At 46.3% G+C, this 57,671-nt stretch carries 53 protein-coding genes and 4 tRNA genes (1 of these 57 only partly in view); 31 read left to right on the forward strand and 26 right to left on the reverse strand.

Going from position 1 to position 57,671, the window contains the following annotated elements; all coding sequences use genetic code 11:
• Positions 1-529, reverse strand: the beginning of a protein-coding gene (locus tag CI595_RS23060) for a family 4 glycosyl hydrolase (protein ID WP_095175968.1). The gene continues 836 nt to the left of window position 1, outside the view; only the first 529 of its 1,365 coding nucleotides appear in the window; it begins with the start codon at positions 527-529; the stop codon falls past the left edge of the window.
• A 198-nt stretch (positions 530-727) separates the two neighbouring features.
• Here CI595_RS23060 and CI595_RS23065 point away from each other — a divergent pair, with 198 nt between their 5' ends.
• Entirely contained in the window at positions 728-1,519 is a 792-nt protein-coding gene (locus CI595_RS23065) for a DeoR/GlpR family DNA-binding transcription regulator (RefSeq protein WP_095175969.1), read from the forward strand.
• Between the two features lie 183 nt (positions 1,520-1,702).
• A complete protein-coding gene (locus CI595_RS23070) occupies positions 1,703-2,494 on the forward strand; it encodes a DeoR/GlpR family DNA-binding transcription regulator (protein ID WP_095175970.1) in 792 nt (263 codons plus the stop codon).
• Between the two features lie 33 nt (positions 2,495-2,527).
• Here CI595_RS23070 and CI595_RS23075 read toward each other — a convergent pair whose 3' ends face one another.
• Together CI595_RS23075 and CI595_RS23080 are read right to left on the reverse strand one after the other, a co-directional pair.
• Positions 2,528-3,868 carry a hypothetical protein gene (locus CI595_RS23075; protein ID WP_095175971.1) on the reverse strand — a complete coding sequence of 447 codons (1,341 nt, stop codon included), beginning with the start codon at positions 3,866-3,868 and terminating at the stop codon, positions 2,528-2,530.
• A 117-nt stretch (positions 3,869-3,985) separates the two neighbouring features.
• A complete protein-coding gene (locus CI595_RS23080; RefSeq protein ID WP_095175972.1) occupies positions 3,986-4,735 on the reverse strand; it encodes a GntR family transcriptional regulator in 750 nt (249 codons plus the stop codon).
• Positions 4,736-5,099: 364 nt separating this feature from the next.
• Between CI595_RS23080 and CI595_RS23085 the strand changes: the two genes are divergently transcribed.
• The 6 genes from CI595_RS23085 to CI595_RS23110 all read left to right on the forward strand — a co-directional run bounded on the left by CI595_RS23085 (position 5,100) and on the right by CI595_RS23110 (position 11,545).
• On the forward strand, positions 5,100-6,044 hold the full coding sequence (locus CI595_RS23085) for a shikimate dehydrogenase family protein (protein WP_095175973.1): 945 nt from the start codon (positions 5,100-5,102) through the stop codon (positions 6,042-6,044).
• 12 nt (positions 6,045-6,056) lie between these two features.
• Positions 6,057-6,644, forward strand: coding sequence for a glucose-6-phosphate isomerase family protein (locus tag CI595_RS23090; protein ID WP_095175974.1), 588 nt, complete (start codon positions 6,057-6,059; stop codon positions 6,642-6,644).
• Positions 6,641-7,594, forward strand: coding sequence for a phosphotriesterase family protein (locus CI595_RS23095; RefSeq protein ID WP_162291960.1), 954 nt, complete (start codon positions 6,641-6,643; stop codon positions 7,592-7,594). Before CI595_RS23090 ends, CI595_RS23095 begins: the two co-directional genes overlap by 4 nt.
• A 161-nt stretch (positions 7,595-7,755) precedes the next feature.
• Positions 7,756-8,706 (forward strand): phosphoglycerate dehydrogenase, encoded by a 951-nt coding sequence (locus CI595_RS23100; RefSeq protein WP_095175976.1) that lies wholly within the window; start codon positions 7,756-7,758, stop codon positions 8,704-8,706.
• Between the two features lie 343 nt (positions 8,707-9,049).
• Positions 9,050-10,477, forward strand: coding sequence for an MFS transporter (locus tag CI595_RS23105; protein ID WP_095175977.1), 1,428 nt, complete (start codon positions 9,050-9,052; stop codon positions 10,475-10,477).
• A gap of 78 nt (positions 10,478-10,555) precedes the next feature.
• Positions 10,556-11,545: a uroporphyrinogen decarboxylase family protein gene (locus CI595_RS23110; RefSeq protein WP_095175978.1), complete on the forward strand. Its 990-nt coding sequence runs from the start codon at positions 10,556-10,558 to the stop codon at positions 11,543-11,545.
• Between the two features lie 68 nt (positions 11,546-11,613).
• Here the strand turns inward: CI595_RS23110 and glyA are convergent, their stop codons facing one another.
• The 4 genes from glyA to CI595_RS23130 form a co-directional block, all read right to left on the reverse strand.
• Positions 11,614-12,852, reverse strand: coding sequence for a serine hydroxymethyltransferase (gene glyA, locus CI595_RS23115; protein ID WP_095175979.1), 1,239 nt, complete (start codon positions 12,850-12,852; stop codon positions 11,614-11,616).
• 123 nt (positions 12,853-12,975) lie between these two features.
• Positions 12,976-13,048 (reverse strand) — tRNA-Phe (locus tag CI595_RS23120).
• Positions 13,049-13,178: 130 nt separating this feature from the next.
• Entirely contained in the window at positions 13,179-14,072 is an 894-nt protein-coding gene (locus tag CI595_RS23125; RefSeq protein WP_095175980.1) for a fumarylacetoacetate hydrolase family protein, read from the reverse strand.
• Positions 14,073-14,218: 146 nt separating this feature from the next.
• Positions 14,219-14,650: an Lrp/AsnC family transcriptional regulator gene (locus CI595_RS23130; protein ID WP_095175981.1), complete on the reverse strand. Its 432-nt coding sequence runs from the start codon at positions 14,648-14,650 to the stop codon at positions 14,219-14,221.
• Between the two features lie 298 nt (positions 14,651-14,948).
• Here CI595_RS23130 and CI595_RS23135 point away from each other — a divergent pair, with 298 nt between their 5' ends.
• Together CI595_RS23135 and CI595_RS23140 are read left to right on the forward strand one after the other, a co-directional pair.
• Positions 14,949-15,884: an agmatinase gene (locus CI595_RS23135; RefSeq protein WP_095175982.1), complete on the forward strand. Its 936-nt coding sequence runs from the start codon at positions 14,949-14,951 to the stop codon at positions 15,882-15,884.
• Positions 15,885-15,949: 65 nt separating this feature from the next.
• Entirely contained in the window at positions 15,950-16,672 is a 723-nt protein-coding gene (locus CI595_RS23140) for a site-2 protease family protein (RefSeq protein ID WP_095175983.1), read from the forward strand.
• A gap of 68 nt (positions 16,673-16,740) precedes the next feature.
• Here CI595_RS23140 and CI595_RS23145 read toward each other — a convergent pair whose 3' ends face one another.
• The 3 genes from CI595_RS23145 to CI595_RS23155 all read right to left on the reverse strand — a co-directional run bounded on the left by CI595_RS23145 (position 16,741) and on the right by CI595_RS23155 (position 17,528).
• Positions 16,741-17,229 carry a DUF2798 domain-containing protein gene (locus CI595_RS23145; RefSeq protein ID WP_095175984.1) on the reverse strand — a complete coding sequence of 163 codons (489 nt, stop codon included), beginning with the start codon at positions 17,227-17,229 and terminating at the stop codon, positions 16,741-16,743.
• A gap of 150 nt (positions 17,230-17,379) precedes the next feature.
• Positions 17,380-17,452: transfer RNA gene (locus CI595_RS23150), tRNA-Gly, on the reverse strand.
• A gap of 5 nt (positions 17,453-17,457) precedes the next feature.
• Positions 17,458-17,528 (reverse strand) — tRNA-Gly (locus tag CI595_RS23155).
• A 266-nt stretch (positions 17,529-17,794) separates the two neighbouring features.
• Here CI595_RS23155 and CI595_RS23160 point away from each other — a divergent pair.
• Positions 17,795-18,169 (forward strand): metal-dependent transcriptional regulator, encoded by a 375-nt coding sequence (locus CI595_RS23160; protein ID WP_095176060.1) that lies wholly within the window; start codon positions 17,795-17,797, stop codon positions 18,167-18,169.
• An 86-nt stretch (positions 18,170-18,255) separates the two neighbouring features.
• Here CI595_RS23160 and CI595_RS23165 read toward each other — a convergent pair whose 3' ends face one another.
• Positions 18,256-21,474: a YhgE/Pip family protein gene (locus tag CI595_RS23165; RefSeq protein ID WP_095175985.1), complete on the reverse strand. Its 3,219-nt coding sequence runs from the start codon at positions 21,472-21,474 to the stop codon at positions 18,256-18,258.
• Positions 21,475-22,486: 1,012 nt separating this feature from the next.
• Here CI595_RS23165 and CI595_RS23170 point away from each other — a divergent pair.
• The gene (locus tag CI595_RS23170) at positions 22,487-23,065 is read left to right on the forward strand and encodes a TetR-like C-terminal domain-containing protein (RefSeq protein WP_095175986.1); all 579 of its coding nucleotides are present in this window, start codon (positions 22,487-22,489) and stop codon (positions 23,063-23,065) included.
• Between the two features lie 203 nt (positions 23,066-23,268).
• Here CI595_RS23170 and CI595_RS23175 read toward each other — a convergent pair whose 3' ends face one another.
• The 4 genes from CI595_RS23175 to CI595_RS23185 form a co-directional block, all read right to left on the reverse strand.
• Positions 23,269-23,997, reverse strand: a complete 729-nt coding sequence (locus CI595_RS23175; RefSeq protein WP_243135240.1) for a DUF975 family protein — start codon at positions 23,995-23,997, stop codon at positions 23,269-23,271.
• 73 nt (positions 23,998-24,070) lie between these two features.
• Positions 24,071-25,132, reverse strand: a complete 1,062-nt coding sequence (locus CI595_RS23180) for a carbohydrate kinase family protein (RefSeq protein ID WP_243135241.1) — start codon at positions 25,130-25,132, stop codon at positions 24,071-24,073.
• Positions 25,129-25,287: a hypothetical protein gene (locus CI595_RS26180; protein ID WP_156087483.1), complete on the reverse strand. Its 159-nt coding sequence runs from the start codon at positions 25,285-25,287 to the stop codon at positions 25,129-25,131. The genes CI595_RS23180 and CI595_RS26180 overlap by 4 nt, the downstream gene beginning before the upstream one ends.
• A 75-nt stretch (positions 25,288-25,362) precedes the next feature.
• Positions 25,363-26,445 (reverse strand): helix-turn-helix domain-containing protein, encoded by a 1,083-nt coding sequence (locus CI595_RS23185; RefSeq protein WP_162291961.1) that lies wholly within the window; start codon positions 26,443-26,445, stop codon positions 25,363-25,365.
• 304 nt (positions 26,446-26,749) lie between these two features.
• Between CI595_RS23185 and CI595_RS23190 the strand changes: the two genes are divergently transcribed.
• Both CI595_RS23190 and CI595_RS27225 read left to right on the forward strand, forming a co-directional pair.
• Complete coding sequence (locus CI595_RS23190; RefSeq protein WP_095175989.1) at positions 26,750-27,262, forward strand: ferritin; 513 nt, start codon at positions 26,750-26,752, stop codon at positions 27,260-27,262.
• 1 nt (position 27,263) lies between these two features.
• On the forward strand, positions 27,264-27,452 hold the full coding sequence (locus CI595_RS27225) for a (2Fe-2S)-binding protein (protein WP_095175990.1): 189 nt from the start codon (positions 27,264-27,266) through the stop codon (positions 27,450-27,452).
• Between the two features lie 71 nt (positions 27,453-27,523).
• On the opposite strand, the gene CI595_RS23200 is transcribed toward CI595_RS27225, so the two are convergent.
• Complete coding sequence (locus tag CI595_RS23200; protein WP_095175991.1) at positions 27,524-28,552, reverse strand: YeiH family protein; 1,029 nt, start codon at positions 28,550-28,552, stop codon at positions 27,524-27,526.
• A 131-nt stretch (positions 28,553-28,683) separates the two neighbouring features.
• Here CI595_RS23200 and CI595_RS23205 point away from each other — a divergent pair, with 131 nt between their 5' ends.
• Positions 28,684-29,559 carry a LysR substrate-binding domain-containing protein gene (locus CI595_RS23205; RefSeq protein WP_095175992.1) on the forward strand — a complete coding sequence of 292 codons (876 nt, stop codon included), beginning with the start codon at positions 28,684-28,686 and terminating at the stop codon, positions 29,557-29,559.
• A gap of 23 nt (positions 29,560-29,582) precedes the next feature.
• On the opposite strand, the gene CI595_RS23210 is transcribed toward CI595_RS23205, so the two are convergent.
• The 3 genes from CI595_RS23210 to CI595_RS23220 form a co-directional block, all read right to left on the reverse strand.
• The gene (locus tag CI595_RS23210; protein WP_095175993.1) at positions 29,583-30,656 is read right to left on the reverse strand and encodes an FUSC family protein; all 1,074 of its coding nucleotides are present in this window, start codon (positions 30,654-30,656) and stop codon (positions 29,583-29,585) included.
• Between the two features lie 30 nt (positions 30,657-30,686).
• Positions 30,687-31,133: a MarR family winged helix-turn-helix transcriptional regulator gene (locus CI595_RS23215; RefSeq protein ID WP_095175994.1), complete on the reverse strand. Its 447-nt coding sequence runs from the start codon at positions 31,131-31,133 to the stop codon at positions 30,687-30,689.
• Positions 31,134-31,254: 121 nt separating this feature from the next.
• A complete protein-coding gene (locus CI595_RS23220; RefSeq protein ID WP_095175995.1) occupies positions 31,255-32,124 on the reverse strand; it encodes a helix-turn-helix domain-containing protein in 870 nt (289 codons plus the stop codon).
• A 158-nt stretch (positions 32,125-32,282) separates the two neighbouring features.
• On the opposite strand from CI595_RS23220, the gene uxuA reads away from it, so the two are divergent.
• Positions 32,283-33,350: a mannonate dehydratase gene (uxuA, locus tag CI595_RS23225; protein ID WP_018595261.1), complete on the forward strand. Its 1,068-nt coding sequence runs from the start codon at positions 32,283-32,285 to the stop codon at positions 33,348-33,350.
• Between the two features lie 2 nt (positions 33,351-33,352).
• Positions 33,353-34,963 (forward strand): mannitol dehydrogenase family protein, encoded by a 1,611-nt coding sequence (locus CI595_RS23230; protein WP_095175996.1) that lies wholly within the window; start codon positions 33,353-33,355, stop codon positions 34,961-34,963.
• Positions 34,964-35,070: 107 nt separating this feature from the next.
• Here CI595_RS23230 and CI595_RS23235 read toward each other — a convergent pair whose 3' ends face one another.
• From CI595_RS23235 to CI595_RS23255, 5 genes are all read right to left on the reverse strand, one after another.
• The gene (locus tag CI595_RS23235) at positions 35,071-35,430 is read right to left on the reverse strand and encodes a YccF domain-containing protein (protein WP_095175997.1); all 360 of its coding nucleotides are present in this window, start codon (positions 35,428-35,430) and stop codon (positions 35,071-35,073) included.
• A gap of 20 nt (positions 35,431-35,450) precedes the next feature.
• Positions 35,451-35,879 (reverse strand): hypothetical protein, encoded by a 429-nt coding sequence (locus CI595_RS23240; RefSeq protein WP_095175998.1) that lies wholly within the window; start codon positions 35,877-35,879, stop codon positions 35,451-35,453.
• A gap of 501 nt (positions 35,880-36,380) precedes the next feature.
• Positions 36,381-40,865, reverse strand: coding sequence for a diguanylate cyclase domain-containing protein (locus CI595_RS23245; RefSeq protein WP_095175999.1), 4,485 nt, complete (start codon positions 40,863-40,865; stop codon positions 36,381-36,383).
• A 173-nt stretch (positions 40,866-41,038) separates the two neighbouring features.
• Positions 41,039-41,866: a MerR family transcriptional regulator gene (locus CI595_RS23250; protein WP_095176000.1), complete on the reverse strand. Its 828-nt coding sequence runs from the start codon at positions 41,864-41,866 to the stop codon at positions 41,039-41,041.
• A gap of 78 nt (positions 41,867-41,944) precedes the next feature.
• Positions 41,945-44,203, reverse strand: a complete 2,259-nt coding sequence (locus CI595_RS23255) for a bifunctional diguanylate cyclase/phosphodiesterase (RefSeq protein WP_167388479.1) — start codon at positions 44,201-44,203, stop codon at positions 41,945-41,947.
• A 147-nt stretch (positions 44,204-44,350) separates the two neighbouring features.
• Here CI595_RS23255 and CI595_RS23260 point away from each other — a divergent pair, with 147 nt between their 5' ends.
• Positions 44,351-45,841, forward strand: a complete 1,491-nt coding sequence (locus CI595_RS23260) for a GntR family transcriptional regulator (protein WP_095176002.1) — start codon at positions 44,351-44,353, stop codon at positions 45,839-45,841.
• A gap of 440 nt (positions 45,842-46,281) precedes the next feature.
• Here CI595_RS23260 and CI595_RS23265 read toward each other — a convergent pair whose 3' ends face one another.
• The gene (locus CI595_RS23265; protein ID WP_095176003.1) at positions 46,282-46,641 is read right to left on the reverse strand and encodes a helix-turn-helix domain-containing protein; all 360 of its coding nucleotides are present in this window, start codon (positions 46,639-46,641) and stop codon (positions 46,282-46,284) included.
• 196 nt (positions 46,642-46,837) lie between these two features.
• Between CI595_RS23265 and CI595_RS23270 the strand changes: the two genes are divergently transcribed.
• From CI595_RS23270 to CI595_RS23330, 12 genes are all read left to right on the forward strand, one after another.
• Positions 46,838-47,164, forward strand: a complete 327-nt coding sequence (locus tag CI595_RS23270) for a hypothetical protein (RefSeq protein ID WP_095176004.1) — start codon at positions 46,838-46,840, stop codon at positions 47,162-47,164.
• Positions 47,161-47,460, forward strand: a complete 300-nt coding sequence (locus tag CI595_RS23275; RefSeq protein WP_095176005.1) for a hypothetical protein — start codon at positions 47,161-47,163, stop codon at positions 47,458-47,460. The genes CI595_RS23270 and CI595_RS23275 overlap by 4 nt, the downstream gene beginning before the upstream one ends.
• 698 nt (positions 47,461-48,158) lie before the next feature.
• Positions 48,159-48,494, forward strand: coding sequence for a hypothetical protein (locus CI595_RS23285; protein ID WP_095176007.1), 336 nt, complete (start codon positions 48,159-48,161; stop codon positions 48,492-48,494).
• 10 nt (positions 48,495-48,504) lie between these two features.
• The gene (locus tag CI595_RS23290; RefSeq protein WP_095176008.1) at positions 48,505-48,729 is read left to right on the forward strand and encodes a hypothetical protein; all 225 of its coding nucleotides are present in this window, start codon (positions 48,505-48,507) and stop codon (positions 48,727-48,729) included.
• A 19-nt stretch (positions 48,730-48,748) separates the two neighbouring features.
• Complete coding sequence (locus CI595_RS23295) at positions 48,749-49,243, forward strand: hypothetical protein (RefSeq protein ID WP_147737761.1); 495 nt, start codon at positions 48,749-48,751, stop codon at positions 49,241-49,243.
• Between the two features lie 207 nt (positions 49,244-49,450).
• Positions 49,451-49,609, forward strand: a complete 159-nt coding sequence (locus CI595_RS26185; RefSeq protein ID WP_156087484.1) for a hypothetical protein — start codon at positions 49,451-49,453, stop codon at positions 49,607-49,609.
• A gap of 135 nt (positions 49,610-49,744) precedes the next feature.
• Positions 49,745-51,367, forward strand: coding sequence for a hypothetical protein (locus CI595_RS23305; protein ID WP_147737762.1), 1,623 nt, complete (start codon positions 49,745-49,747; stop codon positions 51,365-51,367).
• Complete coding sequence (locus CI595_RS23310) at positions 51,360-51,578, forward strand: hypothetical protein (RefSeq protein WP_095176012.1); 219 nt, start codon at positions 51,360-51,362, stop codon at positions 51,576-51,578. Before CI595_RS23305 ends, CI595_RS23310 begins: the two co-directional genes overlap by 8 nt.
• A 10-nt stretch (positions 51,579-51,588) precedes the next feature.
• On the forward strand, positions 51,589-52,251 hold the full coding sequence (locus CI595_RS23315) for a zonular occludens toxin domain-containing protein (RefSeq protein ID WP_095176013.1): 663 nt from the start codon (positions 51,589-51,591) through the stop codon (positions 52,249-52,251).
• A 274-nt stretch (positions 52,252-52,525) separates the two neighbouring features.
• Entirely contained in the window at positions 52,526-54,103 is a 1,578-nt protein-coding gene (locus CI595_RS23320; protein ID WP_095176014.1) for a hypothetical protein, read from the forward strand.
• Positions 54,104-54,210: 107 nt separating this feature from the next.
• The gene (locus CI595_RS23325; RefSeq protein ID WP_095176015.1) at positions 54,211-54,432 is read left to right on the forward strand and encodes a hypothetical protein; all 222 of its coding nucleotides are present in this window, start codon (positions 54,211-54,213) and stop codon (positions 54,430-54,432) included.
• A 9-nt stretch (positions 54,433-54,441) separates the two neighbouring features.
• The gene (locus tag CI595_RS23330) at positions 54,442-55,416 is read left to right on the forward strand and encodes a tyrosine-type recombinase/integrase (protein WP_095176016.1); all 975 of its coding nucleotides are present in this window, start codon (positions 54,442-54,444) and stop codon (positions 55,414-55,416) included.
• A gap of 84 nt (positions 55,417-55,500) precedes the next feature.
• On the opposite strand, the gene CI595_RS23335 is transcribed toward CI595_RS23330, so the two are convergent.
• Positions 55,501-55,574, reverse strand: a tRNA-Arg gene (locus tag CI595_RS23335).
• Between the two features lie 326 nt (positions 55,575-55,900).
• Between CI595_RS23335 and CI595_RS23340 the strand changes: the two genes are divergently transcribed.
• Entirely contained in the window at positions 55,901-57,646 is a 1,746-nt protein-coding gene (locus tag CI595_RS23340) for an ABC-ATPase domain-containing protein (protein WP_095176017.1), read from the forward strand.
• The last annotated feature ends 25 nt before the right edge of the window (positions 57,647-57,671 follow it).

Below are 57,671 nucleotides of genomic sequence, written 5' to 3' on the forward strand. Positions count from 1 at the left end.
CTTTGTACGCGTTATGCCCGTGGCAGACACCCACTGCCTTTATGTTATAATGTCTGGTAATATAATTTGTCCCCTCAAACACAGGGTTCGCTGTCTGTACCAGCCAGGCATCCGGACATAATTCCTGCATATCCCTGGCAACGCCCTCCAGGAAATGGATCTGGTGGTACGCGCCGATTCCCCCGTAATAACAGGATACCCTGTCCCCGATCCCTCTGTAATAACCTCTTGCCTCAGCAATCTCCCTCTCTTTTTCCAGAGGGCCGTACCCGCCGATCTTCACAGCGCATATAACATATTCTGCCCCCTCAAGCGCATCCCTGCGCTCTTTAAACGCCCTGACTTTTAAATTCATTTTTGATTCTCTGCAGTATCTTGTCACAAGAGCCTCTGCCATATGCAGCCGGTTTTCATCAATATCCACCAAAGACAGTGTACTTCCTTCCAGAGATGGAAGCGTTGAGATATCCTTCAGCAGTTCAATGGAAAAGGATGTGCTGCCCGCACCTAATAAAACAATATTTGTCATTTCTTTTCCCCTTTCTTGTTGATTAATTTCTTTTTATGTCATATATTATAATCGTTTTATTTTACTTGTCAATATTTATTGTCTTTTTTAATTGTTTTTCGTCTTTCCAGCTTTCGTTTGTTGACTTTTTTTGTCAATTGTGCTATTCTCACTTTAATTTTAACACCTGTCTCAGAAATTTAAGTAAGGAGATTTGATATGACTATCCATATGGAACATCCATTATTTGCAGAAGAGCGCCAGGAGGAAATTATACGACTGCTGCGGACCAAGGACAGACTGACTGTTCCGCAGTTATGCCAGCACTTTCAGGTATCCGCAGCTACTATCCGAAATGATATCCGTAAGCTGGCGGCAGAAAAAAGGCTGAAGAGAATCTCCGGCGGCATTGTACCTCTGCAGAAAGTCGGTTTTGAGGTCTCCGCCGCCTCAAAAGCCGCTCTCAACAGTCAGCAGAAAATGAAAATTGCTGCAAAGGCAGCGGAATTTGTCAGAGACGGCGATACCATAATCCTGGACGCCGGAACCACAACTCTGGAGTTAGCCAAATGCCTGTCAGAAAAAAAGAACCTTACCATTGTCATTAATGATTTAAATATTGCCCTGTATCTGGAACAGAACAGCAGTGCCAACATCATTCTGCTCAGCGGTATTCTGCGCAGAGGCCAGCAGTGCACAGTCGGCCCCTGGGCCACCGCTTCCCTGCGCTCACTTAATGTTGATACAGCCTTTATTACAACCAATTCCTTTTCTTTTTCCAAGGGATTTATGACACCGGATATCCACCAGGCTGAATTAAAAAAGGCGTATATTGCCGCGTCTCTGCAGACAATCCTCTTATTCGACAGCAGTAAAATAGGGAAAATAAGCTTTATCTCTTTTGCGCAGATGGAGGATATTGACAAATTGATCACAGACAGCAACATGGATGAAACTGCCAAAAATCTGTTGTCCAGCCACAGGGACAGACTGGAAATTTTATATGTATAATTGCCGCAGTACACGGCCCCGCAACTATTCTTTATTATTTTTCTTTTCATATTCAATCATATATTGTCCTTTTTTATTATCATTATTTGACTTTATAAAAAAAATGTGATATTCTGGAAAAAAATAGGGACTTCATTGTAATTAATCATAAATTAATACAATATTTCAGAAGGAGCTTTTTATATGAAATCAACCGAAGCACACCCCTTGTTTGCCGAAGAAAGACAGGAACAGATCATTTCGCTGCTCAGTCAGAGCACCAAACTTCTGGTTCCTGATTTATGTGACTACTTTCATGTATCCCCGGCCACCATACGCAGTGACCTGAGGGAGCTGGCAGCAAAAGGCCGCCTGAAAAGAACGCATGGCGGCGCGATCCCGCTTAGCAAGACAATCTATGAACCTACCAATGCCGATAAAAAGGTACATCATACAACAGAAAAACAGGCAATTGCCGCCCTGGCTTCCCAACTGGTGGAAGACGGTGACACAATTGCCATTGATGCCGGGACCACAATGATGGAACTGGCTAAAAATCTTGTCGGAAAAGACGACCTGACTATTGTGGTCAATGACTTGAATATAGCCGTTTTCCTGGAGCAGAACACCTTTGCAAATATCATTGTCCTGGGAGGCAACCTGAGAAAAGGCCAGCAATGCACTGTAGGTCCCATCACCCTCTCTGCACTGACCTCGTTAAATGTGGACAAAGTTTTTCTCGCTACCAATGCATTTTCTCCGGAAAAGGGCTTTATGACACCCGACATGAATCAGGCGGAAGTCAAAAAAGCAATGCTCCGCACAGCCACAGAAAGAATCGTTCTCTGTGACAGCAGCAAAATTGGTAAGATAAGCTTCGTTGAATTCGCAAGGCTTCAGGATATCAATAAACTGGTCACAGACTCCGGTATTGATGCTAAGATCAAAAGATACCTAGATGAGAACCAGGATTCCATTCAGGTCTTATACGCATAAAGAGGACAGGCAGTACGCCTATCCTCTTTTTTACTACAATACTTCTGTTTCTATATCCAGAACTCTGGCCATCTGCTGCAGAAGGTGTGTTACCCGCCCTCTGATGATAATGGCATGATGGGAGGAGAGACTCTCCATCACCCGGTGTCCGCTGCCATTGGAATATTTCAATAACGCACCGTTTCGGCAGTCACTTCCCGGATACTGGACATAATCTTCTATCTCAGCTTCTATGATGGTGATCTTTTTCATATCAGGCCTTAACTTTGCCATGGTCACCGGTCCTTTTTCCATTTCACAGTCTATCACCACTGCATCTTTATTTACTATCTCCAAAACCTTTGGGCGCATGACCCATTTGCTGCAGAAACTCTGGGGCGCAAACCCAAAATAGCCGCAGTGAACACCCAGCGCATGGTTATCCGGGTCTTCTATATCCGGAAACTGCTGTATTTTCTCGTGCTTTAATGCAGCCATGCCAATGAGAAACGGATAGATATTGGTCATCATCATAGGTGCTTTGAGCGTCTCGTGAATGATAAACTCACTGATCATCGTCACCGTATCCCCCTCGCAGGCCCAGATGATATGGTCATACTCATATATCCAGTTCCAGGCAAGGCATGGTGTGGTGCATGAATGAAATGATTCATTCAGACAGTTGCTTCCCACTCCATATACATTCCCTACCTCTTCTGCCGCTGCCTTTACAGCCATATAAAGCTTTACTGCTTTTAATATGCTCTCTCTGTCAACTCCTGCCTGGGGAACCTTTCGTGACTCCCATAAACTCCAAGCCTCACTGTCCTCTATCCGCGCTGCTTTTTCATTTACTTCTTTCCAGCTTTTATAGACAATATGTATTCCAAATGCTTTCTCTATCTGCCGCGTACAAGATTCATCCCACCAGAAAAATTTTTTAAACAGATATGCCTGCATGCCCTCCCCCGGGTCATCCTGAAACATCAGAAAATTGATTCCGTTTTTCAAGACTTTTCGTACTGCAAAGGCACGCAGTATGACCTTTGCCATATCCGTGTTGTAGGGGAAGAACACGTCTTTTGATAATTCATCCCTCAGCCAGGCTACGATCTCCCAGTCCCACATTTCCACTGTACCGAATTCAGAAGTTATAATAAGTATGGGGAGTGAAATTTTTTCTATTAGCTCCCTCTGCCTGAAAACAGCACCAAAAAGCTGCGGAAAAAGAACCGTATCTGCATCCTGTGGAATCTCCTGCCCCAATTCGATGGAATCAAGAAGCTCCATTTCATTGCCGTACAAATTCCCGATTCTCTCAAGTTGTGCTTCGTACTCTTTCACTTCCCTGTCATTTCTCCCGTGAAAATAAACCGGAACTATTTTTGCCCTCATCTCTGCACCTCCATTTTTAATCGTTTGCTTTCGTTTTCAATTGTTTTCTATCATAGTATACTCTTTTTCTTCTTTCGTCAAGAAAAAAAAGAACGCCAAACGACGTTCTTTTCTGCTTTATTCTGTGAATACTGTAATTTCAAATGTATTTCTGTCTCCTCTGTACCTGGCCTTTGAATATTCCAGCGGAGTTCCACCCGTGTTATAACCAACTGATATAAAATACTGGACCGGTTTTCCGCAAGGCAGATTAAGAAGTCTCTCATCTTCCTTCTCCGCTTCCACTGCTTCTATGGTCCTGGATACCCTGTAAATTTTTGTATCATCCCTCTGTGCCAGGATTTCATACAAAGCCTCTTTCTCCAAATCGTGTTCCATGACAAAAGAACAGTTATTTGCAGGAAGATAAGTTTTAATGGTCACAATAGGTTCCCCGTCTGCAAACCGTTTTCTAAAAAGATAAACAACCTCCGCTCCTTCTTTTATCTGAAGAGCCTTTGCCACTTCTGCATCCGCCTTCACTTTTTTCAGCTCCAGCACGCTGGTACTGGGTTTCATGCCCAGCCTCTTCATCTGGTCCTGAAAGGACTCTAACTTCTTCAAAAAATCCTGATTGATCTTGGGGTGTGTAACAAATGTCCCCTTGCTCTTTACCCGGTAAAGCCACCCCTCCTGTACCAGCTCCGTCACGGCCTGGCGCACTGTGGTACGGCTTATCTGAAACTCGTCACTTATTTCATTCTCAGTTGGTATCATATCCCCGTCTTTATAATTATCACTTTTGATTTCTGATAAAATAAGCTCCTTTAATTGAAAATAAAGGGGGATTGGTACTGATTTATCCAATTTATTGTTATCGAACAGCATAGGTTCCTCCACTTCTCTGATTCCATTGAATACTCTTACCAAGCTCTAATTTACTTTGGTTATTATATCGTAACTGTTCGGTACCCTCACAGTTACAGGCAAAAATCCATGCAGAATCGCCTTTGGCGATGGGATTTTTGCTTGGCCGTGGTACATTTTCTTACGGTCAGCGCAGTAAATGCGCAGACCTACTGAATAGTTACATTATATCACACTACATAGTAATATCGCAACATTCAACTTTTTCATGAAAAAGACTTTTCAATCGGCATTATATGTGTTATTATACTTTTATCGTATTATCACTATGTCACTACATAATATCATTATCAGTTAATCACTCTTTTACAAGGAGGACTCAACCATGAATCACTATGAACCGGCAGCCATGCCAACAATCTATTTTATTGGAGTGACTACCTCCCAATCTTCCATAATGACCGTTTTCCCTAAATGGGCAAAGGCCCTTGGCCTGAACAATGCGGTTATCAAAGGGATGGATTTCGGGCTGCACGCGCCGGCCGAAGAATACAGGGAAGCTGTAGAATTTATAAAATCAGATCCGCTTTCACTGGGCGCTCTGGTTACCACCCACAAACTTGACTTATTCCACGCCTGCAAAGACCTTTTTGATTATGCAGACCCTTACGCAGTACAGCTTGGTGAAGTTTCATCTATCTCGAAAATGGACGGCAGGCTTTGCGCACACGCCAAAGACCCTATTTCAAGCGGCCTTGCACTGGAAAATTTTGTACCGGCAGACTACTGGAAAACTTACGGGGGAGATGTTCTGTTATTAGGTGCCGGCGGCAGTTCTCTTGCTATGAGCATCTATTTAACACAGGACAAATTCAAAGGCAATCTGCCCGGCAGGATCATCATTGCCAACCGCAGTCTTCCCAGATTAGAACATGCCAGAAAAATACTGGATGGACATCAGCCAGACACCCGCTTTGAATTCATACTCAATCCGACTCCGGCATGTAATGATGAAACCCTCTCTCACCTAAAACCACATTCCTTGATCGTAAATGCCACAGGACTTGGAAAAGATGCGCCTGGCTCCCCGCTCACCAATGCCTGTTCCTTTCCAACGGACAGCCTGGTTTGGGAAATCAATTACAGGGGCTGCCTTCTCTTTAAGGAACAGGCAGAAGCACAGGCCAAGGCCAAAAACCTGCACGTGGAGGACGGATGGATTTATTTTATACACGGGTGGACACAGGTGATCGCAGAGGTCTTTCATATTGAGATCACATCCGGAAAGTTACAGCAGTTAAGCAGCATAGCAAGGGATACCTGCAGATAGGGGGAATATTTTATGAAACAATTTGACTGGGACAGAGGTTTTTCTCTGGACTTTGATCTGATCACAGGCTTTTCAAAAACGGCCCAGACAACAAAACGCTATTTATCATCCATGTCCGGTATGTTCTGCAGCCAAAGCGCAGTTGACCTGGTACTCCAAAAGGAGGATCCTCTGATTTATGAATTTTATGAACTTGACTGTCCCCCGCGGCAGGGAGATCTGGCGTTTGGCACCACAATTTTATATCCCGGCAAAATCGGCAGGGAGTATTTTATGACAAAAGGACATTTTCACTCACTCCTTGATACCGCGGAAGTTTATTACACTTTGTCCGGAGAGGGCTATATGGTTATGGAAAACCGGGACGGAGATACCAGGGAGATCAGACTTTCAAAAAATAACGCAGTTTACGTTCCCAGAGGGTATGCACACCGCTCAGTAAACACCGGCGCCGAACCGCTTGTACTTTTCTATACCTTCGACGCGAATGCGGGGCATGATTACGGTACAATAGAAACAAAAGGGTACCGAAGACTTATTCTGGAGGATAACGGTATTCCCATAGTTTCAGCCAATCCCAAATGGAAGAACAACCTATGAAAAGCATTATGACGGTAACCGGGCCTATACCTCCGAAAGCACTTGGCTTCTGTCAGTGTCATGAACATATCATGCTTCGCAGAGGAACCCCCTTTCAGGTCAATCCGGCACTTTGTATGGATGATACAAAAAAAAGTATGTCCGAAGTGATACGTTACCGCCGCGCCGGCGGATATTCACTGGTGGATGCACAGCCCGGCGGGTGCGGAAGAATGGAAACAGAGCTTCTGAATATTTCCGAGGAAACCGGCGTTCATATAATAGCCTCCACGGGATTTCACAAATTGTCTTTTTATCCTGCTGATCACTGGATTCGTAGCTTTGATGAAAAAGCCCTGCTGCATTTTTTTATCCACGAAATCACCATGGGAATGTATTGTCATATAGATGACACGCCGCCTCAAACATCCACCTCCATCAAGGCGGGCATGATCAAGACCGCTTTCGATCTGGAAGGTCTGACCCCGCAATACCGGACACTTTTTACAGCAGCCGCAAAAGCTGCAGAGGCAGCCGGCCTCCCTTTCATGGTACATATAGAACAAGGTGCTGATGCGGAAGGTCTTCTGCAGTTTTTATTAAGCCTTGGACTCAACCCCTCCCGGATTATCTTCTGTCATATGGACAGAAAGATCCTTACCGTAAACAAGTATATACCATTGCTGAGAAAAGGCATAAATCTGGAGTTCGACACAATAGGACGTTTTAAATACCATGACGACTCTGCTGAATTAGATTTTATACAACAACTTGCCGACGCGGGCTTTTTAAACCAGCTGCTTCTTTCTTTGGATACTACCCGGACGCGCATGAAGTCATATACACCGAACGGAATCGGCCTTGACTATATTTTACAGGTTTTTCTTCCACAGCTTAAGGCCAAGGGATTTACGGATTCGGATATGGAACAATTGACTATCAAAAACTGTGCACGTATTTTTGCCGGATAGTAACAGTTCAGACAAGCTGAACCGTTACGCATCCAGCCATTAAAAATCGCTTCGCCATGGGCTGGATAAAGCTGGCACTACTTTTTCATACGGTCAGCGCAGTAAATGCGCAGACCTGTCTGAACTGTTACGCCGGATAATCTATTTTTAAGGAGGTTTATATGAAAATTTTAGTGACACCTACCTCTCTTCAGCCAGACAAAAACTCAAAAGCCCTGGAGCGGTTAAAAAAATTCTCAGACAATTTAACCTTTAACAACACAGGCCGGCCTCTGACCGAGGAAGAACTCATCCCTTTATTAAAAGATTGTGACGGTTATATCGCGGGACTGGATAATATAACGAAAAAGGTGATCGAATCCTGTCCACGACTGAAAGTCATTTCCCGATATGGCACCGGCACAGACCGGGTGGATCTGAAGGCGGCAAGAGAACATCATATTGCCGTCACCAACACCCCCGGCGCCAACGCGGAGGCAGTAGGTGAACTGGCATTCGGCCTTGCACTGTCCCTGGCAAGAAATATTCCCAGCCTGAGCATCCGGACATCCAGAGGTGAATGGACTCGTTCCACAGGAATGGAACTGGCAGGGAAAACCATAGGCATTATCGGTCTTGGAGCCATCGGCCGCGTGGTCGCCAGATGTGCCCAGGGATTTTCCATGAAAGTTATCTCCTATGATCCCTTCATGGATGCCTCTTATGCTTCTGAACACGGAATAGAAGTCCGCGGCTTTGAGGAACTGCTGTCACAGGCAGAAATCATCACCCTGCATCTGCCGCTGACAGACCAAACCAGACATATGATCAATTCAGAAACTATCCAATTAATGAAAGACAATGTCATTCTCATCAATGCATCCCGCGGAGGCATAATTGATGAGACAGCCGCTTGTGAGGGGCTGAAAACAGGAAAGATCGGAGGCCTTGGGCTGGATGCCTTTGAAAAGGAACCTCCTGTGGATTCGCCTCTTTTGGCATTTGATAATGTAGTGGCAACCCCTCATACAGGTGCCCACACAAAAGAGGCCGCAGAAAATATGGCTGTATTGGCTGTGGAAAACCTTATAAGTGTACTTACAGACCAAACCTGCCCCTATATTGTCAATTAATTCGGACGCTGAATCCATTCATATACAAAATACCATTTTGCCATGATCCTGAACCACTGTGGCAGAATGGTATTTTTTATGAAGTACAAACTATCCAACTCATTTTCCACATATCCCCGTAAATCTGAAAAAACCCTTCTCCACCCTTATTTGCACTCCCAATCACCAAAATAACAACAAATTATATTGACGTTATTTTTTACAGATGATATAATCCACATATAACATTTGCAATCTATTTATTTGCATATATAGGATAGGAGGTGGAATAAAGAAGACAGAATAAATAGCATTGCAGACACTTTACAGATGCCCGCGACCCGGGCAGCAGAAAGGAGACTATATGGGGGATAGGGAAAGCAAAAAACGTAATGGGATCAGCAAGTCACTGAAAAGATTTTTTGGTGTGGGGGATTTTGGTTTTTCTTTTATGACCAATATTGAAACTTATTATTTCACATACTTCCTGACAAATATTGCAGAATTCACGCTGCCGGTAGTGACTATGATCACAACCATTGCAAGCGTAGTGGATGCTGCATTATCCTGGATCTACGGAGTCATACTGGACACAGTCAAGCCTATGAAATGGGGACGCTACCGCTCCTGGCTGCTAATCATTCCATGGCTTGTCCCCTTCCTGTACGCCTTCCAGTTTATCCGTGTGGGAAACGGCACAGCAGCAGTCATCATTATTATTGCAGCTACCATAACAAGCCATATTGCCTGGAATATTCCGTTTGTAGCCAACATTTCCATGATCAACATGGCATCCAAAACACCGGAGGACCGCATGGCACTGTCCTCCTCAAGAGCGATCTGGCAGTCACTGGGACGAGTCTTCTATTCCTATGTAGGCCCCGCAGTGGTTTCTCTCCTTGCCGGCCTGGTGGGAGAAAAGAACTCCTATGGCGCTACAGCCTTTGTCTTTGCCGCTCTGATGGCCGCAGGTTACTTCGCCCACTTTAAAATGTTTGAGGGTTATGAGGAAACCGGCGCAGAAGCACGTGCCAGAATGCAGAAAGAACAGATGGAGCAGAAAGCAAAGGGAAAACAGACAAAAGGGAACGGGCTGATCAAATGCCTCACCACAAATCCCTATCTTCTGGGACTGACCGTGGCAGACCTTGCCAAATATGTCTACAGCTTCGTAGCAAGCGGAATTGCCGTCTATTATTTTACTTATGTGGCAGGCAAGCCCGGGCTCACCGCTACTTTTATTCTGATCTCCAGCCTTCTGGGTGTTATTGCATCGTATCTGTCTAAAGCGGCAGCCAAGAAATTTTCCGCAAGGAATACGGTGATCTACGCCTATCTTGCTATGACGGTTGTGCTGGTCCTGGGGTTTTTATTTTACCAGAATGCCTGGATCGTGATCCTCATGGTGAGTCTGGCCCAGTTTTGCTGTACCATGACAAATGCCTGCGGCCCCGCTCTGTATGCGGACTGTGCCATCTACAGTGAATACAAAACAGGCAAGAACGCAACAGGACTTATTATGGGCCTGAGCAATATTCCGCTGAAGATCGGTGTGGTAAGCCGCGGCATCCTGATCAGCGCATGTCTGGCAATCGCCGGCTTTGATCTGGAAACAGTGGAAAAAGGAATTACCTCCCCGCAGCTGGAAAGAGGGATCAGTATGGGATTTACCATCATTCCCGCCATTGCAGTCGGTCTTGGGGCCCTGATCATGATCTTCGGTTTCCGTCTTACCAGAAACAAGATGGAACAGTATTCCGCAGAACTGGAAAAGCGGAAACGATCCAGATAAGTGCTTCCGCGGCGTCCGATCACTCGTTTGTCATACGCCGCACCCTATAAAACCAAGCAAACAAAAAGGAGGAAAGTTATGTTAACTAAAAGGCAGAATTTAATGGAAACCATAAGAGGCGGAAATCCGGACCGTTTTGTAAACCAGTACGAGGCCTTCAAACTCATCCAGAATCCACTGGGGCTTCACAATCCCAATCCCAAATACGGGGAAATGAATGTGGTAAACGGCTGGGGGATCACCCGCTCCTGGCCGGTAGGTACCCCGGGGGCTTTTCCGGTGCACACCCCGGAAAAAGTGGTGATCAAAGACATCACACACTGGAGAGATTATGTACATGCCCCCAGCGTTAAGTTTCCTGACGCGGAATGGGAGCCATTTATTAAACAGGCAGAAGAGACAGACCGGAACGAATATTTTGCAACCGCGTTTGTAGCCCCCGGACTATTCGAGCAGTGTCATCACCTGGGCGAAATCCAGTCCACTTTGATCAATCTCTATGAAGAACCGGAGGCCATGCACGAGCTGATCGACTATCTTACGGACTTTGAACTTCAGCTCGCCGAAGAAATCTGCACCCATCTGAAGCCTGACGGTTTGTTCCACCATGATGACTGGGGCAGCCAGACTTCCACCTTTATGTCTCCTGAGATGTTTGAGGAGTTTTATCTGCCGGGGTACAAAAAGATCTACGGATATTACAAATCCCACGGAGTTGACTTGATCATTCATCACTCTGACTCCTATGCCGCTACTTTTGTGCCGTACATGATCGACATGGGTGTGGACATATGGCAGGGTGTCATGACCACCAACAATGTGCCTGAACTGATCCAAAAATACGGAGGCCGGATGTCCTTCATGGGCGGCATTGACAGCGCGAAAGTGGATTATGAGGGCTGGACCCGCCAGGTCATTGCCAGGGAAGTAAAGAGAGCCTGTGACGAAAACGGAAAACATTACTATATCCCCAACGCATCCATCGGCCTTCCCACAAGCACATATGACGGTGTTTATGATGTGATCTCAGAAGAGATTGCGAAATACAGCAAAGAAGTATTCAGATAACCGGCAAAAAGGGCAAAAAACTGCCGGGCAGGGAACACCTCCCTGCCCGGCAGTTATTTTTATATGGCTTACGCATTCAGCGGATATTTATCTGTTAATTCCTTCACGATCGCTTTTGCCTGCTCTTTCTTCTCAGGCTCTTTCACCATGATAGCAATGGCCTCCGCAATCTTATCCATATCTTCTGTGTTCATCCCTCTGGATGTCACTGCTGCTGTTCCCAGACGCACACCGCTTGTTACAAAGGGGGATTCCGGGTCATTTGGAATCGCATTTTTATTACAGGTGATGTTTGCCTCATCCAGCAGGTTCTCCATGGCTTTTCCGGTAACGCCCGTTCCTCTCAGATCCACCAGCATCAGGTGGTTCTCCGTGGTACCGGATACAATGTTGATACCGCGTTTCAGAAGGCCGTCACACAGCGCTTTGGCGTTTTTCACAATGTTCTGCTGATACTCTTTATACTCCGGCTGCAGCGCCTCTTTTAAGCAGACTGCTTTTGCAGCCACCACATGCATCAGCGGACCGCCCTGGATTCCCGGGAACACAGCCTTGTTAAAGTTGAATTTCTTAGCGATCTCAGCACTGCACATGATCATACCGCCTCTTGGGCCTCTCAGAGTCTTATGTGTAGTGGTAGTGGTCACATGTGCGTACGGAATGGGACTTGGATGTACGCCTGCAGCAACCAGACCGGCAATATGAGCGATATCTACCATCAGGTAAGCACCTGCCTCATCGGCAATCTCCCTGAATTTTTTAAAGTCAATAACCCTGCAGTAGGCGCTGGCACCGGCTACGATCAGCTTGGGTTTGGACTCCAGTGCAATTTTGCGGACTTCCTCGTAATCAATTACACCTTCATCATTTACTCCGTAAGGCACAATATTGAAATACGCGCCGGAGAAGTTTGCCGGGCTTCCGTGTGAAAGGTGTCCGCCATGGGCCAGATTCATTCCCATTACAGTGTCACCGGGTTTCAGCATGGCAAAGAATACTGCCATATTAGCCTGTGCGCCGGAATGGGGCTGTACATTCACATATTCACAATCAAACAGTTCTTTTGCACGTTCTACAGCGAGACGCTCCACCTCATCCACGCATTCGCAGCCGCCGTAGTAGCGTTTTCCCGGATATCCCTCCGCATATTTGTTTGTCAGCGGGCTTCCCATAGCAGCCATAACCGCTTTGCTTACCCAGTTTTCTGATGCGATCAGCTCGATGTGGGAGTTCTGACGCTCTACCTCATCGTTAATACACTTTGCTATTTCCGGATCTGTTGCCTGAATCTCTTCTAATGAATACATGTTTTCCAATCCTCACCTTTCTTATAATTAACCTTAGAGTCCGCTGTGCGGATACTTTACCGGCATTATCTTTCTTATGGAGATATTTGTTTTCCACCGAAAGACATTCGCCGTGTAAAAAAATGCCCAGAGCCGGAATCGAACCAGCGACACGAGGATTTTCAGTCCTCTGCTCTACCAACTGAGCTATCTGGGCATAAATGGGAATACGATACTATTACACCGTTTTCTCAAACAACACTGCAATATTATCATATTCCCTTTTATATTTCAATAGTTTTTTTCATTTTTTTACATTAATCTGGTAAAATAGCAAATTAGAACAATTACACTACCGTGTTCCTGATGCATCCAATGCCCTCAATACCACATTCCACCACATCCCCGGGATTCAGGAATCTTGGGGGTATCATACCCATTCCCACACCGGCAGGTGTTCCCATGGAAATGATGGTGCCTGGCTTCAACGTCATCCCGGCGGACAGTTCCGCGATCACATGGGGGATATCAAAGATAAACATATCTGTGCTGCTGTTCTGCCGCAGCACCTCATTGACTCTGCTCTTGATCGCCAGCTTAGGGGGCCTCGGAATATCATCTTCTGTGACAATAAACGGTCCCATAGGCGTAAATCCATCCAAACTCTTGCCAAAATACCACTGTTTATGCCGGGTCTGTACATTTCTGGCACTCACATCATTTATGACGGTATAACCGAATACATAGTCAAATGCATCTTCCTTCTTTACATTCTTTGCCTCTCTGCCGATTATGACAGCCAGTTCCGCCTCATAATCCAGGCTGTCCACCAGTCCGGGATAAGAAGGAATGGTGCCGCCGTCAGGTGTTGCCTCGTTCACCCTCTTGGAAAAGTACACCGCATAAGGACGGTCCTGGTTAAACTCCTCTTTTTTAAAACGGGTTGATTCCACCGCATGGTCCATGAAATTCATACCCAGGCATATGATATCCTGCTTGGGGTGGGGAATGGGTGCACACCGGACAACATCCTCATAACACAAAAGCCTTTTATTCGGCTTTTCACAGGCATGTTCCAGGATTTCTCTCTGCTCCCGGGTCATATTTTCGATCAGATCATTCATATCCCTGAAGTGAAGCCCCAAATCTTCTATGGGAATAAAACGATGAAACGCAAAGGAACACATCATCCCCAGGCGTTCCTTATTATCACCCTGAAGTTTATATGTAAGTAACTTCATGTTTTCTCCTCCTCATGCAAAACACCTGCTAAAGATTTCAGTACGTTACAACGCAAAATTTCGTTATAAATAATAGTATCACAGTTTTCCGGTGTTTTCCACTAAAATCTCATAAAATTTTATGTTATTTGCATAAAAATTATTACTTATTCCGGCAATTCTTTCTTAGAGAATTTTGATGAGAGGATGACAGATGACACAGTATTGCCAAATTTGCCAAGCTCTCTCAGAAGTCCCTCAAACTGTCCCGTATCCGGCACAAACACCTTCATGGTGGCCCCGTAAACGCCAATGGTGTGATACAGTTCAAGGACATAAGGGGAATCCTCACAGTATCTGGCCAATTTCTGCCAGCTGCTGCTGGGTATCTCCATGTTGATAAACGCTGCCATGCCCTTCTGTATCTTCCCTCTCTTGATGATCGTCCTGTATCCTTCAATGATCCCCTCTTCCTCCAGGCGCCGCACTCTCTCCGTCACCGCCGGGGAAGTGAGCCCCACCAGAGTTCCCAGCTCCTTCATAGAGATCCTGGCATTTCCCTGAAGAATATTCAGGATCTTTTTATCTGTACTGTCCATACGTCTCTTCTGCCTCCTGCCGATTGCAGCAATCCGGTATCTGAACGGTTACTGCCAATTCACTTTGTCCATTATAAATCTTTCCCCGGACCTTGTCCATCTATTTTCCCTATGACAAAGCGGCGGTCTATTTTCCCTATGACCAAGCGACGGTTTTAATATTTTAAGAAAATGCGGAAAATTTCTTTAATTATAAAAGTCATACACTCCATATACCTTTTTCCCTCCATGTTCTTTTCTATTTACGGCTGTTAAAATATAGACAGTAACAAAAAACCACTTTCAGGAGGTATTCATCATGGAAAACATCAATTTACCGATCACAGGAATCTGTTCCTTTGCCAAATATCCAATCTGTACTGACCTTGACACTCTGGATGCTGATATCGCCATTCTCGGTGTCCCCTATGACCAGGGAGCTGCCTGGTACGGAGGCCAGCGGCTGGCGCCCAGGGCGATCCGCAATATCTCCACGGCTTATGCAAGAGGGGAAACAGGATTCTATGACCCTGAGGAGGATGCCTATCTCCTGGCTGCCCCCATCAGGGTAGCTGACTGCGGTGATGCGGATATGCTCCACGGTGACCGGGAATACTGCTTCTCTTCTATAGAAGAAAGTGTGCGCAGAATACTGAAACGCGGTGCAGTCCCAGCCATTATAGGTGGTGATCATTCCATCTCGATCCCTGTGGCAAGGGCTCTGGAGGAACTGGGAGAAACCATCAATATCGTCCAGTTTGATGCCCACCTGGACTTTGCCATGTCAAGGGGTCCTCAGAAATACGGGAACGGCAGCCCCGTCCGCAGGATGAGTGAAATGTCCCATATTGGCAATATCGTTCAGATCGGCATGCGCGGCCTGGGCAGCAGCTCCCGCGGGGACTGGGCAGACGCCAGAAGCGCAAATACTGTGATCACTGCCAAGGAGTTCCATCGTCTTGGCACAGAAAAAGTCCTGGAACAGATCCCTTCCGGAAAAACCTTTATCACCTTTGATATTGACGCGTATGACTTATCCCTCATGCCCGCCACAGCAGCCCCATCCCCCGGAGGCCTTCTATATGACGAGACCTGTGAACTGCTGTCCGGAATTTGTGCCAAAACAGACGTCATCGGCTTCGATATGGTGGAAACCGCACCCTCTTACGACACCCCGGCCACTACAGGCTGCCGGCTGGCAGCGCTGACCATGCTGCACATTATGGGGCAGATGACGAAAAAAACACTGGCCTAATCTTCTTCCATTGATTATAATGGTTCAAAACGAACACATTACATTTCAGATTGGAGGAAATGCTTATGCTTCATTCCAGTTATTATCTTCAGCAGCTCAGAGACATTCTATCCAGTTATTATTTTCAGCAGCTCAGAGACATTCTATATATTGCGCCTGTTGTGCTCATTGCCATTATGGGGCATGAATTTGCACACGGCTGGGTTTCAAACCGTCTGGGTGATCCGACTCCCCGTATGGATGGCCGTCTTACCCTGAACCCGCTGAAACATCTGGACCCCTTTGGCACCCTGTGCCTGATCTTTTTCAAAATGGGCTGGGCAAAACCTGTGAGGATCAATACGCGCTATTATAAGAACCGCAAATCGGGTATCATTATGGTTTCCCTGGCTGGGCCTTTCATGAATTTCATACTGGCCTTCCTTTCCCTGCTCCTTTTCGGCCTTCTCGAAAAATACGGCAGTGCTGCCTCCTCATCCGTTTCCGTATTTCTCCGGTTGTTTTACTATTCGGCAGTTATGAACATTGGCCTTGGGGTATTTAACCTGATTCCCATACCGCCTCTGGACGGCTCCAATGTCCTGGCCGAACTGTGGCCGGGCGTTTCCGCCTTTTATCAGCGCATACGCCCCTACCGAACCTGGATTTTGGTCATTCTGCTGGCAAGCGGTGCTTTAAGCAGGACTCTCGGCACAGCCAATACCCATATTCTCAACTCTCTCTGGGGAATTGTAAACTTGCTTCTGAATCTCAATCCATATATCCCCAACACAGGTGTTTCCATATAACGGCAAACGGGGAGTCCGGCTTATGGGACTCCCCGTTCTTATCCTGTTTTTTTCCACGCTTCTGCATGTTACACGGTCACATTCCCGGTACACTCTTTCTTTTCCGGAAACAAATGTCCGAAGATCCATCTCACAAAGGGTCCCGCAAAAAATATCTGCCAGCAAAATGCCATGGGAAAGTTCATAACTGTTGTCTGGATCCATTTGGCTATTACCTGGGAATCCACTCCTTTAAAAAGAAGGGTGGCTATAAGGCTCATAAGAGGGCACATGATACACACAGTCATAGCGGATACGGCAAGGATCACTGCGGTCATCCGGTCCTCTCCCGGCGTCACAATGCGAAAAGCCAGTTTCTTTGCCAGCGGTCCCGCTATAAACATCTCCAGCAGAAATCCTGCAATCCCCATAACAGCCAGTTCTCCGAACGCCATGACAAACACCTCATTGGTAAGTCCGCCTCTGTCCAATGCTATGTTGTACACCACAAGAGCGTAAACCATCACCACCACCATGATGAGTGTAAAGATAATGTCCTGAAATTTTGTTTTTGGCATAATAAATCCTCCTTATTTCGGCAACAAAAAAAGGCACCAAGACCTATGACCCGTAACTTTCGCTGCGATTATGTCATACAATCTCACTACCATTTTCATCTAATACCGTTATTTAATTTTTACTATCATCCTATTTCATGAAATAAGAAAAGCGCGAGACGGGACTCGAACCCGCGGCCTCGACCTTGGCAAGGTCGCGCTCCACCAACTGAGCCACTCGCGCATAAGAGCGGGTGATGGGAATCGAACCCACATATCCAGCTTGGAAGGCTGGTGTTCTACCACTGAACTACACCCGCAGGTTATTCTGTTGTGTGTTTGTCCTTAAGACGTTATTTATAATATAATAAATTGTTCCAATTGTCAAGACATTTTTTACAATTTTTTTTAAAGGAAATTTGAACTTCTTTAAAATCTATGTTATGCTGTAACCATCAATGTGTGCTGAACGGAAAAAAATACCGCCTGTCATATATCCGCAGGTATATGAGATCATAACTTTTTCAGCCGCAGAAAAACGGACAATACCACTGTCCTATCTTAATGAAAAGGAAGGATGTTGATTTTGAAAATACAAGAATCCGCAGAAAACTATTTGGAAACTATTCTCGTTATCGGAAAAAGAAAATCCCATGTGCGTTCCATAGACATTGCCAACGAACTGGAATTCTCAAAACCCAGTGTAAGTGTTGCTATGAAAAATCTCAGAATCAACGGCTACATTGAAGTTGACTCAGAAGGCTTTATCACACTCACACCGGAAGGCCGAAAAATAGCAGAAAAAATATATGAGCGTCACCAGCTCCTTTCCGGATGGCTGATCCGCCTGGGTGTTGATCCCAAAATAGCTGCTGAGGATGCCTGCCGTATGGAGCATGTGATAAGTGCTGAGAGCTTTGAGGCCATTAAAAAGCACACCCACGGAGCCAATAAGGAATAAACGCTTTTCCCCGAATCCTAAACGAATATGCATAAAAAATCACGGAATCCCGCTGAATACTCTGCGGTTTCCCGTGATTTTTTTAGTTAGGCCAGACCTTTTTCCTCCAGCCAGTCTGCCAGAATGTGTTTTCCGGCCTTGATCTTCCTGGCCCTAAGCTGGAATTCTATCAGGGTCAGTAACGTAAACACCGCGCACAGGATGATCATAAACACCACTGCGCCCCGTATACTTTCCCCTCCCGAAATCGTACTTCTGAATGCCTCCACCGAATATGTGAAAGGCACCCACCCATGAAGATAAGGCACAAAGGAACCTGAGATCTCAAGAGGATAGGTTCCCACAGAACCCGCAAGCTGAACCACCATAAATACCAGCATCAGAAAGCTTCCCACCTTGCCGATGAAATTGGTAAAGAAATACATCACTGACATAAATGCCACACTGGCCAGACACGCAAATCCAATCGTTCTGCCCATTTCTGCCGGATTGAATCCGTCAAATACATGAAGAAGCAGTATCATGGCAACCGCCTGCAAAACAGCTATGGTGTAAAGCACTGAGGCCTTACTGAGCCACCAGGAAAATCCTGATCTTAGCTTACCTTTATATTTTGTCAGCGGGTACATCAAACTGAACGCAATGCATCCCACCCAGAGTCCTACGCTCATCATATAGGGCGCCATTGCGTGCCCGTTATTCTCCACTGTGGTCATCATAGTCTCGCTGGTCTCAACCGGAGCAGCAAACATTTCCACGGTATCATCCGTGGACTTTGTATCTTTTACCTGCCTTGCTCCGTCCTGGAGGCTGCTGCTGAGTGTCCGGGAACCATCGGCCGCCTGGCTGATGCCGTCCCCCAGCTCAGCACTGCCGTCCTTTAGTTTTCCGGCCCCTTCCCGGATTGCTCCGGCCCCCTCACTTAACTGGGAGGCTCCATCCAGCAATGTGCTGTTATTTGCCGTTAGTTCCTTAGTCCCGGAAACCAAAGAACCGGTGCCGTCCTTCAACTCTGCTGCTCCGTCAAAAAGCTGACCGCTTCCCCGGAGAAGTTCCTTAGCGCCGTCATCCAGCCGTGCTGCTCCGTCCGCCAAAGTCCCGGCTCCCCGGTCCAGGCTGCCGGCTCCCTGATCTAATTGACTGATCCCGGTTTCCAGTTCAGGTACCTTTCCCTGCAGTGCCCCGGCACCATCATTCACCTGGCCTGCACCTGTACTCACACCGGTAATTCCCTTCAGAAGACTGTCACTCCCGTACAAAAGCGGCTGCATAGCCTCTGTTCTGAACTGCTCACTTCCCGCTGCCGCCTGCCCGATTCCGGCCTTCAGAAGCGGAGACTTCTGATTCAGCTCATCCGTTCCTGCCTCCAGCTGCTCTGCGCCTGCCTTTGCCTGGCCTGCACCCTCACACAGCGCCAAAGCCCCGTTTTCCAGTGCTGCCATATTCCCCGTTACCGCCTTCACGCCGCCTGTATAAGCAGCTGTTTTGTCAGCAAGGATCCGGCTGCTGTCCCGCAGCTTTCCAACCGCAGTTACCACCTGTTCCATAGCCTGCGCTTCCGCATCGGATGCCTGGCTGGTTTCCACAGTCGTCACGGTCTGTCCTTTCACCCTGTCTACTGCATTTAAAGCCTCATCCGCGGAAGCCGAGACAGCTTCCCCTGTTCCTCTCAAAGCAGTGCCGCTTTCCCTTAACAGAGCTGCCGCATTCTCCAGCCAGCTGTTACTTTCATTTACTGCATTCTCATTTTCCTGTGCTGCCGCAACAGCCTGCTCAGCCGCCTGGGCAACCTGTTCTATATCTCCCGAAGCCACCGCAGCCTCAAGAGCTGCCGCCAGCCCATCCGAAGAAACGGCATTGACACTGCCAATTCCATCCGCAGAGATTTCCAGCTCCCCGGCTTTTCCCTGCAGTGCATCTGCCTGCCCATAGAGGATATCCAAAGCCTGCCTTGCCTCTGAGACATCCACATCCGTCTGAACCGTCGTCTCCTCCCCGGAGGCCTGTGTTCCGCTTCCGCCTGCTGTCAACATGGCATAAAGCTGTTCCAGCCCCTGATTCAGCGCGAAAGCCCCATCTGCCAGTTGTTCCGAATTGGCTCCGCCTTCACCATTGACTGCCTCCATACCGGCTTTCACCTGTCCAATTCCGGCTTTCAGATTTCCACTTCCGGTTTCCAGGTCTTTTGTCCCCTGGACAAGAGCCTCTGCCCCAACATGGATCTGTTCTGCCGCATCCGGCAGTGTATCCGTACTCTCTCTGAGCACTTCCAGCCCTCTGCAAAGCTCTGCCATAGCTGCATCCGCATTGGATACCCCTACTTTCAATGACGTACCTCCTGCTTCAAGCTGTACCGCTCCGTCCGCCAGTGCACCTGTCCCCTGGGCAAGCTGATCCACACCCGCTTTCAATGCAGGCACCTTTCCATCCAGTTCCGAAAGTCCTGTATGCAGTGCCCCGGCGCCGTCTTTCAGTTCCCGGGCCCCGGATACCAGGGTGCCGGTCCCGTCAGAAAGTTCGCTGACCCCTGACTTTGCCGCCGTCACACCATCCTTCAGTTGGGCTGCCCCCGAATCCAGCTGTCCGGCACCGCTGTTTACTGTGCTGACGCCGTCCACATAAGTTTTCAGCCCCACACGCAACGTCTCACTCCCTTCCCGGAACGTAAGCGAGCTGTCCGCCAAAGTCTCAAGATTATCCGTTATGGTCCGGTTCCCCTCAGAGACCTTATCCATACCCGCCTTCAAATCCCCGGACCCGTCGGCTGCCACCTGCATTCCATCTCCAACCTCAGCGATCTGGTCAAACACAGCCTGCGTATAAGTCTTGGTCACTTCCTCCGCTACACTGTTTTTCACCTTCTCCATAGCTGTCTCACTCATCTTAGACGCAATATAATTCGTTCCCGGATTCGTCTGATAAGCAAGCTCCATTTTCTCAGGTTTTTCATCCATCACCGTAGCAGCATTGGCAGAAAAATCCTCAGGGATCGTGATCACCATATAATAGGTCCCATTCCTCAGTCCTCTCTCAGCCGTCTCTGCATCCACAAAATTGAAACAAAGCGACTCCTCATCCCTGAGTTTCTCTGTCAGCTCCTTCCCCACATTCAATTCCCTATCATTATAGGAAACTGCTCTGTCCTCATTCACCACCGCCACTGGCAGCTTATCCAGATTTCCATAAGGATCCCACATAGACCCCAAAAAAAGCGTCGTATAAATCGTAGGAATCAAAACAATCGCCACAACCACCACCAAAAGCAGCTTATTGCGGACCAGTCCCTTCCATTCCTTTCTCAGCAAATCACATTCCCCTTTCTATCACCATGATTTCCAACACGCCCTCTACCATTCTATGCCCCATCCTCCTTTTAGCATGTTACTGTTCACTCCATTCTCACCAGCAAGCCCCGCCATACACAATTCCGCCCCTTCAGATATATCCGCCTCTCACCCAGCAAAATACAGCCCATCATCCATAGCACCTGCCAACTCAGGCTTCCCCTTCCCCCCATCTCATAGCACAACATCCCATAACCCGTGACTTATAACATACTCCAATTCCATTAATAGATACCGTGTTGATTTTTAAAGCAACCTGTATTATACTAAAATCACCCCCCCCCCACAACCATCAATCCCCCCTCACCCTATCCATTACTAGACACACCCACCCCCATATGTAGCATTTTATACTTTTTTAACATTTCCCCACACCATACAACCACACTCCCTCAGGCCACACCCACTCACCAGCACTATACAACCACAAAATCCCCCAATCCTCACCCGCTCACCCACACACCATACAACCATGTAGCCCACAAGCTTCACCCACTACCGCACCATACAACCACGTAATCCCACAAGCTTCACTCACTACCGCACCATACAACCATGTAGTCCCACAAGCTTCACCCACTCACTACCGCACTATAAAACCACGTAATCCCACAAGCTTCACCCACTCACTACCGCACTATAAAACCACGTAATCCCACAAGCTTCACTCACTACCGCACCATTCAACCACGTAATCCCACAAGCTTCACCCACTCACTACCGCACTATACAACCAGGTGAAGTCGCAGCGGCAGGGCCGGGAGGGCAGGGTGTCAGGTGAGGGATGTTTTAGTGGAGCGCCAGGGAAATCCACCTGCCCCAGTCGCTTACTGAGGAAGCCGTTGCTGACGAAGTTAGCGAATGGGAGCAGGTTAGCTCCCTGGCAGCGGAACGCTTCCCTCACCTGACACCCTGCCCTCCCGGCCCTGCCGCTGCGACTTCACCGTCCCCCCCTATCACGAAAGGAGCCCCCATGCCCAAAAAACCCGACCGCCGTGTCCGCAAAACCAAATCCCACCTCCGCGCCGGCCTATCCAAACTCATGCAGCACAAAAGCATCAAAGAAATAACCGTAAAAGAACTGGTAGAAGAAGTAGACATCAACCGTTCCACCTTCTATCTCCACTACACTGACATCTACAACCTGCTGGAAACCATAGAGAACGAACTCCAGGAAGAAATCCTGAAGATCATCCAGGAACACCCTGTCAGCCCCTTCAACGAGGCCAGCTTCCCCTTTATAGAGGACATCTTCCTAATCCTCTGGGAAAACAAAGACATCTGCAGTGCCCTTTTAGGCCCCAACGGCGACATGGCCTTTGTCAGCCGCATAGAGAGCATTATATCTGAGCACAGCCTGAAGGTCCTAAAAGCCACCTTCCCGGAAAACATGGACAGCCTGAAATACTCCTATTCCTTCTGTCTGACAGGATGCATCGGCCTGATCAAAACCTGGCTGGACTCAGACACCGGGGAATCCCCCCAGCATATGGCTGATCTGACTTTCCGTCTCATCATGAACGCATTAAAAGATATCTACCCCAAACCGTAAGCGATTCTAAACTCCGGTCCTTTACAGACAACAAAAAGCCCGGGATACCGAATCCTATCAGATGCCTCATGCACTATCATCTGCATGATACATCCATATAGAACCCGGCATCCCAGGCTTTCCCAAAACAGCTCCACACCTTTACCGAACCAGCCGGCCGGCCTATACCCGCTGACTGCCTTCCGCAAGCTGTGCGTCACACGCTAATAACTTTCCCTTGCACTCTTGGCAAACCAATCTTCCCTGAGCGTCACATAAAGTTCTACATTAGTAGCGTCCACATAAGGCTTCACATAGAAAATCCCGGCGATCCCGCATGTAACCGCTCCCACGATCAGCCATCCAATAAAAGAAAGATCCAGGAAAAAAGCTTCCCACTTCTGTCCATACATCATCTCTTTACTGATTCGCAGTGCTTCCCTGTAATCAATATCCGGCTGCTCCGCCAGTATATACGGGACCATACGGTAGGCATAACTCATCACGATTCCCGGAATCACAAAAAGCAGCGTCCACAGAGCCACAAACAGATTCTTCATGAACATGACCAGCACGGAATTTCCATAAAAACCGCTTTGGAAACCAAAAAGCAGTTTAGAAACAGGCGCCTTATAATCCCTGTTTTCCACATAAAATCTGCAGGCTCCCACCAACAACATCTGGAATAGGAAAACATCGAGAAGAATCACAGCCAGTGAAACAGCACTTGAGCTGAACGCATTTCCTCCCCAGTTAAAAAATGAATGGTCCCAGTCAAAACTTAAATGAAGCCCTGAAAATTCCAAAAACGAACCGGATGCCCCATCACTGTCATAATTACGTCCGTACTTAGCCGCCACCAAAGAAGCTATCAAGGACACCAATACTGCAGGCCCGTAATTTCTCAGAAAATTGGCTTTTCCGTTCATTTTAAGTTCCATTCTGTTCCACATATTATCATCCCCCATTCTCCGGAATCAGTGAAAATACCGGATACTTTTTTCACTGTTCCATATTACCATACTTTCATGGAGAATGATACTTCTTTACTGTATTTTCTACCTGGGTAATACTCCCTACCCCCTCCGTGGCCCCCATTTTCTGCACTGCCAGCGCGCCGCAGGCATTTGCATACGCTGCCGCTGTATGCAGATCCATTTCCTTCGCCAGTGCATACACAAACCCTGCCGCAAAACAGTCACCCGCCCCTGTTGTATCCACGCACCTGACTCCAGGAACCGCCGGGCTTTCAAAAAACATTTCCCTGTTCTTCACAAAGCAGCCCTTATCCCCGCATTTGATCACCACATTGCCCACACCACAGTCCAGAAATACATCCGCAATTTCATGCAGCTCTCTCTTTCCGGTAACCAGCACTGCCTCCTCATAATTGGGAAAAAGGAAATCCACAAAGGACAGCGCCTCCCGTATATCTTCAGCTGTCTCCCCGTTTTTTCTCTTGGTCATATCCGCGCAGACCCTTATCCCCTGTGCTTTGGCTCTGGAAAACAGACGGGCCATATCTTTACTGCCAAGCCTGGGAAAGACAAAGATACTGGCAAAACTGAGTATTTTCACATTCTGAAGAAAATCTCCCTCCAGATGTTCCCCGGAAAGTATGCGCAGAGTTCCATGAGGGTTGGTCAGAAAACACCGCTCCCCGTTTTCCTTCACCAGCACCACATTGATGCCTGTATCCACGCCGGGTTCTGTCCTGGCAAACTCAAGTCCAATCCCCCATTTGCGGCAATGGCCTCTGATGATCTCTGCGGCCGGGTCCTCACCGAGCACGGTAAGAAGCCGGACCTCCTCTCCCAGCTTTGCCAGAACAGTGGCTTCATTCAGGGCGTCTCCGCCTGTCCTCATGGTAATAGCATCCGCCGGACTTGAGCCGGTCTGAAAAACACCCTCATCTGCCGGCCCTGCCAGGACATCCAATATGGCGGCACCCACAACTAAAATTTTACCATCCATCTTCCCACTCCTTTGCTTTCCCCTGACACGCCTCATTCCGTATCCCCTAACCGTTTTCTTCCCCCGCGGTTCTCTTCCCTCACTGTTGTCTTCCCCGCAGTTCTCTTCCCTCACTGTTCTCTTCCCACGCTGTTCTCTTCCCCGCAGTTCTCTTCCCTCACTGTTCTCTTCCCACGCTGTTGTCTTCCCCGCAGTTCTCTTCCCTCACTGTTCTCTTCCCACGCTGTTCTCTTCCCCGCAGTTCTCTTCCCACGCCGTTCTCTTCCCACGCTATTCTCTTCCCACGCTGTTCTCTTCCTGTAACCCCTTGACCACCCTGTCATCCACGGGCGGCCCCGGCTCTGTCAAGGTCTATCTGCCGCCTCCCGGAACTTTGCAAATAAATCCTTAAACTTCTGCCGGTCCCTTAAAAAGTCAAACTCTTCCCCTTTTTCTATCTCCTTTAGCATCCCGTTACGCATTCTCTCAAATACTTCCTTCTGCTGTCCGTTATCTGCGCCCTGTTCTGCCAGCTTATCATACAATCTGCTTTTCCCCAGATCCCATGGTTTCCCCATAGATTCCAGCATCCCCTCCAGCTGTTCCAAGGTTCGATCCGCATCCTTTTCAGCCACCGCAGCCGAATAATCCGCCACATACTTTCCGTATTCCCACAGATCCAGCAGCTCCACCACATCTCTGTGTTTTCCCCCATAATATTCCACCCCCTCATAGCAACCCTGCTCCTTACAGATTTCCATAAGGACGATCAGGCAATTCTGTACATCCCCTGCTGCCTGGAGCAGCTTCCTCTGGGTCAGCTTCACTGCCTCCTCTGTTTTACCCTGTTTTCTGTAAAGGAGGGTAAGCATGGGCCTTTTATCCACGCCCAGGTCAGGGATCTCCGCCAGCAGTTCCTCTGCCTTGTCGTATTCCTCCATCTGGATGTAATCACCTACCAGCATATTCAGGGCGCTGCCTCTGATTCCCCAATCGGCTTCTTTGTCTCTGGCAACTCTTTCAAATAATTCCCTTATCTCCTCCTCATACCCCGCCTTATCCTCTTCCGCCGTAGGAAACATAAGAAGGGCACCTTTCAGAAACCCGGCGAGATTGTAGATCAGCTTATAACTGTTGGGATACTCCTTGATCTTCTGCACCGCCAATTCATGTCCCGGCTTATACCCGCTCTCTTTCAGCACTGCAAAAATGCGGCTGCAAAAATGATTGATCTCCTCGTCGGTCAGCTCCTCCTCAAAAGACAGCAGTGTGTTTAAATCCACCTTCAAAAGCCTTGCAAGAGGCGGAAGCAGCATAATATCAGGATAGCTCACTCCCTTTTCCCATTTGTTGACAGCCGGTGCTGATATCCCCAGATACTCTGCAGCCTGTTCCTGGGTCAGCTTCAATTCTTTTCTTCTCGTTCTGATAATCTCATTGATCTTCATAACATTGTCCTCCATATTCAAGACGGACAGCCGGCGCCAGCCCCCGCTCTGCTTTTTCGTTTCCAAGGCAAAGTTCTTTGCTATGTTCATTATAACAGATGCGCATTCCCTGCACTATTGAATCCTTTTTAATTTTCAGTCAATAATTTTAACCATAAGTCAAATTACAAACTGCCCTCTTCCCGGCATCCCTTTCCTTATTATGCCGGTCATAATTTTACCATTGTTGAAACCAGCGGAGCGTGCTATAATCTAAATTGCAGGATACCTGCATAAAATAGTCCAATTTAAGGAGGTTTTTACTATGTTAGACAAAAAAGTATCTGAACTGCTGAACACGCAGATTAACAAAGAATTCTACTCCGCCTATCTATATCTGGATTTTGCCAATTATTATAAAGACCAGGGACTTGACGGTTTTGCCAACTGGTACAACGTACAGGCCCAGGAGGAACGTGACCATGCCATGCTCTTCATCCAGTATCTGCAGAATAACAGTGAACAGATATCACTGGAATCCATAGCCAAACCGGACAAGGTATTTGACGCCTTTGACCAGCCTCTCCATGCAAGCCTGGAGCACGAGCGCTATGTGACCAGCCTGATCCATAACATTTACGATGCTGCGTACACGGTAAAAGATTTCCGTACCATGCAGTTTTTGGACTGGTTTGTAAAAGAACAGGGGGAAGAGGAGAAGAACGCAGAGGATCTGATCCGCAAATTTGAGCTCTTCGGACACGACTCCAAAAGCCTCTATATGCTGGATTCCGAACTGGCAGCCAGAGTATACGCTGCCCCTTCCCTGGTACTCTGATATGAGCGGGGAAAAATATCTGTGCCCTTGTTTCAAGGTCACAAAAAAGGATATCAAGGAAGCCATAAAAGACGGAGCCTCCTCTTTTAAAGAAGTGCGTAAAATGACCAAAGCCGGAAAAGGCTGCGGCCACTGTGAATGCAAAGTGAAAAAATACGCAAAAAAGCAGTTAAAAAAACACGCATCATGAATTTTGACGCAAAGATGCCTGCGGGATCACAATACAACGTGTTGTGACCACCCCGCAGGCATTTTTTATTCCTACCAGATTCCAAGTATTTTCTGCATGACCAGACTCACACCCGTAATCCCGGCCCAGCAGCAGGCCCCCATGAAAATCGGCTTCCCGCCTGTCTTTATAAGCTTCACCACATTGGTATTCAGCCCGATAGCCCCCATTGCCATGACAATGAAAAACTTGCTCAGGGTCTTCAGTGGACTAAAGATTCCCGCCGGGACTCCAAGGCTCACCGCAGCGGTCGTAATAATAGAAGCCCCCACAAAATACAGGATAAAGAAGGGAAAAATCTTCTTGAACTCAACCTTATTCCCCTCCTCCTTAGCATTCTTTGCCCTTACAAATGCCAGTACCAGGGTAATGGGAATGATCGCCAGGGTCCTGGTCAGTTTCACGGTCACGGCCTTGTCAAGAGTGGCTGACCCCAGATGATAAAGTGAATCCCAAGTGGAGGCAGCAGCGGTTACAGAGGATGTATCATTGACAGCCGTCCCCGCAAAAATCCCGAACGCCTCCCCGCTGTGAGTGTCAAATCCGATCAAAGCTCCGAAAGCCGGAAACAAGATTGCTGCCAGAATGTTGAACAGAAAGATAACAGAGATAGCCTGAGCCACCTCCTCGTCATCCGCATCAATGACCGGTGCCGTAGCTGCAATGGCGGAACCGCCGCAGATGGAGGAACCGACCCCCACCAAAGTAGATATTTTACCCGGGATCCGCATAACCCGGTGCAGTACATAAGCGATCACCAGTGACGTAGTGATCGTTGCCACAATAATGGGAAGGGACTGCTTCCCTGTCTGCAGGATAACGGATAGGTTCAGACCGAATCCCAGAAGGATCACTGCATACTGCAGAATCTTTTTAGAAGTAAATGTGATGCCCTGCTGTACGCCCGATTTATCCTTCAGAAGAAGTGTGACTGCCATACCCAGAAGAATGGCAAAAACCGGTCCGCCGATCACCGGCAGCGCTTTTCCCAAAAACCAGCTGGGCAGTGCGATGGCAAGACAGAGCAGAAGACCTTTCCAGTTCTTTTTCAAAAAATCCATAGTGCTTTTCCCCTTTTCTTATTTGCTTTTCCTGGTATATCTTACCATGGATCTACAATAAAGAAAAATTATTTATATTTATTTTTCCATAAATATATTTTATAATATATCCTATACAGGAGGATAAGGATATGCAGGATTTCCGCATGGAAACTTTTTTAACCGTATGTGAAGAATTGAATTATACACGCGCTGCCCAGAAGCTGGGGCTGACACAGCCCGCCGTCTCACAGCACATCCATTTTCTGGAGCAGTGCTACAATACACGCCTGTTCACTGTGCAGGGCCGGAAATTATATTTGACAGAAGCCGGTAAGCTTCTCCACGCTTCTGCCCAGACCATGAAAAATGATGAGGCCCATCTCCGCCGCAGGCTCTTCGATGTACAACAGCCCAAAAGGGAATACCACTTCGGCGCAACCCTCACAGTAGCTGAATACATCCTCCCGGAGAAAATAAAAAATATCCTGAGGGAGGACCCGGACTGCCGTATGAAGATCACCGTCCAGAATACCAGGGAACTGCTGCGCCAGATTGACACGGGCGAAATTGACTTTGCCGTAGTGGAAGGCTCCTTCCCCAAGGAGGAGTATGATTTTCTCCCCTACAGCAAAGAACCGTATATTGCTGTATGTTCCCCCGGCTTTCCCCTGCCCCAATGCCCCTGTGTCCTGGAAGACCTGCTTTCCTATACCCTGATCACCCGTGAAAAAGGCTCCGGCACCAGAGATATCCTGGAATCCATCCTTGCCCAGCAGAATCTGAAGCTTGCCGACTTTTCCCGCGTGGTGGAATACGGCAGCATCGGCGCCATCAAACGGCTGACCGCCGCCGGTTGCGGCATTACCTTTCTATACAAAAAGGCCGCGGAACACGAGCTCCGCAGCCGGAAATTAAAAGAGATCAAATTACAGGAATTCCACCTGCTCCATGGACTTAATTTTGTCTTCCGCAAAGATACCATTTTCAGGGAAGAATACGCTGAACTCTATTCCCTCCTGAAATGACACTGCCCGGATCAAAGACACGCCTACGCCGCATCTGCTGATTCCATTCCCCCGGTGATCCGCTCTATGGCGCAGCAGACCTTCTCAAACAAAAAGTCAAACACCAGGCCGTATACAACGCCGAACAGGTTGTTTATAAGCCTCAGCGCCATGGAACCTGCCATGCCGAACATTCCCATAGCCATGGTAAGGGCTCCGAAGGAGTTAAACACAGTCTGCCACAGATAGGTAGCGGAAAATCCCACGCCAATGCCGCCCAGCATTCCGATACAGCCGTAAAAGCTCTCCGGTATCACAGCACAGAGACCGAAAAACAGAACACAGCCAATCAAATTTCCCGGAAAACGGTATTTAAACCGGTTGAGCAAATCCCTGCGAAACGGCTGGATAATGGACATCATGGCAAATCCTGCCCACATGACCCTGGGCAGATGCAGAAGCTGTGCAAAGAACATGCCTGACGATATGCCGAGGGCCATACGCAGCTGCCACTTGGTCCTGGCCGATGAAAATGCAAACTCACGCAGCAGATCCCCCAGTCCCCTCTTATACCGGATTCCCCTGTGGTTTCTGTAAAAGACCAGGACAGTCAGCAGCGCTCCCAGAGCCAGTGCAAGGACGCGCATGAGATAATCCCTGCCTGACACATCGTTTCCCTGAAGGAGCAGATAGCCCAGAACCCAAGTGGCGTGATTGGCCATGATGATGTTATGGCACCCCAGTGTAAGGATCAGAAGTAAAAAGACAAAATTCAGAAAAAAGCCCCACCCCGGTGACACCATATTGGTCAGCTTAGGTCCCACTGCCAGAATGGCAAATAAAACAGCGATAACTCCATTTCCATGGGAAGCCCTGATTCCCAGATCCGCTGACCTGAATACCATCACGGTAAGCAGCACCACCACACCGGCCACGCTGTTGCTCTCCCCGAAGATCCCGGTATAAGCCGTGACAAATACCATACAAAAAGCAAGCGTCAGAAACACTTTAAAAATATAGATGAGAAGATGTCTTCCCCTCTCTCTGTTGTCCTTACTGTTCTTGATCAGCGCCTTGGAACCGGCCTGATTTAACTGCAATTCCTGATAAATACTCAAATGATCCACTCCCTGAATAACTATTTTTTACTACTGCTGTATCTGTTGTGTTTCCCCTGCATGATGATTGGCCACACGTATCAGCTCCATAAGCCGGCCAAACGTCTCCTCCCCGGCCTTGCGCCTCATGGAATACAGAGGTTCCAGATAATACTGGTACGTGCGTTCCAGCTCCTCCTGCCCTTTATGGGTAATGTACAGAAAATAACTGCGATGGTCTTCCGTACAAGCCTCTTTCCCCAAAAATTCTTTTCTGCACAGGCTCTCCACCAAACGGCTGACCACCGGCTTGCTGATCCCCATACCCGCGCAGAGCATGTGGGATGTGAGCTTCTCCTTTGAGAGTGCCACGCGGGAGAGCAGGTCCAGTTCCTGGGCAGAGGAAATCCCGCCTTTTTTTGCCCTTCTTACATGCAGGCTGCAGAAATGCCTGATATCCTGCATACTCTCCATCATTTCTATCCAATCATATTCCATTGCTTTTCTCCCATATATGCGTTCGTAATTTGCCCGGTATGGCCCTTTTTAGTTTACTTTATCAACTATTAAGGTATACTACGCCAATTAGTTCATTTTGTCAACTACTTTCACATGCTTTTTACAACGTCACCTGCATATCCTTAAACTCTTTTGGTGATATTCCATACTCTTTCTTGAAAGCACGATAAAAACTGGAATAATCCCCAAACCCAAACATGGGATATACCTGACTGATCCCCACATCCCCCAGTATGGCGTCCCTGCAGGCTGCCAGACGTTTTTTTGTGATATACTGGTGAATAGACAAGCCCGTACTGTCTTTAAAGATATGCGCAATATGATATTTACTCACAAAAAACTGTTTTGCCAGATTCTCCAGTGACAGATCACCATCCAGGTTTTCTTCTATATAATCAGCCAGGCCCTGATACAGGTTCAGTTCCTCTCTCTCACTTTTTGGATAATTCTGTTCGTGCACGATCCTGTTCAGGTGGAGGATCAGGTCATTGACACACAGGGATATCTTAGCTTCCCTTCCGAACCGTTTGGAACGCATTTCATCAATAAGTCCAAAAACCTTAGACTGAATGGTATTAAAGATCACCACATCGGTGTGAAAGATATAATTCTTTGTCACCTTCACATGCTGCATGAGATAGGCATAATCCGAAGAGATCTCCATCAGGCTGTTACAGTATTCCTCTGTGATCCAGAACACAAACCGTCTGTACGGATTCTCCTGGTTCCTGATAACCGCATGGTGCTGCGCCCTGGGCGGTATCAGCACAACGTCCCCGGGCCTCATGGGATATTCTTTCTCTTCTATTATCATGGTCACATTGCCCTCCAGGAAAAAATAGAACTCATAATAGCTGTGCGCATGGTTTTTTACCTGAGATAAGTAAAAATCACTGTAATAATAAATTTCAAAATCCTGGGAAAGCATATACTGTCTGGTACTGAATGCGGTCTGCAGATTTTTTTTCAAAGCTTTCACCTCCGTCATTTTTTACAGATTACCACGAAACCGCAACTTTTGCAATGTAAACAACAAATCAGTCAATTGGATTTTTTCCCGGTATGGCTATAATAATAGATAACAAGTAAATGAATCCCAAGCGGAAAAGAGAAAGGATACGAAAAACTATGGAAATGACATTAAGATGGTATGGTTCTAAATTTGACACAGTCACTCTGAAACAGATTCGTCAGATTCCCGGTGTAACAGGGGTTATCACTACCCTTTACGATACACAGCCAGGTGAGGTCTGGAGCAGAGAACGCATCGCTGCCCTGAAAGAAGAGGTTGCTGCATCAGGACTTCACATTTCCGGTATCGAGAGCGTAAACATCCATGACGCCATCAAGACCGGCTCCCCGGAAAGAGACATGTACATTGACAACTATATCGAAACTCTGGAAAACCTGGGAAAAGAAGACATACATCTGGTATGCTACAACTTCATGCCTGTATTTGACTGGACCAGAACAGAACTGGCACGTGTAAGACCGGACGGTTCCACAGTTCTTGCATACACACAGGAAGCGGTTGATGCCCTTGACCCGGAAAACATGTTTGAATCCATCGCAGGCGACACCAACGGCACGATCATGCCGGGCTGGGAACCGGAACGTATGGCTAAGATCAAAGAGCTGTTCGACATGTACAAAGACATTGACGACGAAAAATTATTTGAAAACCTGAAATACTTCCTGGAGCGCATCATGCCTGTCTGCAACAAATACGACATCAACATGGCGATCCATCCGGATGATCCTGCATGGAGCGTATTCGGCCTTCCGCGCATTATCATCAACAAAGCCAACATCCTCCGCATGATGGCAATGGTGGATGACCCGCACAACGGCGTTACCTTCTGCTCCGGTTCCTATGGCACCAACCTGGAAAATGACCTGCCGGATATGATCCGTTCCTTAAAAGGCAGGATCCATTTTGCTCATGTGCGCAACCTGAAATTCAACTCACCTACTGATTTTGAGGAGGCAGCCCACCTCTCCACAGACGGAACCTTTGATATGTACGAGATCATGAAAGCTCTCTATGATATCGGATTTGAAGGACCTGTGCGCCCAGACCACGGCCGCATGATCTGGGATGAAGTGGCAATGCCCGGATATGGCCTCTACGACAGGGCACTTGGCGCAACATACTTAAATGGTCTTTGGGAAGCAATCGTGAAAGGAGCAAGATAGTCATGCAGGTAAATGAACAGGGATTAAAAAATAAAGAACAGTGGGAAAGCAAAGGCTACTCCCTTCCGGGATTTGACCGAGCAGCCGTGACCGAGAAAACCAGAGAAAATCCGTTCTGGGTACACTTCGGCGCAGGCAACATCTTCCGTGCGTTCCAGGCAAACGTAGTACAGGACCTTTTAAACAAAGGTGTTCTGGACCGCGGTCTGGTCGTTGCAGAGGGATTTGACTATGAAATCGTGGAAAAAATGAACCGCCCCCATGACGGCTACAGCATCCTGGTCACCTTGAAAGCAAACGGTTCCGTGGAAAAAACCGTTGTGGGCAGTGTAGTGGAGTCCCTCACCGTTGACTCTGAAAATGATGCAGACTTCAACCGTCTGCGTGAGATCTTCAAAAAAGATTCTCTGCAGATGGCCAGCTTCACCATCACAGAAAAAGGTTACAGCCTTGTAAACGGCAAAGGTGAGATGCTCCCCTCTGTTGTGGCGGATATGGAAAAAGGTCCGGAAAAACCGGAAAGCTACATCGGCAAGGTGGTAAGCCTTCTGTACACCAGATTCCAGGCAGGAGAAAAGCCGATCGCCATGGTGAGCATGGACAACTGCTCCCACAACGGCAGCAAGCTCCACGACGCAGTCTTTGCATTTGCAAAAAAATGGTCTGAGACAGGCCTGACAGATAAATCTTTTGTGGATTATATTGAAAACCCGGCAAAGGTTTCCTTCCCCTGGTCCATGATTGACAAGATCACCCCAAGACCGGACCCGTCTGTGGAAGAGATCTTGAAAAAGGACGGCGTAGAAGAATTAGAGCCGGTTGTAACCTCCAAAAACACATACGTGGCTCCCTTCGTAAACGCTGAGGAATGCCAGTACCTGGTCATCGAGGATGCTTTCCCCAACGGAAGACCTGAGCTGGAAAAAGGCGGCCTGATCTTCACCACCCGTGAAACCGTGGATAAAGTGGAAAAAATGAAGGTCTGCACCTGTTTAAATCCCCTCCACACTGCACTTGCCGTATTCGGCTGCATCCTGGGCTATGACCTGATCTCCAAAGAGATGAAGGACGAGACCCTGAAAAAGCTGGTGGAAGGCATCGGCTATGTGGAAGGTCTGCCGGTTGTTATCAACCCCGGCATTCTGGACCCGAAAGAGTTCATTGACACAGTATTAGGCGTTCGTATCCCTAATCCGTTCATGCCGGATACTCCGCAGCGTATCGCTACCGATACTTCCCAGAAGCTGGCGATTCGTTTTGGCGAAACCATCAAGGCTTATCAGGCATCCCCTGAGCTTAACGTATCCGACTTAAAGCTGATCCCTCTTGTATTCGCAGGATGGCTCCGCTACCTGATGGGTGTGGATGACAACGGCAATACCTTTGAATTAAGCCCGGACCCGCTTCTTGACACTGTCCGCCCATACGTTGCAGACGTAAAACTGGGCGAGCCTGTGGACGCAGAAAAACTGCTGAAACCGGTTCTGGAAAACGAAAAGATCTTCGGTGTGAACCTCTATGAGGCCGGCATGGCTGACACTGTATGCAGCTATTTTACACAGATGACAGCCAGTACAGGCGCTGTCCGCAGCACACTGGAAAAATACGTCTGATCTCCCGTCATACCCTCTGGGGCCGCACGGCTCCTCCGCTCCTGCGGCCCCTCAAAAGGCGGCGCCATATGGTTCAAACCATACGGCGCCGCCTGTATTTTTATCCTTTAGTATACATCTGCTCCAAAAGGCATCAGAGCCAGCTTCGCTATTTTAAAATGCTGCATGCCAAAGGGAATTCCCACAATGGTAATACAGAGTAAAATGCCAATGACCAGGGACTCCAGAGCCAGGGGGATCCCCGTCACGATCATCCAAATGACATTCAGGAGCAGAGAGCCTGCCCCTCCGCCGTACTGCACTTCTTTTCCAAAAGGAAAGAAGGCAAGCGCCGCGAATTTAAAGCACTGCAGCCCTACAGGGATCCCAACGATCGTGATACACCATAAAAGCCCTGCCAGGCACCAGCTCAATCCGCTGATACAGCCGCCGAATACAAACCAAAGCACATTACCAAGACATCCCATATCTTTACCTCCTATCTATCCTATTCATCTAACAAGTCTCTTAATTCTTCAAGGATCACCCGCACCCGCATGATCGCGTCATCCACCTGCTCTCTGGCATCATTGATCTTTCTCTGCACCAGATAGTCTGACACAGGCCCGTCAAAAAAGAAGTCGGCAAACGTAAGGAAGGAGCTGATATCCATTCGCAGATCTAAGGGAACCTGAACATCTCTTAACTCTCTCTGGAACACAAGAAGCTGTCTCTTTGCTTCCTCCATATAGCCTGTGGCATCTGACATTTTTGAGTGTTTTACCCAGTCTGTAAAAAGACCGCCGCCCAGCATATCGAAAATCCCCCAGTTCTTTGCTCCCTGAAGCCTCTCTTTTGCATTCTCCAGACAATACAGGGCTTTCTCACCTGCCGCTGCTGCTTCCTCAATTTCTCTTCTTCTCACTACGTCTCTCATCTTTCTTTTCCTCCATTTTTTCAGCCGGCTTTTCTGCGGCGGATATCTGGAAGGTGTTTGCTAATAGATGGAACTAAAAAAAGACCTCTATTATGACATCCGCCACAATAAAAGTCTTGCTATCTCATTTGATACGGACACCTCTCGGTATCGGTTGACGATTTCAAACCCGTTCATCTCTGAACGTTCAGCTACTCCCTTTCGATTGCTTGAATAGAATATAGCACAGAGCGCCGGAGTTGTCAATACATTAATGAAAAAACATCGAAGCTGTGGGACAGCTTGCGTAACAGTTCAGACAGGTCTGCGCATTTACTGCGCTGACCGTATGAAGAAGTAGTGCCAGCAGGCATCCAGCCCATCGCGAAGCGATTTTTAATGGCTGGATGCGTAACGGTTCAGCTTGTCTGAACTGTTACCAGCTTACCGAAAACACGCCTTTCTTTCTCCTGTTTACGGTAACTGTCCCGCTGCAAAACTGCTGAAACCGCTCTTATATCATCACGGCTTCTCCTCCTTGGGGCTTCCTGACTTCTGATACTGCTTGTCAAACTCCGGCCTTGGAAGGGGCTTGTTGAAATAATATCCCTGAATATAAAAACACTCCAAATCCTTCAGTATCTCAAGCTGCTCCCTGTTTTCCACTCCCTCGGCAACCACTTCCATCTGCAGCTCCTGGCAGAGCGTCAGAATATTTTTCACGATGATACGCGCATTCTCATTTGTGAGCAGGTTATTCACCAGCCCCTTATCCAGCTTCAGATGATTGAACCGGATAGCGGACAGGAAGGAGAGATTGCTGTATTTCGCACCGAAATCATCGAGGGCAATATGATAGCCGGCCTGACAGATCTGTTTTCCGATCTGGGCCACGGTGCTGCGCTCCACCTCTCCCATACTCTCTGTAATCTCGATCTCCACATACCGCTTATCTACACCGTAGCGGAAGATGATCTCCTCCATTTTATCAATAAGCTGTTCTTCCAGGAGCGTAGCCCTGGAAAAATTAAGGGAGACCGGAATCAGCTCCACACCTCTGCGCTCCCACTCTTTTAAGATTTTGCATACTTCCTCAAACACAAAAAAATCTATATAATGGATCAGCCCCGCTGCTTCCAGGAACGGAATAAACTTTCCCGGGGGCACGATCCCCTTGTCCGGGTCCTGATACCGTACCAGTGCCTCCGCACCGAACAGGGTATTATTATAGGTATCAATCTTAGGCTGGAGATATACCGTAAATCTTCCGGCCGCCAAATCTTTCAGCAGATCCTTCAGCACTCCTGCACTTTTATGTACTTCCATAAAGGGATGTTTATTATAATACTCCTGCTTGGCTATCATCCTCCGTTCTTCTGCGCTGGCTATCAGAAAATCCAGGCTGATATCCGTATCCGTCCAGGCGCTGCCCACTGAGACACTGGTCACATCCCGCATCCTCTCACGCATTCTTTTCAGACGTTTTGTAAACGAGTCCTGGGAAATATTCTCACTGATCAGCAGAAACTCATCTCCTGTAAAGCGGTAAATCCTTGCGGCCGGAAATTCTTCCTGCATGATACCTGCGGTAAACTGTACTACATTGTCCCCGTAGGCATTTCCGTAAACCCTGTTAATATCCTTCAGACCGTTGATATCTATGGAGATCACCCCCAGAGAGATAAGCCCCTCCTCCTGCAGGCCGGAACAATACTCCTTATAACTGTTCCGGTTCAGCACACCTGTCAGTTCGTCATGATGAAGCAGGAATTCCTGTTTTTCCTGGAGGCCGCGCTTTGTCAGTTCGTTGGCCATAAAGTAGCGCATGGTGGTGAGGATGGCCTTGTGCTCTGTATTTTTTGTAGGATTATCAACACCCATACAGCCCACAAGCCTTTTTCCCTCCTCCAGCTCTGTCATAAAACAGGATGGAATATCCAGGTCCTTTAAAGTCTTATAAAGTGTACGGCGTTTCTCTTTCCACGCCTCCACATCGCTTACATATTGAAGCTGCCTTAAATCCGCCCATTCCCGAACATTTGGATTTCCGGGCTGGAGGTATAGGCTGCTATCCTTAAAAAGAGATGGCGTCCCCTCTTTTTTCCACTCATAAAATTCCTGTATGCAGCCGTTTTCCGGGTCACATGAAAATACATATGCCCTGTCCCCGCCATAATATGCAGCCAGGGTTTCCAGCACCGTCTCCAATGACTGTCTGAAATCAGCTGCCCCGGTAAGAGCAAACATACTCTGCAGCAGGACCTTTTCCCCCTCACTGTCAACCCCGGTGCAGGCCAACTGCTCCGCTGCTACCTGTTCCTTGGGGGCTTCCAGCTTGTATTTTTTCAATTGTCTGCTGTAGACAAAGACACCGCTTCTTCCCATGGAGATACCGGTCTCCAGTGCTGCTTTTGCCTTCCGGTATAATCCCTGGAAAATAGTATCCGGCCGGTTCTCAAAAATGATCCCGCAGGATACATTGACCGACTGACTGAGATTGGGAAACAGATAAGGCAGGGCGATGGTCCTGATCACCTCTTCTGCGCACTGGCGCACAAATTCCGATTTCGGATCGTTGTACACAAAAACAACAAATTCATCCCCATAAAACCTGCCGATAATGGCATCCTCTATAAACCTCATTTTAATCTGGTTGCCAATTTCCTTCAGCACGTCATCCGCGGCCACATAACCGATCTCCTGGACCAGTCTTGTAAAATAGTCCACATTGAATACCAGCAGTGCATAGGACTGCCCTTTGCTGTGGTTTTTCAGCAGAGCGTCCCCTATCATTTGAATGGCAGTATCCTTATTATAAACCCCGGTCTGCATATCATACTGTGCACGGACTTTCAGCGCCAGTTCCAGGTTCTTTTTTTCATTGATATTTTCCAGGGTTCCGTAGACGTACAAGTCTCCATTTTGGACATCACGTACCAGACGTGCCACAGCATTGACCCATAACAGACTGCCGTTCCTGTTTTTCCTGCGGTACTCAAAGTTTATGGCTGTATTGCCTTCCTTATACGCTTTGCACAGGGCTTCCCGGTTCATCAGCTTCTGCAGCCGCAGCATATCCTCCTCATTGGCCATACTCTCATTGTGAAGCTCCATCAGCTCCTCATATGTCATTCCCGGCGGGTATTCCTTCTGAACCTTTCCCTCCACATACTCTACGCAGTTCCGGTCAAGATTGCAGCGGAAACTGGCGATCACACCTCCGTCATAGGTGAGTCTGAGCTGCAGCTCCTGCTGGTAGATCATCTCCGCCTTTTTTTGTTTTGTGATATCCTCGCCGACGGCAACCGCACAGTAGGGTGCCCCCTTCTCATCATAGAGCATAGTGTAGCTTACCTGTTCCCACCACCAGTAGCTGCCATCTGCGGAACGGGTGAGGATGTCTGCCTGCACATGACTCTGCCCCTGTTCCAGCCTGCTGTACAGATCAAGCAGGTCCTGGCGGCTTCTGGGGTGTATATACCCCTTTTCCAGCAGTGTTTGCGGCGCGTTATCCATCTGCCCGAATCCATGGTTTTCCTGCGCCCCCTCAGTCAGGGTCAGTGTGCGGGACCTGATATCATATTCCCAAACATTGATACGGGATTTTTTCAGGGCCGTCCGGTAGACCATCTCCTTATGAGCCAGCTCCCTTTCCAGAGATTTCTCCCCATCCGGGCCAATCCCCTGGCGGACAGCCTGCACTCTCTCATCCTCTGCCTGTCCTTGGCGTTTTCCCCCTCTCTGCCCATAAATGCAGTACCGCCCTTTGCCGTTTTTCTTTGCCTGGTACATGGCTGCATCCGCCTTTGCAAACAGGGACATAAAGTCCGTGCCGTGTCCCGGAAACAGGCTGACTCCAATGCTGCAGCCAATACTGCAGGTGGTCTCCCCTGTGGTATAATGGTCAAAAATCTTCCGGATCGCCTCCACCTTGCCGGCAATGAAATCACTCTTTTGTAGATTTGTCATGAACACCACAAATTCATCGCCGCCGATCCGGGCAACAATATCCTCCCGCCTGAAAATGGTGCGGAGGCTTCCTGCTGTTTCGGTTAATACCCGGTCTCCAAACAGGTGTCCGTAAGTATCATTGATACTCTTAAAATTATCCACATCGATCAGCAGCATTGCAGCAGGATTTTGTCCCTGCCGGATGTATTGCTCGACTCTTGCCACACACTCCCTGCGGTTCAACAGACCGGTAAGGGGGTCTAAAGTGGCCGCCTTCTGCGCCCTGATAATTTCCTTTTTCCGCTGGTCAATATCTGAGATGATACCCAGGATCTTCAAAAGTTTTCCGTCCATATCCCGGAGCGCTGTGGCGTGGACATCCACCCAGAGGTAGGAACTGTCCCTTCCCTTCAGACGATACTCGCATTCCATTTTGTCATTGCCCCTCAAAATGGCCTGGAATCCCCCTCTCAGTCTCGCTTTATCTGCCTCATATACGATGTCTGTGGCGAACATAGAATCCGGAAACCCCTCCGCGGGAATCTGATAACCGAATTTCTTCTCAAAATTAGGAGAATAATATATCTCATAAGTAACACAGTCCAGCTCGAAAATAATATCCTGCATCTGGGACAGCACGATCTCATATCTCTGCTCACTGATGGCAAGCTGCCGCTGCGCCTCCTTCTCAGCGCTGGTGTCATGAAAAATACAGTGGAACCAGTCTCCGTCTTTCTTATCCTCCTTAAACTCCGCGCTGATCCATACCCAGCAGATCGTTCCGCCCTTCTTAACCAGCCGGTTTTCATACATAAAGACATTGCCGGTTTCCAATTGTCTGCTGATCTCCTCCCGGATCATTTCCCGGTCGCCCTCATAAACGGCATCCAGAACATGGTTATGAAACCGTTCTGCAAATTCTTCCCGTGTGTACCCTAAAAATGCGAACAGATAATCATCGGCATCAATCAAGGTAAAATGTTCATCATACCGACAGTTAAATACGCCTCCGCCGATCTTTTCCTTCCCGGTAGAGCTATTTTCTTTTTCCGTCATGCTCAATCGGCCTCCTTCGTTCTTCCTGCTTATTTGAAGTTCTCCATCCTTATTATCATTGTATTACAACCGAGGCGAATTTTAAACTTTTCTGTTCGATTTTGTAATTTTTTTCCATTATCTGGAATGGCTTGCAGGGAACTTGCATGAAAATAGCCTGCCAAACCGGCAGGCTAAGGCTTTGGAAGGGTCAGGATGGTCACCTGTGTGACATATTCTTCCATATCTGACACCGCAATTTCATTTAGTCCGATTTCATAAGCATATCCTGTGATCCGGCAGCCATGGTCATCCGCAAAGGCCAGCATTCTGTGGTAAAGTTCCGGCAGCTTGTCCCAGCTTCCTTTGCAGAACCCCCTAAGATATGTTCCTGCCGGCTTTCTGTAATATCCCTCTGCCTCTGCTGGATGCTCCATCTGGGTATATAACCCGTCATAGATCTCAAACTCTCCCCGCCGGATCTTTTCCTCAGAGAGTATGCTGCCGCAGCTCGTCTTATATTTACTCAAATCCCATGTTGTCTGCAGATGCTCCAGCAGGGTGCTCATATCCGCAAATTCTCCCTGCTGCACTTCAGAGGACAGAGGCGTTATAAAAAGATACTCCTCCTCACATTCCACCAGATCCATCTGTCCATCCTCCACCTCCATACAGAGCCGCAGCATCTCCTGTTTTTTCTTCAGGACCTTCTTCAGGCTCTCCAGATTCCGGATGGTATCCTCAATCTCCCCTATTTTTTTCTCCGACAGGGATATGAATCTAGGGGCTGTGGGCCGGTTCAGATACTCCTTGATCTCCCCAATGGACATATTCAGCTCCCGGAGTGCCAGTATGCTTTCCAGTTCGGCACTCTGCTGGTAGGTGTAATAGCGGTACCCGTTCTTTCCCTTGTATGCAGGTGAAAAAAGTCCGATATCATCATAATAGTGCAGTGTGCGTTTGTTTAGATGATGCAGCCTGGCAAACTGTCCTGCTGTGAAAAGTATAGAATTCTGAAACATGTTATCCTCCCTTGCCCCTTTATCCGCTGTACTCCATAAAATGACTATACCATATTATCCCATACCCATAAAGCCTGATCAACGCAAAAACTTTTCCTCAAACACATCCGCCGGAACCGGTCTGGAATATATATACCCTTGTATCATATCACAGTCCGCCATACGCAGGTACTCTACCTGTTCCTGTTCTTCAATCCCCTCCGCCACGGTTTTCACATCCAGCTTTTTGGCCAGCTCCATCAGACAGGCGATCACATCTCTCGCCTTCTCACTGTGCATATCCTGAAAGAAGATCCGGTCAAGCTTCAGCGCATCCACATCAAACTCTTTTAACAGACCCAGGGAGGAAAATCCGGAGCCAAAATCATCCAGGGAACACCGAAACCCCAGTTTATGCATCTGACGGATGCTTTCTTTTACTATGTCTATTTGATTCTCCTCTAAAAATATGGATTCTGTCAGCTCAAATTCCAGCAAGTCTGTTCTGACGCCATAACGGCCTGCGATCACGGATAATTCCTCCAGAAATTCCGGCCTGCTGAAATGCTGTCTCGACAAATTGACAGATATGGGGATCAGCTTTTTGCCCATTTCCTCCCATTTTTTCATAAGAGCACATACCTTTTCAAATACATATACATCCAGCCTGCATATTTTTCCATTCCGCTCAAACAGGGGAATGAAATCTGATGGATAGATCACACCTTTTTTAGGATGCTGCCACCGAACCAGTGCCTCCGCCCCTTTTGTTTCCCCTGACTTTGGACTGATCTTTGGCTGCAGAAACACCTGGAAATCATGGCCGGAAAGAGAATCCTCAAACATTTCGTTCATCTCCTCCTCCCATTTCAGGCGCTCCGCAAATCCCTCATCGTAAAACCCACAATCCTCCCCTGCTTTTTTCTCACTGCTCTGTTCCGCAAGGCGCGCGTGGTCCTGTAAGATCGTGATCTCCTCACCCGGATCTTCAATGATACAGGCTCCCTGGCGGAAAGATACCGGGTAATGGGGTGCCTCGGTGCCGGAAAATGAATTGATCTCCGAAATAACAGTCTTCAGCCTCGTCTGTATACGTTCCGGTTCCGCCTCCCGCAGACACAGAAAAAAACTGTCTGATTCAGCTCTGGCCGCAAATTCATTTTCGGATGGCCTGATATGGCGCTGCAGTACCTGATGGATATAACACAGCATTTCATTGCCGCCCTCAATACCGAACCTCTCGTTGATCATCTTAAAGCCTTTTACATTCATCATGACAATACAAAAGGCAGAAGGCTCCATTTTAAGCGCTGTCTCCTTATATTTCAAGCAAAAGGCAGCCTGGTTCATCCCTCCGGTGACATTGTCCTGAAAGGCGTAACGCTCCAGCTCCCTTCTCCCTGTGTTGAAAAAGCGGTACACTTTCACAAGGAGGACAAAAAACACTGCCATTACAAATCCCAGGATCAAAAAGAATCTCCATATATTCCCTTCCAGACTGCCTGAGATCAGATCCGCAGGTATGATGGTCAGAAGAACCCAGTCGTTTACTCCCAAGGGATCATAAGACAGAAACAGCTCCTCCTGATGCACCGAAGTGAATTTCAGTATTCCGCCCGCACCTTTCTGCATGTCCTTCAGCATCTCTTCCAGCTCAGATACGACTTCCCGGTCCCTACTTTTCTTGAAGATATCTTCCAGCTGAAGAAACGGCTTTAGGTCTGTGGGGGATAGGATCACCTTCCCGCTACTGTCAATGATACAGCTCAGGCTCTCACCGTCAAAGCTCTTGGACGCGATCATAGCCTGCATTTTTTCCTTGCTCCGAGTGCCCACCATGACATACTCCACCGTACCGTCCCTATAAACCGGCACGGAATAGATGATCTCCTGACCGCCAAGATAACTGGTCCCGTCCCTTCCCTCAAAGGAATCCCTGACACAATCCAGTTTCCCTATTTTCTCCAGATCCGCCGCGCCAATGGTCTCGGGCAGTGGTGTATGCACCATACCTCCCTGTCTGTCGATAAGCCCCAGAAAATTAAATTCCAATATTTGGGCTTTCTGTCCCAGTATGGTTTCAAGTCCGGCCTTATCTTCATCTGCGATAAGATCCGCCGCCATTTTCAGATCCCGGGATTTATGTTTCATGGTATTGCCTATCTCTCCCGCCATATACATGGTCACATCGTTCAAATATTCTTCTGTACTGCGGGCCAATACCTTTTGAAGGTCAATAACATTCCAGGCAGATATCATCAGTGTAACCAGGATAACCATAGAGATGATCCCCACCTGGGCCCCGCTTATTAAAAAAGGCCCCTGATATGCAGAGCCCCTTCCAGCTCTTCGTCTCATGTTCCACACTCCTGCTGTAATACGGTTTCTTTTCTCTTTTAAAATATTCTACAATGGCTTTCTTTTTCTGTGCAATCTTATATTTGTGTACATGTACATATAGTATTATAATAATACACATACTATCGGCGCAAAGGAGACGGTACTATGGAACAGAAAAACAGATTATTTGACTTTTTATACCAAAGCCTGAAAAAACAGATCGTAACCGGGCTTCTCCCATACGGAAGCACACTGCCTTCCATGAGTCAGCTCTGTGAAATATATCATGTGGGAATGCGCACAGCCAGGGATGTTCTGAAAGCACTGGCACGTGAGGGCTATATCCGGACAGCCCAGCGCAGACCCACCCTTGTGATATACGGGCAGGCTCAAACACCTGAGGCAGGTGCATCCCGGGAACCTTCCATAAAGACTATCCTTTCGCACAGATCCTCCATTCTGTCTGTGTATGAAACCATGGCACTGCTGATGCCTCCTCTTTTCTCCTTTTCGGCCATGGTCTGCGGTGAGGAAAAAATGCAGAACTGCCTCTGGATCCTGGCGCAGGAGAAAAAAGCCCACAGAAACAAATGGCAGACTTACTCCACCTTTCTGCATGAAATTCTTTCCGCTTCCGGCAGCCTGCTGTTCCGGGACTTATATATCAGTCTTGAACTCTATGCACAGATCCCATTCTTCTGGGAACACAGAGATTCCCTGACTGAGCCTGCGGATAATATCATAAAACAAAACACATTCTGGCACACCGGACTCCTGAAACCGGAAAACGGGGAGGAGGCGCTGCGCTATTTTACTGCGCATTACCGGTTCACCAAAGATATGATCAAAAAATACCTGGATAGGCTTTCCCCGGAGTATCCGCAGATACAGGAATCTGATGAAAATCTATACTCCTGGGATGCGGACCTTGGCAGAGACCATTATTATATGCAGATCACCAGGGATATCATTGACAAAATAGGAATAGGGATTTATAAAGACAAGGAGTTTCTGCCCTCAGAGGAGGCTTTGTCCAGGCAGTATCAGGTTTCCATAGCCACAGTGCGCAGGGCGCTCTCCAACCTGAACAGGCTGGGCTTCTGCAAAACCTACAATGTCAAAGGAACGCAGGTCACTCTTTTCAATGACCGGGCTACTTACTCCTGTATGAAGGACAAGACATATAAAAATGACACGCTGCTGTATTTAAGCAGTCTCCAGTTCATGGCCCTGGCTGCTCCCCCTGCCGTCACGCTGACCTTTGACCTGATAACAGAAGAGAATCTAAGATCCCTGGAGGAAAGATTCCGGGAACCATACGCCATTCCCCTGGACTTAATTATGGACTGTATCACAGCGCGGATGCCGCTGTATCCCTTCCGGATCATTCTGAAGGAGGTTAAAAAAATGCTGCACTGGGGATACTATTTTTCTTTCTATCCGGAGGGCAGCCAAATGTCCAATATCATTAACCAGATGGGTCTGCAGGCCTTTCAATATCTGCGCAGAAAAGACCGGAAAGCCTTTGCCGGACAGCTCAGTGCGTGCTACTGCCACATTCTGGTCTTTGTCCGTGACTTCATGAAAGGCTGCGGCCTCCCCGAAGCAGACAAGATCGCAGCACCGGATATGTCTTTTATCAGCTTATATATCTGAACAAAAAGAAACCCTTGTAAAATTTTCATTCTACAAGGGTTTTAACGTGCGCGAGAAGATTCGAACTCCCGACCTTCTGGTCCGTAGGCAGTTTAAAATAAACCTTTGTAATGTGACACTTTTTCACCTAATTGACACTTTTGGTAGTTTTTGTAAATTCCCTGTGATATAATGAGAAAAACAAATGATGAGGTGGGGCTTATGTTCATATATTCTTCTGGTTTAAGTGCATTTTATTCATTGGTAATCTCAATATTAAATGTTGCTATTTTGGTTCTTGCTTTTATTGGTCTGATAACTGTTATAAGATATTTTTCAAAAAAGCGGAAAAAATAGTATTTTTATGTATCTCAAATAAGTTGTGCTGCGAAACCTGATCAGGACGCATCGGCCAATGGTTTGAGATACATTTTTTATTTTCCAATTAATCACTATTTTTTTTAACCAGTCCTCGAATCTGATAATTTTTCCGAACTTTCTTTATATATCTTTGCTTTCTCTTCTACTATTCCAATAAGTTTGATTTGTTCTCTTTCTGGCAATACATTGAAATGTTCAAGTAATTCTTTGTCATTTTCTGACAAATTCATGTTTTCTTGTTTTTCACCTGTGAGTAACCATTTAATATCTATATCGTAATTTCGATATAATGATATAATAGCTTTCCCTCCTATTATGGACTTATCATTTTCATAGCTCGAGAGTACAGATTGTGATATTTCCGCTGTTTTCGCTACTTCTGATGTAGTTAATTTATTTTCTAGTCTCCATGCCTTTAATCGTTTTCCTATGGTATCCATATATTTTCCCTCTATATATTAATATTTCGATATTTTATATTGACATTTAATCGTTATTTCGATATAATAAAAATAGAGAAAGTGACACTTTCTCACGGTTGATATCAGTTTCATTATAGCATTTTAGGAAAAGGATGAACAGGAAAATTTTTCAGCTATTATACTGATTATTTCCTGGGTAAAAGGAGGAAATGTTATGGATAAAAAATTGAAAGCTACAAAGACCAAAATGTATCATTTGATTTCAGATTATTTAGCAGATTTTAAAATTCAATATTTATTTGACGTCCCTGTGATGCGCGAGTGCAGTTATAAGAAATTATGCGGATATCGTACATATACTTTAAATTTTGATGCCAGCGATTATCATGTGACGTGTCTTCTTAGTTCAGGGCTGGGTTCAGTCTATATTAGGATCTGTCTATTTGAATTTGGATATGGCGGTAAACTCTTAAAAGAAAAATTTGTCCAATTTAGCTGGGAGGAATTATATAAATACGGTTTGGTGGAGGAATGCGCATGAAAGTGTTAAAGAACAATGCCAAATCCGTCCGAATGACCGACGCAGTCCTGGCCTATGTTGAATCTATGGATGGAAAAGGTTTTAATGAGAAATTTGAGAACATGGTCTTGTACGCCATGAAAACCGAAAAAGACCGTGAGCATCATATCGCTATTCTGGATGACGAAATAGCCCGCAAGCGTGACATGCTTTACAAGCTCCGCCAGATGGAGGATAAGCTTGTGTGGATCCAGCGGACTCTTAACAGCCTGGGTGACCAGGTGTCCGGCCTGATAGACAATGCCGATAAAGTGTAACTCGTTTTTATGTCCGGGGAGCTGGCTGCAGCTCTCCTGGTGAGATACAAAGTTGTAAATGCACGTGCACCCGTGCTTTACATAGAGTAACCATTGTGTAGTCGGGGCACCAACACCGCCCCGGCAGTCCCTAAAAACCTTAACCCTGCAAAAAGCAATCCTTGTCCGCCGTAACCTTTCGGCGCTCCCCCCTTTTTTCTTGGGCGTCTGCGCGTAGCGCTTAAACCAGCGTCCCTTGGGCACCCGGGCGCCGGGTCCCATGGGGCGGTGGGGCGCCGGGTGAGCGGTCGGATCCATTGCGTAGGGATGTAAGTTATATGGTGGTGGTCGAGACATAACAATTACTGGGAGGAGGGGCTAATATTTGGATGCATATTGTTTCTTCATGTACCAGTGGTGTTTGTACATCTCTGAGCATATGGCATTTCTAATTATTTTGCCATTATATATATTTTGCAACATTTTGATTTTTGTATACATCCATGTAAATTGTCGGAAACATAATGTTGTTTTTTATTCTGATAAGATTACTTGGCTGCTACTGCTCATAGACATTTTGCTATTTGCACTATTTGTCTATTTGGCATGATACTTTGATATCCCGTCTGCCTGAAACATAGTGGGCGGTTTATATAGATAATAAAAAATGTGTTTTGTTTATCTGTGCTGATATGCCAGATAACAGAAAGGAGAATGAAATGAATACACAGAGGATCTTGTTACTTTACGCCGGGGAATATGATATGAAGGCAAAAGACACAGGAGAGATTGTAAAAGGCTGTACCTTTAAGTATCTCTTTTTTGGCGAAAAGGGTGAACTGCTCAAATCCCATTATGACCAGGTGGGAGGAGTTGGCTTCCAGCCAGCTAAATGTACCGTTGATTTTGATAAACGCAGCCAGGTTGTGTCTGCTCCTGCGGTTTATGATGCTGAGTTTATGATGAAGGTTGGCAGTGATGGTAAGCCTGTCCTGGTTGTTGATACACTGCATTATGTATGTGATGCGACCTTTGGAATGCTTGAGAAGAAATAGGGGGGAGCTCATGAACCTAAAAAAGAACCCTACAGAAAAGGATGATATCCAGGAACAGTGGGAATCCGTGATGCAGATAGCCAATGCATCAACAGAACAGCTCGAATTATACCGTACACAAACTTTAGTAAAGCTTGATACAAGTATACGGATGCTTGTAAAAACTTTAAGGACTGTAAAAAATCTTTTGATTGCTCTGTTGATTTTTGTGGTCATCATTGCTTTGTTGGTATGAGCCTATGGATGAACAGGTTTTGTCCTTATTGCAACAGATGGTGGACAATCAGGAAAAAGAGTTGGAATATCTGAAAAATATATCTGACGATATATATGCTGTCCGTGGCTCAACGCAGTCGCTGTGTGAAGCATTGAACACATGGCATGAAGAGGTCAAACAGGAAAAGGTCCAGGCTGAGGAAGAAAAAGCTCTCCGGGAGCAGGAAGAAGCCCGGGCGGCACTTGAAGCAGAACAGGCTCCCCAGGAAGAACTTGTTCCTGAGTATCAGGAAGTTTTGGATGCGATCCAGGTATCTGTATCTGATATTAAAGGTACTATGGGGAGTATTGAGAAATCCTTTTCTTCCCTGGATATTGGACAGTATAAAGGCACTTTAGAAGCACTACAGAAGGAAACAACTGAAATGAGCACGACTGCACAGCAGACAAATTCTTTTTTGGTTGTGATCGGGCTTGGTGTATTCCTGGTTGCTGGATTCCTGCTTGCACGTTTTGTCTGGGGCAGGTTATAGAGGTGCATATGGATATTATAAAATTGTATATTTCGGAAGATCTGGTATCCAGTTATCTGGAATTAGTCATTACATATGGTATTTGCGGTGGCTTTGCTATTGCTACTGTGACGATCATTATCGGTATGATTATTTATAAAACCTTAGGGTTTTTGAATAATACAAATTAAATCAAAGATTGCTGAAAAGCAAAGAAAGGAGTAGTTTATGGAAGCTATTACAACTGCGTTCACAACAGCTATGACAACGATTCAGGGAGATGTAACAACCCTGGTAGCAGCGGCGATTGCCCCGGCATTGGTTATTTGTGGTATTTTCCTTGCACCTAAACTGGGTGTCCGCTTTTTCAAGAGCGTCGCAAATTAAGTACAATGCACAACATGAGGCGGTACGGTTTAGGCCGTATCGCCTTTTTTGTATCTCAAATCAATGATGCTGCCGCTCCTGATCCGGGACGGCCGGGAACCGGAGTGAGATACAAAATCAGGAAGGGGGCAGGTTATGAAAACTATGAGGATGCGGCTGGCAAGCTGGTTGATGATCATATGTATCTTGACCGGGGTATTTGCATCCAGCGTATCTGTTCAGGCGGCAGATACAACCTGGGAGGAAATAGTTGACGGGTGTCAGTTTGGTCTTACAACGGTCAAGTATATGCTTACATCTACTTTTGGATTTTTCACACAAGATTTGGATACTTATATGCAAAACAACAAGCAATACTGGCAATATGCCAAAGATTTTCAAGATCGCTGGGATGCGAAAGGAGAAGGTGAAACAAATATAGCGGTGACAAAAGATGAGGTGCAAGGATTATATGATATTGCCAAGGCAAGTGTAACTGCTCTTAATGGATATTATTTGATTACACCTTCTATGTCACGTGATGAGATGTTTAATTATTTTAAATCTATCATTGATACTTCAGAGGATGCTGGCACTTTTTTGGATTTTTTTAATTCTCATGATAGTTTTATGTATTATTTTAATGCTCCTTCTTCATCTTCATATGATTCTTATTATCTTTATTCATATGATTTTAGTAACTATCTTTATATTGGCACCAATAGTGATGTTTATGTGTATAAAGATGGCGATACTATATATTGGCCTTATGATTGTTTGATAATTCAACGTCATCGTTCTTATGGTAATGTTTCTGTTTCGTTTCGGAAGCAACAGGGGATGCGTTATCCCTATGATGCTTATAATGCACAATTTACGGGATATGCTGGTAATACTTTTAAAATCTTTTATTCAAAGCTTGATTTATTGAATTATATTAATGGCGGAAAACCTGGCTCTTATCAGGGAAGTAATTTTAATATGCCTGTCTTATCCGGTAATACGCTTAATATTGACCTTGGTAAAGCTGCAGCGACAGACTGGGATAAAGTAAATAAGAGTATTTACGAGTCGGTTTCGGATGCTATAACGGATGCTGGCGGTTGGGGCGCTTTGGATGAATCCCAAAAGCAGGAAATCATAGATAGTAAAATGGAGGATATCCTTGGCAGCCTGGGTGAAATCGGGGACAATACAGGGCAGTCAAATGCTCTTCTCTCTTCCATCAAGGATATATTAAAGAGCATTAATAACCATGTAGTATCTATCTCTGATTACTTGATTGATGCCATTACAAATCAAGGTAAGTTATTTAATCTTTTTAAGGATTTTAGTTTTGAAAAACTTCTTGAAACCATCAAGGATTCCGGTGGTTCTGGTGGTTCGATTGCTGATTCCGCTGTCGGTACAGTCATAGGCAGCTTTATTTCGGACTTATTGGAAAAGGTCATGAATGGAGATGAAACCGCTGAAGATGCAGTTTCAATTCTGGTAACTAGGTTTTCAAAACTGGTTGATGTTTCTAAAACCAAATTTCCTTTTAGTCTTCCTTGGGATGTTGTAGTCATTTTTAAAACCTTGTCTCATGAGCCGGAAACGCCTGTGATAGATTTTCCCATAAAAGTGGCATCTGTTGGATTTGACTATACGATTCATATTGATATGAAAGATTTTGAATCCCTGTCTAAAATGTGCCGTGCCTTTTTTGCGATAACTTTTGCTTTGATATTGATTAAGCTTACTTTATTGATGATTAACAGGGGGGATCTGGATGCTTGACGTAGTATTTAATATTTTAACTGCATTGATTAATATTCTCCCGGCAAGTCCATTTCTGGCTTATGCGAAGTTTGCAGAGGGTATTGATCTGCTGGGTTATCTGAACTGGTTTGTGCCTTTTGATATTTTTGCACTGATGTTGGAAAGCTGGATAGTCTGTATGGGACTATATTATAGCTATCGTATATCCAAAAGTAGTATGAAGCATTAAGGAGGATGCTATGAGTGTATATTTTTTTAGTGGGAAACCGGGAAGTGGTAAATCGCTTCATGCCGCCCAGATGATTGACGAATGGGTGCGTCGTGGTAAAAATGTGATAACAAATTTTCCAATCAATGAACAGTTTTGGGATAAACGGAAGGCTAAAGGTAAAAGTGTCGGCATAGTTATCTCCTGTTCCAATGATGAAATCTTGAAATACGGTGTGAAAGGGTTGGTTGGCTTCTCCGATCAGTTCCATAGCCGGAATAAAGAAGGTCAGATGATCGAGCGTCAGACGCTTGTCATCTTGGATGAATGCCAGACGTTGTTCAATTCAAGAAGCTGGAACATCAAAGGTCGTTCCGACTGGGTGATTTTATTTTCCCAGCACCGGAAGTTTGGATTTGAGTTTCTGCTCATTTCCCAGGAAAAGACGTTTGTTGATAAACAAATCCGGGCGCAGTTCCAGTGGGAGTACGAGCACCGGAACATCAAGAATTTTAAAACCTTGGGATTTATCCTGGCTATGCTCTGTGGCGGTAATTTTTTTGTTGTTGTAGTACGGAGCATGGACGTAGGGAAGAAAGATCATGCGGAATTTAAAGGGAGTAGTAAGAAGTATTACAAGCTGTATGACAGCTATCGTATCTTCGACACGCAGACGTTAAGGGCTAACTACTGACTGACGCCGGAGCTCGGGGCAGGGGCCCCGACTAGGCGGCTGTCAGTAGTCAGCCCATAGGCAAGGATGTAATTCAAAAGTTTAGCTGCAGCCAGGTTATCTGCAGAAAAAATGAGTTACAAATCCTTCAACCACGTGCTTGTAATACGTGGTCTAGAAATACATCAAAAAAATGCTTAAAGCCCGCATAAATACAGGGGAAAACCGCATTTTTAAAATTTCGGGAAAACGGCATTTCCCGAAAAACTTTAGTATGATAAAGTGAGGTGTTAATTTGGTCTTAAAAAGAGAAATTTCTCAAACGCAAATCAGTAACGACCTGGATGATCAAATGAGAAATTATTGGTTTGATTTCCGTCAAAAAAAATTCTTACATAACATTGATACTTTTTATTACAGTGTCAAATTACAGGAAGACTTCACAGACGATTCAACAGATTCAGCAGTTCTCTTTTTCCGTAGATACTTCGAGCAAAAGAAATCTTTATTTAATAGAAATTACGGTGATAGTATTCCTCTTGAATTTGATGGGTGTGATGTACTGAATCTTCGGCCTTGTACTTTCGCAGGATTCTTTTCCATTTGCCTTGAATGCCCTGAATGGTTTGATATTTTCATTTCCCCTGTGGTTCCGCACGGTTCGGACGGTGGACTATCCGTGACCTGTGAGATCGTAGTTCAGATTCGCTCTTATATGCTTTGGATATATGGGGTGAACGAAAGCTTTGAAAGGTCTTATGAATATGTGAAGGCCATATGCAATTATTTTGATCTGCATGTTGATTACTGTCAAGAAAACCGGATTGATTATTGCTGGCATAGTAATTATCTTTCAAATCCAGAAAAATTCTTTTCTCTTGATAATTTTTATAAGATGCGTGTGGATAGGTTCAAAGATGCTTTGACTCATAGTGCAAAGGTCGGTTCAGAGGATTATGAAATAGACTACATTTCTCTTGGTAAACGTTCAGATAAAGTATTTATTAGAATCTATCTCAAGAGTAAGGAAGTTGTGGAAAAGAACTATAAACCATGGTTTTTCAAGATTTGGCTGTTTAACGGTTTGATAAATAGATATGACTTTTTCGTATATGAAGAATGTTATAAAAGAAAATCATGGAAATATTTAGACATGGCAAGAGTGGCTTTTTATCATCAATATGGGGCTGACAAGATAAAGCTTGGACTTTGTAAAAAACTTTTGGACGGTACAGCTACCATGGATGATGACAGGTTAAAAAAATTTGCTGATATGCTTACTCCAAAGGTAAATTTGATCATGAATGTGGAGTTTCAGACAATGAGGAAACATAGCAAGTCATATCAATTGGCTCCATTTAAGGATAACAGTTCAAAGGGTGAGAAACAGCGGATTTATGATTATCTCGATAATCGAAGGATAATAGCTGATTATCTTACGCATTACGTTTTACGGTTAGTTGAACCCTCGGGAGATACAAATAAATCCCGTCGTGATTACTGTGCATTTTGGAAGGCATTAAGAAGCTGCCGTATGGTTGATGTCTGCGTAGCTCCGAAACATGTAAAGCTGATTCGCCAGTACAATAGACAGCTTAATGGGAATATCATGAAAAAGCGTGCTATCAATGCGGCTGTAGTCTATGGCCTATATACCAGGGGATTGAATAAGGATAATGTTATACAGGATTTTGTCGAAGCTCTGTGTCAACTTAACGACAATGATATACACGAGGCATATCGTTATAAACAAAAAAAAGCCCGCCAATTCAATGCGGATGAACTGGCGGAAACTTATGTAAGCGATGCTACTCATAAATATGAAATTGTCAACATTGATACAGGTGAATTATCTATTCCTATAGTACCATAATTTATTCGGTTTTACAATAATCAAATCTGTATCTCAAATTAAGTATGCAGCGAAGCCCGATCGGCTCCGGCCGGAGCTGTACGTGAAATACAAATGGAGGAAATAATATGTACGATTTATTCTTCTTTGATAAAGAATTTCATACCTTTGTGACTTATGAATTTGTTTTTCTTTCAGCTATATTTTTAGTATTAGATTATAACATTAATATACCTTTGTCTATTTATTTTTTGATTATGTTATTTGCATATAATCGTGAAGGTATAGAAGAGGAAGATTCTGGTCGTTTTGATACCTATTTTCTTAATAAGTATAAATGGTTAATATGAGGTGAGATCATGGATATAAATTTACAACAAGCTTTTGATTTATTTATATTTGACCGGGAAACATATTGCAACGCAAAGACCGTTAAAAATTATAAAAATACTCTCTCTTACTTTTTTGATTATATGAAAGAAACTTATCATTGCGAAATATGTGATATTAAATTATCAGATGTCACTTTGATGGATCTAAAGGGTTATGTAATCATGCTTCGCAAGAGGGATAAACTGTCAAGTCATCCTTACAAACCTACGGAGCATAAGCCCATAACAAATACTTCCATCCGAACGTATTCCATTGATCTGAGGACTTTTTTTAATTTCCTTTACGATAATGACTATATGGAAAATAATCTGATGAAAAAATTCAAGCTCATAAAGAGAGAAACTAAATTGGTACTCCCGCTATTTGCGGATGAGGTAAAGGAAATTGACACTTTGTTTAACTTAAAAACCTGTAGCGGATTAAGAAATTACTGCATGGTACATTTGATGCTGGACGAGGGTTTACGATCTGGGGATGTTTGCAACCTTCGTATTCATAATATTAATTTTCAACAGAATCATATCTTAATTTTTGACGGAAAAGGAAATAAGGATAGGATAGTTCCCCTTGCCAGCGGATTAAAAAAGCACCTGCATCAGTATGCTACAATTTATCGTCCGTATACGGAACACGATTATATGTTCTGTTCCGCTGACGGTTCTCATTCTCCGGTAACTGAGAATACTATCAAATGTTTATTTGCCCGCATACGCAAAAAGACAGAGATTACAAGGCTAAAACCGCATTTATTAAGACATATTTTTGCTACGTCGTTTATCCTTGGCGGCGGCGATCTGGAATCATTAAGGATATATCTGGGACATACCAGTTATGACACAACACAGAATTATTTACACCTGGCGAATACATATAACCGAATGGGATCTGATGTTTATCGCCTGGATAAAATATTTTTCAAGACTTATTATAGTGTATCATAGTCAAACACACGTAAATGACCAGAGTGTTACTTTCCGGAAAATAAAACAAAGCCCTGTCTGCATCCTTGCAAACAGGGCTTTTGACGTGCGCGAGAAGATTCGAACTCCCGACCTTCTGGTCCGTAGCCAGACGCTCTATCCAGCTGAGCTACGCGCACATCCAATCATTGGATAGATATTAATTTGTTATTGCCTTAGCAACGAAATTTATTATATCTTATGGTACGAAAAATGTCAATAGGTTTTTTAAAACTTTTTGTAACTATACAGTAGGTCTGCGCATTTACTGCGCCGACCGTAAAAAAACCTTGAGCTGCAAGCAAAAATCCCATCGCCCAAGGCGATTCTGCATGGATTTTTGCCCGTAACTGGGAAGGTACTGAACAGTTACAACTTTTTTATCCTCTATACTTGCCATTTTTCGGCGAATTGTTTATAGTAAAAGATAAGCGCAATTTACCTATTATAAAGGAGTTACAATATTATGAGAGCATCATCAGATTTGAAGACCATGCTGGCCTCCATCCACCGGAAAAGTTATCCTGCCTACAAGGATCTGCGGGGTGTCTACGCTTTTGGTGACTATACATTATCCATTGACCATGTGCAGGGCGACCCTTTTGCGGCTCCCTCCAGCCTGAGTATCCGGATCCCTCTTTTGACGGCGGGATTTCCGTCCCAATACTACAAGGAAAAACATACCCGGATCGCTCTTCAGGACTATCTGAACAGACAGTTTGAACAACAGGTGTATCATTTCAGCTTCAAGGCCAAAGGTTCCGGGAAAAGCGGGCTTATCTCTGTCAGCCGCTGCGGACAGGAAATCCTGGACCGCACTGCCTGTGAAATCACGGACAGGGATCTGACTGCCCGCTTTACCGTAGGTTTCCCTGCAAACGGCAGGACCATCAATGCTCCTGAGCTGGAAAAAATCCTGTTTGAATTTCTGCCGGTATGTGTGCGGAAATCCTTCCTGTATAAAAACCAGAATGCCAAAGCTGTGGAAAATGTGTTCTTTTTGGCAGAAGACCAGCAATTCATCAGAGAAGAGCTGAAAAACCGAAATCTGGCCGCTTTCGTGGCGGACGGCGCCATCCTTCCCAGACAGAGCGGCGTATCGGACAAGCCGCTTTCAGACTGCGTCCCCTTCTCCTCCCCGGATTCCATGCGCACAGAGCTTCACCTTCCCCATAAGGGTAAAATCACCGGCATGGGCATTCCTGTGGGCATTACCCTGATTGTGGGCGGCGGCTACCACGGAAAATCCACTCTTCTGAACGCCTTGGAATCCGGTGTGTACAATCACATTGCAGGGGACGGCAGAGAGTACGTCATTGCAGATGACACGGCAGTGAAGCTGCGCTCCGAGGACGGACGTTTTGTAAAAGATGTGGACATCTCCATGTTCATCAATGACCTTCCCAACAAGAAGGATACCCACTGCTTCTCCACACCGGATGCCAGCGGAAGCACCTCCCAGGCTGCCGCCATAGTGGAGAGCATGGAAGCAGGTTCCCATCTGTTTTTCATAGATGAAGATACCTCTGCCACCAACTTCATGGTGCGTGATACCTTCATGCAGCATGTGATCAGCCGGCACAAGGAACCTATCACTCCATTTTTAGAGCGCGCCAGAGATTTGTACACCAAAGCGGGGATCTCCACCATCCTGGTTGCAGGCAGCAGCGGCGCTTTCTTCCACATTGCAGACACGATCATCCAGATGGACTGCTACCGCCCGGTGGATATCACTGAATCTGTAAAAAAGCTCTGCAAAGACTTTCCTCTTCCCCCTGCAGACACCCCTGCCTTCCTCCTGCCCGAAAGCCGCAGGATCATGACCACACCGGATTTTCGTGATTCCTCCCCCCGCCACCGGGGACGCGGGCCGAAAGACAGCGGAAACGGCGCCAGGGAAGAACGGAGTTTAAAGACCAAAACACATGACCGCTACACCTTTTCCATCGGTAAGGAATCTGTAGACCTGCGGTATGTGGAACAGCTCACAGACTACGAGCAGACGGCAGCGCTTGCCGCCATCCTGCGCTATGCCTGTGAAAACCTGATAGACGGAAAAAGGACTTTAGACCAGATTGTCAGGCTGCTCCTGCACCAGCTTGGGACAAAAGGCCTCTCCTCTGTCTGCGGGACTTCCTACACCCCGTGCGGACTGGCTATGCCCAGGGCTCAGGAGATATACGCCTGCTTTAATCGTTTCAGAAGACAGTAAAACACAAAAAACTTTATAAAACGTG

Source organism: Blautia hominis (assembly GCA_002270465.1).
GTDB lineage: Bacteria > Bacillota > Clostridia > Lachnospirales > Lachnospiraceae > Blautia > Blautia hominis.

Excerpts from the sequence above, each read along its gene's own strand:
- CI595_RS23065 (WP_095175969.1), top strand. The coding sequence starts at position 728 with ATGACTATCCATATGGAACATCCATTATTTGCAGAAGAGCGCCAGGAG.
- CI595_RS23070 (WP_095175970.1), top strand. The coding sequence starts at position 1,703 with ATGAAATCAACCGAAGCACACCCCTTGTTTGCCGAAGAAAGACAGGAA.
- CI595_RS23075 (WP_095175971.1), bottom strand. The coding sequence starts at position 3,868 with ATGAGGGCAAAAATAGTTCCGGTTTATTTTCACGGGAGAAATGACAGG.
- CI595_RS23080 (WP_095175972.1), bottom strand. The coding sequence starts at position 4,735 with ATGCTGTTCGATAACAATAAATTGGATAAATCAGTACCAATCCCCCTT.
- CI595_RS23085 (WP_095175973.1), top strand. The coding sequence starts at position 5,100 with ATGAATCACTATGAACCGGCAGCCATGCCAACAATCTATTTTATTGGA.
- CI595_RS23090 (WP_095175974.1), top strand. The coding sequence starts at position 6,057 with ATGAAACAATTTGACTGGGACAGAGGTTTTTCTCTGGACTTTGATCTG.
- CI595_RS23095 (WP_162291960.1), top strand. The coding sequence starts at position 6,641 with ATGAAAAGCATTATGACGGTAACCGGGCCTATACCTCCGAAAGCACTT.
- CI595_RS23100 (WP_095175976.1), top strand. The coding sequence starts at position 7,756 with ATGAAAATTTTAGTGACACCTACCTCTCTTCAGCCAGACAAAAACTCA.
- CI595_RS23105 (WP_095175977.1), top strand. The coding sequence starts at position 9,050 with ATGGGGGATAGGGAAAGCAAAAAACGTAATGGGATCAGCAAGTCACTG.
- CI595_RS23110 (WP_095175978.1), top strand. The coding sequence starts at position 10,556 with ATGTTAACTAAAAGGCAGAATTTAATGGAAACCATAAGAGGCGGAAAT.
- glyA (WP_095175979.1), bottom strand. The coding sequence starts at position 12,852 with ATGTATTCATTAGAAGAGATTCAGGCAACAGATCCGGAAATAGCAAAG.
- CI595_RS23125 (WP_095175980.1), bottom strand. The coding sequence starts at position 14,072 with ATGAAGTTACTTACATATAAACTTCAGGGTGATAATAAGGAACGCCTG.
- CI595_RS23130 (WP_095175981.1), bottom strand. The coding sequence starts at position 14,650 with ATGGACAGTACAGATAAAAAGATCCTGAATATTCTTCAGGGAAATGCC.
- CI595_RS23135 (WP_095175982.1), top strand. The coding sequence starts at position 14,949 with ATGGAAAACATCAATTTACCGATCACAGGAATCTGTTCCTTTGCCAAA.
- CI595_RS23140 (WP_095175983.1), top strand. The coding sequence starts at position 15,950 with ATGCTTCATTCCAGTTATTATCTTCAGCAGCTCAGAGACATTCTATCC.
- CI595_RS23145 (WP_095175984.1), bottom strand. The coding sequence starts at position 17,229 with ATGCCAAAAACAAAATTTCAGGACATTATCTTTACACTCATCATGGTG.
- CI595_RS23170 (WP_095175986.1), top strand. The coding sequence starts at position 22,487 with ATGCCCAAAAAACCCGACCGCCGTGTCCGCAAAACCAAATCCCACCTC.
- CI595_RS23175 (WP_243135240.1), bottom strand. The coding sequence starts at position 23,997 with ATGTGGAACAGAATGGAACTTAAAATGAACGGAAAAGCCAATTTTCTG.
- CI595_RS23185 (WP_162291961.1), bottom strand. The coding sequence starts at position 26,445 with ATGAAGATCAATGAGATTATCAGAACGAGAAGAAAAGAATTGAAGCTG.
- CI595_RS23190 (WP_095175989.1), top strand. The coding sequence starts at position 26,750 with ATGTTAGACAAAAAAGTATCTGAACTGCTGAACACGCAGATTAACAAA.
- CI595_RS27225 (WP_095175990.1), top strand. The coding sequence starts at position 27,264 with ATGAGCGGGGAAAAATATCTGTGCCCTTGTTTCAAGGTCACAAAAAAG.
- CI595_RS23200 (WP_095175991.1), bottom strand. The coding sequence starts at position 28,552 with ATGGATTTTTTGAAAAAGAACTGGAAAGGTCTTCTGCTCTGTCTTGCC.
- CI595_RS23205 (WP_095175992.1), top strand. The coding sequence starts at position 28,684 with ATGCAGGATTTCCGCATGGAAACTTTTTTAACCGTATGTGAAGAATTG.
- CI595_RS23215 (WP_095175994.1), bottom strand. The coding sequence starts at position 31,133 with ATGGAATATGATTGGATAGAAATGATGGAGAGTATGCAGGATATCAGG.
- uxuA (WP_018595261.1), top strand. The coding sequence starts at position 32,283 with ATGGAAATGACATTAAGATGGTATGGTTCTAAATTTGACACAGTCACT.
- CI595_RS23230 (WP_095175996.1), top strand. The coding sequence starts at position 33,353 with ATGCAGGTAAATGAACAGGGATTAAAAAATAAAGAACAGTGGGAAAGC.
- CI595_RS23235 (WP_095175997.1), bottom strand. The coding sequence starts at position 35,430 with ATGGGATGTCTTGGTAATGTGCTTTGGTTTGTATTCGGCGGCTGTATC.
- CI595_RS23240 (WP_095175998.1), bottom strand. The coding sequence starts at position 35,879 with ATGAGAGACGTAGTGAGAAGAAGAGAAATTGAGGAAGCAGCAGCGGCA.
- CI595_RS23245 (WP_095175999.1), bottom strand. The coding sequence starts at position 40,865 with ATGACGGAAAAAGAAAATAGCTCTACCGGGAAGGAAAAGATCGGCGGA.
- CI595_RS23250 (WP_095176000.1), bottom strand. The coding sequence starts at position 41,866 with ATGTTTCAGAATTCTATACTTTTCACAGCAGGACAGTTTGCCAGGCTG.
- CI595_RS23255 (WP_167388479.1), bottom strand. The coding sequence starts at position 44,203 with ATGAGACGAAGAGCTGGAAGGGGCTCTGCATATCAGGGGCCTTTTTTA.
- CI595_RS23260 (WP_095176002.1), top strand. The coding sequence starts at position 44,351 with ATGGAACAGAAAAACAGATTATTTGACTTTTTATACCAAAGCCTGAAA.
- CI595_RS23265 (WP_095176003.1), bottom strand. The coding sequence starts at position 46,641 with ATGGATACCATAGGAAAACGATTAAAGGCATGGAGACTAGAAAATAAA.
- CI595_RS23270 (WP_095176004.1), top strand. The coding sequence starts at position 46,838 with ATGGATAAAAAATTGAAAGCTACAAAGACCAAAATGTATCATTTGATT.
- CI595_RS23275 (WP_095176005.1), top strand. The coding sequence starts at position 47,161 with ATGAAAGTGTTAAAGAACAATGCCAAATCCGTCCGAATGACCGACGCA.
- CI595_RS23285 (WP_095176007.1), top strand. The coding sequence starts at position 48,159 with ATGAATACACAGAGGATCTTGTTACTTTACGCCGGGGAATATGATATG.
- CI595_RS23290 (WP_095176008.1), top strand. The coding sequence starts at position 48,505 with ATGAACCTAAAAAAGAACCCTACAGAAAAGGATGATATCCAGGAACAG.
- CI595_RS26185 (WP_156087484.1), top strand. The coding sequence starts at position 49,451 with ATGGAAGCTATTACAACTGCGTTCACAACAGCTATGACAACGATTCAG.
- CI595_RS23305 (WP_147737762.1), top strand. The coding sequence starts at position 49,745 with ATGAAAACTATGAGGATGCGGCTGGCAAGCTGGTTGATGATCATATGT.
- CI595_RS23310 (WP_095176012.1), top strand. The coding sequence starts at position 51,360 with ATGCTTGACGTAGTATTTAATATTTTAACTGCATTGATTAATATTCTC.
- CI595_RS23315 (WP_095176013.1), top strand. The coding sequence starts at position 51,589 with ATGAGTGTATATTTTTTTAGTGGGAAACCGGGAAGTGGTAAATCGCTT.
- CI595_RS23325 (WP_095176015.1), top strand. The coding sequence starts at position 54,211 with ATGTACGATTTATTCTTCTTTGATAAAGAATTTCATACCTTTGTGACT.
- CI595_RS23330 (WP_095176016.1), top strand. The coding sequence starts at position 54,442 with ATGGATATAAATTTACAACAAGCTTTTGATTTATTTATATTTGACCGG.
- CI595_RS23340 (WP_095176017.1), top strand. The coding sequence starts at position 55,901 with ATGAGAGCATCATCAGATTTGAAGACCATGCTGGCCTCCATCCACCGG.